This window comes from Streptomyces sp. YIM 121038, assembly GCF_006088715.1.
In the GTDB taxonomy this organism is placed as follows: Bacteria; Actinomycetota; Actinomycetes; order Streptomycetales; family Streptomycetaceae; genus Streptomyces.
Map to the genome: position 1 here is coordinate 6,279,570 of NZ_CP030771.1, position 56,090 is coordinate 6,335,659.

Genomic DNA, 56,090 nt, shown 5'->3' on the forward strand with positions numbered 1-56,090 from the left:
GGGGTTCGTGCGAAGAGTGGTCCGGGCGGGGGGAGTTGAGGGAAGCTGTGTTTCACTTATCTCTCTGTGGGCATGTCGACAAAACGCTGAAGTGACCTCACTGGCTGCGGTATACCAGGTGTACCCAGGTTGCAGGTGGTGCGACGATGGACGTTATGGGGGACAAGGCAACTCTGTTGGAGACTGGGCGTTTTGTGCCGTCGGCCGACCGGGACGACCCGGGGGCCGCCGCGGAAGAGATGCAGCACCGGGTCGCGGCCGAGGCCGGGGACGTGGACGCGATGAGCGTCCTGGGAAGCCTGCTGCTGCGCCGCGGTGATCTCGACGGCGCCGAATCCCTGCTGCGCGCGGCGACCGCCGCCGGTGACCGTGCCGCGGCCAACAACCTGGGTGTCCTCCTGCACCAGCGCGGCTATGTGGAGGATGCCGCCGGATGGTGGCGGATCGCCGCCGTCGCGGGTTCGGCCGCCGCGGCCCACGCGCTCGGCAGGCACCACCGCGAGCGCGGTGACGAGCCCGCGGCCGAGTACTGGCTGCGCCAGTCCGCCGAGCAGGGCCACACCCTGGGCGCGTACGCGCTCGCCGACCTCCTGGAGCACCGGGGCGACGTCGGCGCGGAGCGCTGGATGCGCACCGCCGCCGAGCGCGGGCACCGCGAAGCGGCCTACCGCCTGGCGCGCGCCCTCGACCGGCGTGCCGAGCAGGAGCCGCCCGGCGAGGTCGGCGCCCGCCCCGGCGCGGGCCGCTCGCCGCTCGACGAGGCCGAGCAGTGGTACCGCCAGGCCGCCGCGCGCGGCCACCGCCGTGCCGCGCTGCACCTCGGCGCCATCCTGGAGAAGCGCGGCGAGCTCAAGGAGGCCGGGCGCTGGTACCTGACCTCCGCCAAGGACGGCGAGGCCAAGGCCGCGTGCGCCCTCGGCTTCCTGCTGCGCGACGCGGGCGACGAGACGAACGCCGCCGTGTGGTGGCTCAAGGCCGCCCAGGACGGCGACGGCAACGCGGCCAACGCGCTGGGCGCGCTGCACGCCGAGCGCGGCGAGACCCAGACCGCCGAGCGCTGGTACCGCGCGGCACTCGACGCGGGCGACGTGAACGGCGCGTACAACCTGGGCCTGCTGTGCGCCGAGCAGAAGCGCACCGCGCAGGCCGACCAGTGGTACCGCCGCGCCGCCTACGCCGGACACCGCGAGGCGGCGAACGCGCTCGCCGTGCTGCTGCTCCAGGGCGGCGACGCCCTCGGCGCCGAGCCGTGGTTCTCCAAGGCCGCAGAGGCCGGCAGCGTGGACGCCGCCTTCAACCTCGGGATCCTGTACGCGAGCCGGGGCGACGACACGGCGGCGCTGCGCTGGTACGAGCGGGCCGCGGCCGCGGGGCACACCGACGCCGCGCTCCAGGTCGGCACGGCTCGCCTGCGCGACGGCGACGAGCAGGAGGCCGAGCGGCACCTGCGGTGCGCCGCGGGCGGCGGCAGCGCGGAGGCCGCGTACCGCCTCGGCACGGTGCTCGACGCGCGCCGCCCGGGCGCGGCCGCGCCCGCGCTCGGGGAGCCCGCGGCGCGCAAGACGGAGTGCGAGGAGTGGTACGAGCGCGCGGCCCAGCAGGGGCACCGGCGGGCCCAGGTGCGGGTCGGGATGCTCGCCGCAGGGCGGGGCGACGTGGTCGAGGCGGCGCGGTGGTACCGCCTCGCGGCGGAGGCCGGGAGCCGCAACGGCGCGTTCAATCTGGGCCTGCTCCTCGCGCGCGAGGGCAGCGAGCCGGAGGCGGCACTGTGGTGGACGCGCGCCGCGGACGCCGGGCACGGCCGGGCCGCCCTGCGGCTCGCCCTGCTGTACGCCCGCCGGGGGCAGCTCGCGGAGGGGCAGCGGTGGGCCTCGCGGGCGGTGGAGCTCGGGCCCGCGGAGGTCGCCGAGCGGGCGGGGCGGCTCGGCGAGGCGCTGCGGCAGGAGCTGTCGGCGTAGCGGCCCTGTGAAGGCGGCCGGGCCCGCACGGGGCAGCCGGTGCCGGGCCGGGGCCCCTGGCGGACCGGTCGCCCGCCGCGACGGAAGGGATTTGCGCTGGTCGTGGGCTTGGCGTACTGTTGGTTTCACCGACGCGGGGTGGAGCAGCTCGGTAGCTCGCTGGGCTCATAACCCAGAGGTCGCAGGTTCAAATCCTGTCCCCGCTACTGAAGGCCGAAGGCCCGGAACCGAAGAGGTTCCGGGCCTTCGGTGTGTCCGGGCGCGCCCGGAACGAGTGAGGCCCGGCACCCCAGGGGTGCCGGGCCTCACTCGTGTCGTCTGCTCAGGCGCTCGTCGCGCACCCGGGGCACACGCCCCGGTACGTGACCTCCACGTCCGAGATCGTGAAGCCGAAGCGCTCGGAGTCGGGGAGGACCGACAGCGGGTTGCCCGTCGGGTGGACGTCACGGATCGCGCCGCACCGGGAGCACACCAGGTGCTGGTGCGGCCGGTGCGCGTTCGGGTCGTACCGCTTGGCTCTGCGGTCCGTGCTGACCTCGAGGATCTCGCCGAGCGAGACCAGCTCGCCCAGCGTGTTGTAGACGGTCGCCCGGGAGATCTCCGGCAGCTTCACGACGGCACGGGCATGCACCTCGTCCGCCGTCAGATGTACGTGGTCCCCATCGAGGACCTCGGCCACGACGCGCCGCTGTGCGGTCATCCGCCAGCCGCGTCCGCGCAGTCGTTCCAACAGGTCGCTCATGAATCCAGCCTAACAGGCAGGGGACCTAGGTCCCGACTCAGTGTGACTTTGGAAGGCCACTTGACTTAGACAATGTCTATCGTAGGATCGAGTTCGGCAAACGCCAAGGGACAGGACTTGCAGTAATGACGCAGGAGGCGCACGTGACGCAGGGACACCTCACCACCGAGGCCGGAGCGCCGGTCGCCGACAACCAGAACAGCGAGACCGCGGGCGTCGGCGGTCCCATGCTGCTCCAGGACCAGCACCTCCTGGAGAAGCTGGCGCACTTCAACCGCGAGCGCATCCCGGAGCGCGTGGTGCACGCGCGGGGCGCGGGCGCTTACGGCACGTTCACGGCGACGGCGGACGTCACTCCGTACACGCGCGCCGCGTTCCTCTCCGAGATCGGCAAGGAGACCGAGGTCTTCCTGCGCTTCTCCACGGTCGCGGGCAACCTCGGCGCGGCCGACGCGGTGCGTGACCCGCGCGGCTTCTCGCTGAAGTTCTACACCGAGGAGGGCAACTACGACCTCGTCGGCAACAACACCCCGGTGTTCTTCATCCGGGACGCCATCAAGTTCCCCGACTTCATCCACACGCAGAAGCGCGACCCGTACACGGGCTCGCAGGAGGCCGACAACGTGTGGGACTTCTGGGGGCTGAGCCCGGAGACCACCCACCAGGTGACCTGGCTGTTCGGTGACCGCGGCATCCCGGCGTCGTACCGCCACATGGACGGCTTCGGCTCGCACACCTTCCAGTGGAGCAACGAGGCGGGCGAGGTCTTCTGGGTCAAGTACCACTTCAAGACCGACCAGGGCATCAAGAACCTGACCGCCCGGGAGGCGGAGGCGCTCGCGGGCAAGGACCCCGACTCGCACCAGCGCGACCTGCGCGAGTCCATCGAGCGCGGCGAGTTCCCGACCTGGACCGTGCAGGTCCAGATCATGCCCGCGGCCGACGCGGCGACCTACCGCTTCAACCCGTTCGACCTCACCAAGGTGTGGCCGCACGCGGACTACCCGCCGGTCGAGATCGGCAAGCTGGAGCTCAACCGCAACCCGGAGAACGTCTTCGCCGAGGTCGAGCAGGCGATCTTCTCGCCCGCGCACTTCGTCCCCGGCATCGGCCCCTCGCCGGACAAGATGCTCCAGGGCCGCCTCTTCGCGTACGCCGACGCCCACCGCTACCGGGTCGGCATCAACGCCGACCACCTGCCGGTGAACCGCCCGCACGCCACGGAGGCCCGTTCCTACGGCCGTGACGGCCACCTGTACGACGGCCGCCACAAGGGCGCCAAGAACTACGAGCCGAACTCCTTCGGGGGCCCGGCCCAGACCGGCCGGCCGCTGTGGGAGCCGACCGCCGTCACCGGGAGCACGGGCAACCACGTGACGCCCGTGCACGCCGAGGACGACGACTTCGTCCAGGCGGGCAACCTGTACCGCCTGATGGCCGAGGACGAGAAGGAGCGGCTGATCGAGAACCTCGCGGGCAACATCGCGGGCGTCTCGCGTGCCGACATCGCCGAGCGCGCCATCGGCAACTTCCGCCGGGCGGACGAAGACTTCGGCAAGCGCCTGGAGGCCGCGGTCCAGGCCCTGCGCGGCTGAGAACCCAAGCCCTTGCCGTAGGTGACGGGCCGGGCCCCCTCGGGGGTCCGGCCCGTTCGCCGTGTCCGGGCGGCGGTGCTCGGCGCGGCGCCCGGGGTGGTGCTCAGGTGGCCGTGAACTCGGCCACCGGGGCGGGGTGGCGACGGCCCGGCGCCCAGCAGCGGATGATGTCGCGCACGGAGACGATGCCCACCGGCTCGTCGTGGTCGAGCACGACGAGGTGCCGGAAGCCGCCGTGGGTCATCGCCTCGGCGGCGTCCTCCAGGGTCCAGGCGGGGCCCGCGTAGACGACGGAGGTCGTCGTGTGCGCGCTCGCGGTCTCGAAGTCCGGGTTCTGGCCGCGGCCGAGGGAGTTGAGGACGTCGCGCTCGGTCAGGATGCCGAGGCCGCAGGTGTCGGGGTCCAGGACGACGGCCGCGCCGACGCGGCGCGCCGACATCAGTCGGGCCGCCTGACGGAGGGTGTGCGCGGGGCCGATGGTGAGGACCAATGTGCTCATGGCGTCACGGACGAGCATGGGCTTGAGCCACCTCCTTGGGGAGTCCTTTGCCCTCGGCATGCCTGGAGCGGGGAACCGCATTGCCAAGAGAAGGGATTCACAAGTTCACAAGCGGGGGGACTCTCAGAGTCGCAGCGAAACGGAATGCCAACAAGGGGGCGCGTGCGCCCAGTTCGGGGGCGCGCGGCCCCAGGCTCGATTCCGATGCCGACCGGGCTCAGGCCCGCGGGCGGTTCAGCTCCGGCCTACGGGGATTCAGGTCCGGCCTACGGGCGGTTCAGATAGGCCAGCATCTCGTCGTGGAGCAGCCCGTTCGACGCCGCCGCGTTGCCGCTGTGCGGGCCGGGGGTGCCGTCGAGGCCGGTGAAGCGGCCGCCCGCCTCCGTCACCACGATCGCGTTCGCCGCCATGTCCCACAGGGACAGCTCCGGCTCCGCGCAGAAGTCGATCGAGCCCTCGGCGACCATCATGTACGGCCAGAAGTCGCCGTACGCGCGCGTGCGCCAGCAGGCGCGGGTGAGGTCGAGGAAGGAGTTCAGACGCCCCCGCTCCTCCCAGCCGCTGAGCGAGGAGTACGCGAAGGACGCGTCCTGGAGCCCGCTCACCTCGGAGACGCGCAGCCGGGTCGCGGACGACAGGCTGCGGCCGGTGTACGCGCCGCCGCCCTTCGCGGCCCACCAGCGGCGGCCGAGCGCGGGCGCGGAGACGACGCCGACCACCGGCTGGTAGCCCCCCTCGCCCGCCTCCATCAGGGAGATGAGCGTGGCCCAGACCGGCACGCCGCGCACGTAGTTCTTCGTGCCGTCGATCGGGTCGATGACCCAGCGGCGCGGGCCCGTGCCCTCGATGCCGTACTCCTCGCCGAGGATCGCGTCCCGCGGCCGGGCGCGCTGGAGCTGTCCGCGGATCAGCTCCTCCGCGGCCTTGTCCGCCTCGCTGACCGGCGTCATGTCCGGCTTGGTCTCCACCCGGAGGTCGAGGGCCTTGAACCGCCCCATCGTCGCGGCGTCGGCGGCGTCCGCGAGGACGTGGGCGAGGCGCAGATCATCGTGATAGTCGGGCATGGGTGAACAGTATCGATCTCGTTTCGCGCGAGCCACAGCGCGTATCGGGCGGCGCCCGCCGTACCCCTTGACAGTGCCTCGTGGCGCGTCAAACCTGGCCAGCAGAACCGCACGGGCCGCCCGGCCCTGGGCAGCGGGAGGCGACGATGCCTGCAGCGCGGGAATCACTGCTCGACGCGGCGTACACCGCACTGGCCCGCAGGCCGTGGGCGGGTGTGCGCATGGTCGACGTGGCGGCGGTCGCCGGGGTGTCCCGGCAGACCCTGTACAACGAGTTCGGCAGCAAGGACGGCCTCGCGCGGGCCCTGCTCCGGCGCGAGACCGACACCTATCTGCGGGGGGTGGAGCGGGCGCTCGCGCAGGCCCGCGACCCCGTGGACCGGCTGGCCGCGGTGAGCGCGTGGACGATCGGCGCCGCCCGCGACAACGCCCTGGTGCGGGCGGTGCTCACCGGCTTCTGGAGCGAGCGCCTGCCCGCGCCGAGCCGGGCCGTGGTGTCCAGCTCGCCGGTGCCCGCGCAGCGCCGCGCGGACGCGGGCGTGCCGAGCCCGGCCGAGCTGCTCGTCCAGGTGCGCGACCGGGCGATGGCCGCGCTGACCGAGCGGGGCCGCCCCTCGGAGACGGAGGAGCTGGCGCGGGCCTGCGAGAGCGCGGTGCGCGTCGCGCTGTCCTACGTCGTGGCGCCCGGCGGGCGGGACGAGGACTCGGTCCAGCTGGTCAGGCGGGTGGTGCTGCGCGGTCTCAGTGGGCCGAGCCCGACAGCTGGAGGCCGATGACGCCGAGGATCACCAGCGAGATCGAGAGGATCTTGAGGGTGGAGACCAGGTCGCCGAGGAAGATCATGCCGTAGATGGCCGTGCCCGCGGCGCCGATGCCCGTCCACACCGCGTACGCCGGGCCCACGTCCAGCTTCTTCAGGGCCAGCGTGAGCAGGCCGAAGCTGCCGAGCGCGAAACAGGCGAAGGCGATGGTGGGCCAGACGCGGGTGAAGCCGTGCGACAGCTTCAGGCAGACCGCGAAGCCCGTCTCTAGGATCCCGGCGACGATGACCAGCAGCCACGCCATGGTTGTGCCTCCCGCATCCGTACGACCCGTACGTTCCGTGACTGCTTCGCCAAAGCTTGGAACAATCTTGGTGCGATTATGCACTTACCGAAGCGGCGCGGGCGTAAACAACGCGAAGGTCGGGTCACCCGGGGGAGATCCGGTCCGCCGACGGGCGGCCCCCGCGCGGTCAGTCGCCCTCGCGCCGCTCCCGGGTGGCGAGCAGTCGGCGCAGCGAGTAGAGCCGCGCCGGATCCGCGTGGCCCTCGGCCACCCACGCGTCGAGCGCGCAGTCGGGCTCGTCGTGGCTGCACGCGCGCGGGCAGTTCTCGGTGCCGGGTTCCAGGTCGGGGAAGGCGTGGATGACGCGCGAGGGGTCCACGTGGTGCAGGCCGAAGGAGCGCACGCCCGGGGTGTCGATCACCCAGCCCTCGCCGTCCGCCAGCGGCAGGGCGAGCGCGGACGTGGTGGTGTGCCGGCCGCGGCCGGTCACCGCGTTCACATGGCCGGTGCTGCGCCGCCGCTCCTCGGGGACCAGGGCGTTCACGAGGGTGGTCTTGCCGACGCCGGAGTGCCCGACGAACGCCGTGACCTTGCCGTCGAGTTCGGCGCGCACCCGGGCCACCGCCGCGCCGCTCTCCAGCTCCTCGCGGCTCGTGACGACGTACGGGATGTCCAGGTCGCCGTAGAGCTCCAGGAGCTTGTCCGGCGGGGCGAGGTCGGACTTCGTCATGACGAGGAGCGGGGTGAGCCCGCCGTCGTACGCGGCGACCAGACAGCGGTCGATCAGGCGCGGGCGCGGCTCGGGGTCGGCGAGCGCGGTGACGATGGCGAGCTGGTCGGCGTTGGCGACGGCCACGCGCTCGAACGGGTCGTCGTCGTCCGCCGTGCGGCGCAGCACCGAGGTGCGCTTCGCGATGCGGACGATGCGGGCGAGGGTGTCCTTGTCGCCGGACAGATCGCCCACGAGGGCCACCTGGTCGCCGACCACCGCGGCCTTGCGGCCCAGCTCGCGGGCCTTCATCGCGACCACGATCCGGTCGTCGACCAGACAGGTCAGCCGGCCGCGGTCGACGGTGAGGACCATTCCGTCGGCCGCGTCCTCGTGCTTGGGACGGATGTTCGTACGGGGACGGTTGCCCTTGCGGTTGGGGCGGACCCGGACGTCGTCCTCGTCGGTGTGCTTGCCGTAGCGGCGCATGGTTCCAGTCCGCCCGTCAGTTCCCGAGCATCCCGGTCCACAGGTCGGGGAAGTCGGGCAGCGTCTTCGCCGTCGTCGCGACGTTCTCGATCTGTACGCCCGGCACGGCGAGGCCGATGATCGCGCCCGCCGTGGCCATGCGGTGGTCGTCGTAGGTGTGGAAGATGCCGCCGTGCAGCTTGCGCGGGCGGATGTGCAGGCCGTCGGCGGTCTCGGTGACGTCGCCGCCCAGCTCGTTGATCTCCTTGGTGAGGGCGGCGAGCCGGTCCGTCTCGTGCAGCCGCAGATGGGCGACGCCGCGCAGCGTGGACGGGGAGTCGGCGAGGGCCGCGACGGCGGCGATGCCCGGGGTCAGCTCGCCGACCTCGCTGAGGTCGGCGTCGATGCCGTGCACCGAGCCGGAGCCGGTGAACGTCAGGCCGTGCTCGGTCAGCTCGCAGGAGCCGCCCATCTCGGTGAACAGCTGCCGCAGCGCGTCACCGGGCTGGGTGGTGCGCGTGGGCCAGTCGGGGATGGTCACGCGGCCGCCGGTGATCAGGGCCGCCGCCAGGAACGGCTGGGCGTTGGACAGGTCGGGCTCGATCGTCAGGTCGCGGCCGAGCAGGGCGCCCGGCGTGACCCGCCAGACGTTCGGCTCGCCGCCCGCCTCGGGGGTGTCGACCTGGGCGCCCGCGGAGCGCAGCATGTCGACGGTCATGCGGATGTGCGGCATGGACGGCAGGGTGCTGCCCACGTGCCGCACCTCCACGCCCTGGTTGAAGCGCGGGCCCGAGAGCAGCAGCGCGCTCACGAACTGCGACGAGGAGGAGGCGTCGATCTCGACCTGGCCGCCGTCCAGGGCGCCGCCGCCGTGCACCGTCAGGGGCAGCGCGCCGCGGCCGTCGTCGTCGACGCGGGCGCCGAGGGCGCGCAGGGCGTCGATCACGCCGTGCAGCGGGCGCTCGTAGGAACGGGGGTCGCCGTCGAAGCGGATCGGGCCGTCGGCCAGGGCCGCGACCGGCGGCAGGAAGCGCATCACCGTGCCCGCGTTGCCCACGTCGACCGTGACCGGGCCGTGCAGGCCCGACGGGATGACGCGCCAGGCCTCGCCGGAGGCGTCCGGGCCCCCCGCGGCGGTGGAGCTGGACGAGACCGTCTCCTCGATGCCGACGCCCATGGCGCGCAGGGCGCCCGCCATGAGGAGGGTGTCGCGGGAGCGCAGCGGGCGGCGCAGCCAGCCGGGCTCGGCGGCGAGGGCGGCCAGGACGAGGGCGCGGTTGGTGACCGACTTGGAGCCCGGCACGTGGACCGTCGCGGCGACGGCTCCGCTCGCGTGCGGGGCGGGCCAGAGGGCGGTGTGCGTCGGGTTCACGGTCATGCCCCTCACTTTAGTGGTTGGCGACGACCACAGATCTTGATCAAAAGTGGCGAAATCCAGGCGAAACCGCGAAGCGCGGAGCGGTTCCCGGGAATTGCCGTAGTGGGCCGCAGGCCGCCCGGGGCCCTTCGGGGCCGCTGTGCCCGCGCGGCGCGGCGGCACGGCCCCGTGGTGCCGGGTCACACGGTGAGCAGCCAGCGCCCGCCGCCTATCAGCGAGCACAGCGACACGGCGTGGAACAGGGAGAGCCACAGGCCCGCAGGGACGTGCGTCAGCCGGGCCAGCTGGTCCGCGTCGGAGTCCCCGGCGCCCCCGTGCCGCCGCTTGGCCTGGAGCTCGAAGGCGGGCCGCACGCCGCCCAGGAGCAGGAACCACACCACCGCGTACGCGAAGGCGGCCTGCACGTCGGTGCTCGCCAGCCAGGAGACGACCAGGAAGGCGCCGCCCGCCAGGACCATCGTGAGCGCGCCGTACGCGTTGCGGATCATCACCAGCATCGCGGCGAGCAGGGCCGTGGCGATCCACAGGAAGGCCGTGATGTGCCCCTGGGAGAGCAGCGCCGCGCCGCCGAGGCCGAGCAGCGGGGGAGCGGTGTAGCCCGCGGCGGCGGTGAGGACCATGCCGAGGCCGGAGGGCTTGCCGCGGCTGACGGTCAGGCCGCTGGTGTCGGAGTGCAGCCGGATGCCGTCCAGGCGGCGCCCGGTGAGCAGGGCGACCAGGCCGTGGCCGCCCTCGTGCGCGATGGTGATGGCGTTGCGGGCCACGCGCCAGACGCCGTGCGGGACGACGGCGGCGAGCGCGACGACGCCGGTGGCGATCACCAGCCACTGCTCGGGCGCGGACTGCGTGCCGAAGACGCGGTCCCACAGGTCGCTCAGGCTGGCGGAAGCGGTGGTGTGCATTGCTCGGTTGGCTCCCTGTCGTGTGCCGCGGCGTGGCAGTGTTGCACGTATGTGCGGACGGTATGCATCGAGTCGTAGGCCCGAGGATCTCGCAGGAATCTTCGAGGTCCAGAAGTGGGAGCCGGAAGAGGCCCTGGAGGCGGACTACAACGTCGCTCCCACGAAAGAGGTCTACGCCGTCCTCGACCGTCCCCTGAAAGACGCCGCGGACAAGGCTCCGGTTCGCCAGCTGCGCAAGCTGAAGTGGGGACTCGTACCGTCCTGGGCCAAGACGCCGGAGGGCGGCGCGCGGATGATCAACGCGCGCGCCGAGACGGTGCACGAGAAGCCCTCCTACCGCCGGGCCTTCGCCGCGCGGCGCTGCATCCTGCCGGCCGACGGCTATTACGAGTGGGTGACCGCGGCCGCCGAGCGCGAGCTGGAGGTCGAGGGCAAGAAGAAGCGGCCCCGCAAGCAGCCGTACTTCGTGCTGCCCGCCGACGGCTCCGTGTTCGCGATGGCGGGCCTGTACGAGTTCTGGCGGGACCGCACGCTGCCCGACGAGCACCCGCTCGCCTGGTGGGTGACCTGCTCGGTGATCACCACGGAGGCGGAGACCACCCCGCTCGCCGTCGCCCCGGAGGGCGGGCCCGGCTCGCTCGCGGACATCCACCCGCGCATGCCGCTGATGCTCACGCCCGACCGCTGGGACGCCTGGCTCGACCCGGCGCGCACCGACGTCGAGGACGTGCGCCCGCTCCTGGAGCCGCCGCCCGCCGGGCTCATGCGCGCCTTCCCCGTCTCGACGGCCGTCAGCAACGTCCGCAACAACGGTCCGGAGCTGCTGAAGGAACTGGACGGCCCCGAAGAGGGCACACTCTTCTGACGTGACGCACAGTGAGACCCACAGCGAAGTCGTCGAGACCGACGCCGGGACCGCCCGGATCACCTGGCACCCCGCCGAGCGGCCCCGGGCCGTCCTGGCCGTCGGCCACGGGGCGGGCGGCGGCATCGAGGCCCGCGACCTCCAGGCCATCGCCGCCGTCCTGCCCGCGCACGGCGTGACCGTCGCCCTGGTGGAGCAGCCCTGGCGGGTCGCGGGCAAGAAGGTGGCGCCCGCGCCGAAGACGCTCGACACCGGGTGGCGCGGCCTGTGGCCCGCCCTCGCGAAGCCCGGCCTGCCGGTGATCGCGGGCGGTCGCAGCGCCGGGGCCCGCGTGGCCTGCCGCACGGCCACCGAGCTCGGCGCGGCCGCCGTGCTCGCGCTGAGCTTCCCGCTGCACCCGCCGGGCAGGCCGGAGAGGTCCCGCGCCGACGAGCTGCTCGGCGCCGGGGTGCCGACGCTCGTGGTGCAGGGCGGCAACGACCCCTTCGGCAAGCCCGCGGAATTCCCCGGTATCGAGGGGGGCCGCGCGCGGCGCGACGGGACAAGGGCGGTGGTGGGAGACGGGTGGGCGTACGACCTCGTCGAGGTTCCCTTCGGCGACCACTCCTTCGCCGTGCCCAAGCGGGCGGACATCGGCCAGGAGGAGGCTGTGAAGCGGATCACGGACGCCGTCGTCGCCTGGACGGCCGCTACGGGAATGTTGAGCGCGTGACCTCTGTTGTCGCGAACAGACCGCAAACAGTGTTCGTAGAAGAGGGGGCCGCCCGCATGGGATCGACCATCTGCCCGAACCGCTCCAAGTCCTCTGACCTGGAGTGGAGCGTGCTGAGCGCGCCCAAGGCGACCCCTATTCGAGCGGCGGGCAAAGCGGGTCGTCGTCTATCCTCCGAAACCAGTGGGACCGGCTACGGCCCCACCACGTCGTTGGAGGAGGTGGGTCCGGTCACTGGGACCGACGCAGGCACTGAGCACGGTCACTCCGAGCAGCCGGAGCGTTCCGGCAAGGACGCCGAGACGGCCGCGGAGCGCACGGCCCGCTTCGAGCGGGACGCGCTGATGTTCCTCGACCAGATGTATTCGGCCGCGCTGCGTATGACGCGCAATCCCGCGGACGCGGAGGACCTGGTCCAGGAGACCTACGCGAAGGCGTACGCGTCGTTCCACCAGTTCCGCGAGGGCACCAACCTCAAGGCCTGGCTGTACCGCATCCTCACGAACACGTTCATCAACTCGTACCGCAAGAAGCAGCGCGAGCCCCAGCGCAGTGCCGCCGAGGAGATCGAGGACTGGCAGCTGGCGCGCGCCGAGTCGCACATGTCCACCGGACTGCGCTCGGCCGAGTCGCAGGCGCTCGACCACCTGCCGGACTCCGACGTGAAGAACGCGCTCCAGGCGATCCCGGAGGAATTCCGCATCGCCGTGTATCTGGCGGACGTGGAGGGCTTTGCGTACAAGGAGATCGCGGACATCATGGGTACACCCATCGGTACGGTGATGTCCCGTCTCCACCGGGGCCGCCGCCAACTCCGCGGCATGCTCGAGGACTACGCGCGTGACCGCGGCCTGGTCCCGGCCGGTGCCGGAGACTCGAACGAAGCGAAAGGCTCGGGCTCATGAGCTGCGGAGAGCCGCACGAGACTGACTGCAGTGAGGTCCTGGACCACCTCTATGAGTTCCTGGACCGGGAGATGCCGGACAGCGACTGCACCAAGTTCGAGACGCACTTCGAGGAGTGCTCCCCGTGCCTGGAGAAGTACGGCCTCGAACAGGCGGTGAAGAAGCTCGTCAAGCGCTGCTGCGGCCATGACGACGTACCCGCCGACCTGCGGGCGAAGGTCATGGGCCGGATCGACCTGATCCGCTCCGGGCAGGCCGTTCCGGACGAGGGCGTGGATCTGGCGCCCGGCTCCTGAGCGGAGGCGCCCCGCGGGTTCCTGGGGGGCGGTGCCCCGCGGGTTCCTGAGCGGAGGTGCTCCGCGGCCCCCGAAGGGCCGCTGTTCACCCGCTAGTTGAACGTTTCTCTCTGTTTCTTCTGGGGTTTCTCACTCGAAGGTGCTAATTCGCGCCCGCGCCCGCCGAGGCGGTCGGGGCCCGTTCTACTCTCCCGACCTGGATCGGGAGGAGAACCCCTATGCGGTCGGTGCCGGTGTGGGCCCGAGGCTACGTCCTGTGCGCCGCGCTCGGCGGGGCCGTCTGCGCGGCGCCCGCGTTCGGCCCCGGCACGCCATGGACCGTCGTCGGGCTGCTCGCCCTGCTGCACGCGGCCGGGGAGCGCACCGTCGTCCGCGGCGGCCCGGCCGTACCCGCCTTCTACCCGGTGCTGCTCGCCGCGGTGTTCCTGCTGCCGCCCGCCGCGGCCGCGCTCGTCGCCGTCCCCGGCGCCCTGCTCGCCCGCGTCCCCCGGCGCCCCCGGGGCCTTCGCCGCCTCTGGCGAGGCGCCCAGCCGGCCCTCGCCGCCTGGTCCTCGGGGTGGACGTACGCCGTGCTCGGCGGTCCCGGCGCGGCCTCGGCGCCGCCCGACTTCCCCGCCGTGCTGCTGCCCGCGGCGGTCGCCGTGCTCTGCTTCGCCGCGGTCGTCGCCGCCCTCGACGGCGGCATCCTGATGGCGGCGGAGCGGGTGCCGCCGCGGCACGCCTGGCGCGGACTGCTGCCGGGCTCGCTCGCGCCCGTCGCCGTGCACGGCCTGGCCGGGGTGATGATGGCGGTCCTCTGGAACAGCCGGTACGGCCCGCCGGCCGCGCTGCTCGTGCTGCTCCCGATGGGCGTCTCGTGCTGGGTGTTCGCCCAGTACCACCGCGAGCGCGCCGCGCACCAGGCCACCATCCGCGCGCTCGTGCAGGCCGTCGACATCAAGGACCGCTACACCCGGGGCCACAGCGAGCGGGTCGGCCGCGCCTCCGTGCTGATCGCCCGCGAGCTGGGCATGGACGACCGGCGCGTGGAGCTGCTCCGCTTCGCCGGGATCCTGCACGACGTGGGCAAGCTCGGCGTCCCCACCCGGCTCCTTCGCAAGGAGGGGCCGCTGACCCCGCAGGAGCGGCGCGTGATCGAGCTGCACCCCGAGTACGGCCACGAGATGGTGCGCGGCATCGGCTTCCTCGGGGAGGCCAGGGCGGCGATCCTGCACCACCACGAGCGCATCGACGGCAGCGGCTACCCCTATGGCCTGATGGGTCGTCAAATCCCGGAGTGCGCCCGGGTGGTGGCCGTCGCCGACGCCTTCGACGCCATGACGTCCTCGCGCTCCTACCGCCGGGCACGACCGGTCGAGGCCGCCGTCGCCGAACTGCGCAGATGCGCCGGGGCCCAGTTCGACCCGGCCATGGTCGGCGCCCTCGCGCGGGCCCTCGACCGGTGCGGATGGGACGCGGAGGTCACGGCCGGGGGCGGCGGAAACGCTTCACCGGGCGAGCCGCGTGAGCCGCGCGGGCCGCGTGAGCCCGGCCTGCCGGTGGAGCCGAGCGTGCCGGGCCCGGTCGGCGGTGTGGCGTCCGGCGCCCCCGCGGCCCGCGGCCCGGCCGCCCGGTGACGCGCGAGCCCGCGGGGCGGCTCGCCGCAGCGATGGCCGCCGCGCTCCGCGGCGCCGCCCTCCTCACCGCGCTCGCCGCGCTCGGGGCCACGCTCTGGCGCGGCGTCGAGGAGCCCGGGACCGCCCTCGCCTTCGGCGCGCTCATCGCCGTGGGCGACCTGGCCCGGTGGGGGAGCGGCGGCGAGCGGGAGCCCGCGCCCCTGGGGGCCGCGGGCGCGCTGGCGTACGCCCTGCTGGGGGAGAGCGGCGGGCGGGCGACCCACCATGGGGTCCTCCAGGTGGTCGCCGTGGTCGTGGCGGCGGGGCTCGTCGGCGCCGTGCCGCACGTCGCGCTCGGGCGCGGGCCCGCGCCCGACGCCCTGGCCCGGCGCGTGCTCACCGTCGCGTTCGCCGCCGTGTGCTTCCAGCCGCTGTACAACTCGGGCCGCCTACAGGCCCTGGCGGGCTACGGCAGCTGGTACGCCCTCGTCGTCGTGGCCCTGCTCGCGCTCACCGCGCTGTGCGACGCCGTGCTCGCGGCGGCCCTGGCGCACGCCCGCCGGGGGTGGCCGTTCGGGCCGCTGCTCCGCGACGAGCTGCGGCGCATGCCCGGCATCGGCTCCGCCGTGTGCGCCACGGGGGCCGTGATGGCGCTCGCCGTCGCCGTGGCGGGGCTGTGGGCGCTGCCGGTGCTCAGCTGCCCGCTGCTGCTCACCCAGCTGGCCGTCCGCCGCTACGCCGCCGTGCGGGCCACCTACCGGCAGACCATCGCCTCGCTGGCCCGCGCCACCGAGATCGCCGGGTACACCCCCGCGGGGCACGCCAGACGCGTCGCGGACCTCAGCCGGGCCATGGGGCGTGAGCTGGGGCTCTGTGGAGCGGACCTCACCGTCCTCGAGTACGCGGCGCTGATGCACGACATCGGGCAGCTCTCCCTGGTCGACCCCGTGCCCGCGGGCGCCACCGCCCGCCTGCCCGCCACCGAGCAGCGGCGCATCGCCCTGCTCGGCGGGGCCGTGGTCCGGCAGACCGGGGTGGCCGCCGACGTCGCCGTCGTCGTGGAGCGCCAGGCCGATCCGTACCGCGAGCAGCCGCTCACCGCCCGTATCGTGCGGACCGCGAACGCATACGACGAGATGGCACGGGAACACGGGCCCCAAGGACCACTGGCCGCCCTGGAGCGGCTGCGGCTCGGGACCGGGCGCGAGTACCAGACAGAGGTGGTCGAGGCCCTGGCCCGGGCCCTGGCGGGGGCGCCCCGCCGGGCCCGTTAGCGCGCTGGGGGCACGGGTGCCCCGGCCGCCGACCGGTACGGCCCCTGACACGATCGGGGGGTCCGGCCGCGGCCCCGCCGAGGCGGCGGGGGGCGGGTCCCGGCCGCTCCGCGAAGGCGCCGGGGACGGGTCGTCTGACCTCGGGCCCCGCTGGGTAACCCATGGGTAATGAGCGGCCGTCCGACCGTACGTGGTTGGATGCGAAAGAGAAGCGGGGCCGCGCGGCAGCGCGGCGGCGGGGACATCCCGACAAGAGCTGGCAGGCGGGAATCGTGAGGATCTTCGGCAAGGGACGGCACCGGCCCTCCGCCTCCTGGCGGCAGGCCACCGACAGGGCGTTCACGCTCATCGGCGACGGTCGCTACGAGGACGCGGGCGCGCTCCTGACGCGCGCCGCCGATCTCGAACCCTGGCTTTCGGAGTCCTGGTTCAACCTCGCGCTGCTGCACAAGTTCCGGCACGACTGGGAGCAGGCGCGGGCCGCGGGCCTGCGGGCCGTGGCGCTGCTGGACCGCTCGGCGGGCGCCCCCGACTGGTGGAACGTGGGCATCGCGGCGACCGCCCTGCAGGACTGGCCGCTGGCGCGCAGGGCCTGGCAGGCGTACGGCCTCAAGGTGCCCGGCGGGGTCGCCGCGACGGGTGAGCCCGCGGGGATGGACCTGGGCAGTGCGGCCGTGCGGCTCTCGCCGGAGGGCGAGGCGGAGGTCGTCTGGGGCCGCAGGCTGGACCCGGCCCGCATGGAGGTGCTGTCGATTCCGCTGCCGTCCTCCGGGCGGCGCTGGGGCGAGGTCGTCCTGCACGACGGGGTGCCGCACGGCGAGCGGACCACGGCCGCCGGGCACGCGTACCCCGTCTTCGACGAGATCGAGCTGTGGGCGCCGTCGCCCGTGCCCACCTGGGTCGTCCTCCTGGAGGCCGCGACCGAGGAGGACCGGGACGCCCTGGAGAAGCTCGCCGCCGACGCCGGTTTCGCCGCCGAGGACTGGTCGTCGTCCGTGCGGCTGCTCTGCCGGATGTGCTCGGAGTCGCGGATGCCCAGCGACGAGGGCGACGGGGAGCACCTGGACCCGCACGACCACAGCGAGCCGGGGCACCCCGGGCCGCTCGGCCACCGCAGCCCGGGAGCGCTGTGGGTCCCCGAGCGGGAGTGCGGCCTGGCCGCCCCCGCGGGGCTCGTGCGCGGCCTGCTCGACGGCTGGGTCGCCGACAGCCCGGACTCCCGGGCCTGGCGCGACCTCGAAGAGGTCTGCTAGCCCCCCGGCGAGCGCCGGAGGCCGGTGCCCCGACGGGGAGCTGCCCGTACCCTGTACGGGCAGTACACGGACCCAGGAAGAAGGCATACGGCGGACATGGCGCAGGACACTGAGCAGAGTTACGCGGACGGAGTGCTCCCGGTCGACGACGAGGGCTTCGTCATCGACACGGAAGACTGCGAGGAGCGGGAGACGGCTTACCGCGAGCGCGGCACGTCCCGGCCCATCACGGTCGTCGGCAATCCGGTGCTGCACAAGGAGTGCAAGGACGTCACGGCCTTCGACGACGAGCTCGCGAAGCTGGTCGACGACATGTTCGCGAGCCAGCGCGTCGCCCAGGGCGTCGGTGTCGCCGCCAACCAGGTCGGCGTCGACCTGAAGGTCTTCGTGTACGACTGCATGGACGACGAGGGCGTGCGGCACGTGGGCGTCGTCTGCAACCCGGTCCTCCAGGAGCTGCCCGCGGACCGCCGCCGCCTGGACGACTCGGGCGAGGGCTGCCTGTCCGTGCCGACGGCGTACGCGCCGCTGGCCCGCCCCGACTACGCGGTCGTGACCGGTCAGGACGAGAAGGGCAACCCCATCAAGGTGCGCGGCACGGGCTACTTCGCCCGCTGCCTCCAGCACGAGACGGACCACCTGTACGGGTATCTGTACATCGACCGCCTCTCCAAGCGGGAGCGCAAGGACGCGCTGCGGCAGATGGCGGAGGGCACGCCGCGCTACCCCGTGGTGCCGAATGACTGAACTGCGCCACGGCTGAGGCGCGCGGTGAGCGCGTGACGACAGCGGCCCCTGGTCGGGAGCACCCCACTGACCAGGGGCCGTTGGTGTACCCGCTCAGAACCGGACAGGACTAGCCCACGATCAGCCGCCCGTGATCCAGATTCAGTCACGTAAGGGGATGTTCTCGGCACGCTGGGGTAGTGAATGGCGCAAATGTGTTCCCTGAACGGTCAGTTGTGGTGCTGAATGGAAAGCGCGGGGATACGCAACGGCGCGCGCCCGGCACGGCAACAGGGGCGTGGGCCTCAGCGCGGTCGAGAGGGGTTTGTTCGTGCCTGCTTCCTCACACAGCACTTCACAGTCGGACTGGGCGACACGTGCCGCGGCACGCGTTCCGGCATATGCAGCGGAACGCGTCCCGAGGCAACGACAGAAGCCGTCCGAGTCGATGCACTCACCAGTTCGACAGGCGGTATCGGTGCCGCCCGCACTGGCCCTTCCGGTGGTGGAGTCGGAGTTTCCCCGGCATCTGCATCCGTATTGGCCAAAGCTTCAGGAGAAGTCCCGGGCGTGGCTCCTGGAAAAGCGCCTCATGCCCCCGGACAAGGTCGCGGCATATGCCGACAGCCTGTGCTACACGGACTTGGTGGCCGGGTACTACATCGGGGCCCCCGATGCGCTGCTCGCCGCCATCGCGGACCTCAGCTCGTGGTTCTTCGGCTGGGACGACCGGCACGACCGGGACGCGGTGCACGGCAGGACCGCGGGCTGGCGGCACCTGTGCGTCGGCCTGCACGAGACACTCCAGGACCCGCACGCGCAGCTGCACCACAAGGACCCCCTGGTCGCGGGGTTCGCAGACTGTGTCCTGAGGCTGTACGCGCACCTCGGGCCGCGGTGGAACGCGCGCTTCGCCCGGCACTTCCACCCGGTGATCGACGCCTACGACCACGAGTTCGGCAACCGCCGCACCGGGACGGTGCCGAGCGTCGAGGCGTACGTCGAGCTGCGCCGGCTCACCTTCGCGCACTGGGTCTGGATCGACCTGCTCGAACCCACCGCGCGCCAGGAACTGCCGGACGCGGTGCGGAAACACCCCGCCTATCGCGCGGCGGCACTCGCGACCCAGGATTTCTCCGCCTGGTACAACGACCTCTGCTCGCTGCCGAAGGAATTGGCGGGAGACGAGGTGCACAACCTCGGAATTTCCCTCATCCACCATGAAGGTCTTTCGTTGCAGCAGGCGGTGGCGGAAGTGCACCGGCGCGTCAGTGACTGTGTAACTGATTTTCTCGCGGTGGAACCGGAAGTACTGGGTCTGGCGGATGAATTGATCGACGGCAGCGCGGCGGGCAGGAAGGCGAGTGCCGCGCTGCAATCCTGCGTCTTCAACATGCGGAACTGGTTCAGTTCCGTCTACTGGTTCCACCACGAATCCGGCAGATATCGCGTCGACAACTGGGACGACCGATCCTTGCCCCCGTACGTGTCCGACGCTCCGGGACCCGAGCTCCCGGAATGTGAATTGGCAGGCCCCGAACTGGCAGGAGGCCAGGAATGACCGTCGAATCCACAGCGTCCGCCATACCCGCACCGGCCGGTTCGCAGCGGCTGAATACGCCGCCGCTGGTCCCCGGTGGAGCGCCACTTCTCGGCCACGCCTGGAACCTGGTGCGCGACCCGCTCGGCTTCCTCGCCGATCTGCGGGACCACGGCGATCTCGTCCGGATCCGACTAGGGCCCAAAACGGCGTACGCGGTGTGCGCCCCGGACCTCGTCGGCGCCCTCCTCAAGAGCCCGGAGTACGCCGTCGGCGGGCCGCTCTGGGACACCCTGGAGGTGCTCCTCGGCAAGGGCGTGGCGACCAGCAACGGCCCGCTGCACCGGCGCCAGCGGCGCATGATGCAGCCCGCGTTCCGGCCCGAGCGCATCGCCGACTACGCGCGCGTGATGGAGGAGGAGGCCCAGGCGACGGCGGGCCGCTGGAGTGACGGGGAGGCGGTGGACATCAGCGCGGAGATGTTCCGCACGGCCGTGCGCGTCGTCTCCCGCTCACTGCTCGAAGTCGACTCGATCGGCGAGAAGGCGGACCGCATCTGCGAGTCGCTGCACACCGTCTTCGAGGGCCTGTACCGCCGCATGGTCCTTTCCGTCGGGCCGCTGTACCGCGTGCCGACGCCCGCCAACCGGCGCTTCGAGCGCGCGCTCGCCGATCTGCACGCGCTCGTCGACGAGATCATCGCCGAACGCCGGCGCTGCGGAAACGGCACGGAAGAGGACTTGCTGGCCGTATTGCTCGCCGCCCGCGACGAATCGGGACGGCCGCTGACGGACCAGGAGATCCATGACCACGTCGTCTCGCTCGTCGTGGCGGGCGCCGAGAATGTCGCCTCGACACTGGCATGGGTCTTCCATCTGCTCACCGAACATCCGGCCCACGAAAGGCGGTTGGTTGAAGAGGTAAATTCCGTGACGGGAGGGCGTCCCGTCGCCTTCGCCGATCTCGGCGAGCTGCGGCACACGCGCAATGTCGTCACGGAGGCGATGCGTATACGACCGGCCGCCTGGATTTTCACGCGGAGGTCCGTGGCCGAGACCACCCTCGGCGGCTATCGCATTCCGGCCGACGCGGACATCGTGTACAGCGTGTACGCGATGCAGCGCGATCCGCGTTCCTTCGAGCGGCATCTGGAGTTCGACCCGGACCGGTGGAATCCGGAACGTGCGGCGCGCGTACCGGAGTTCGCCATGATGCCCTTCGGCGTGGGCAACCGTAAGTGCCCCGGCGATCACTTCAGCCTGGTGGAACTCACCCTCATCCTGGCCACGATCGCCGCCACCTGGCGGCTCGACCCCACGGCGCGGACCGACACGCGCACGAAGGTCGGCATCACGCTGCACCCGCGGGATCTGGTGCTGCGCGCCACGGCGCGCTGACACCGGCGCACCGCGTGCCCGCACCGGCCCCGGCGTCGGTGCGGGCACGCGCGTCAGGCCGCCGGCTCGGCCCCGGGCCCGCGGAACGTACGCCGGTACGCGTTCGGCGTGGTGCCGAGCACGCGGACGAACTGGTGGCGCAGCGCGGCCGCGTTCGGGAAGCCGGAGCGCCACGCGACCGCGTCCACGGTCTCGTCCGTAGCCTCCAGCAACTCCTGGGCGCGCAGCAGGCGTTGGCGCAGCAGCCAGCGGTACGGCGTGGTGCCGGTCTCCTGCTGGAAGCGGCGCGCGAAGGTGCGCGGCGACATGTGGGCGCGGGCGGCGAGCCGGTCGACGGCGAGCTCCTGGTCGAGGTGGCGCTCCATCCAGGCCAGGACCTCGCCGACGGTGTCGCAGCGGCCGCGCGGCAGCGGGCGCTCGATGTACTGGGCCTGGCCGCCGTCGCGGTGCGGCGGCACGATCATGCGGCGGGCGATGGCGTTGGCGACCTCCACGCCGTCCTCCCTGCGGACCAGGTGCAGGGCGGCGTCGATGCCCGCGGCGGTGCCCGCGGAGGTGATCACCGGGTCCTCGTCGACGTACAGCACGTCCGGTTCGACCACGGCCCGCGGACAGCGGCGCATGAGCTGGTCGGCGTGGCGCCAGTGCACCGCGCAGCGCCGCCCGTCCAGGAGCCCGGCCGCCGCGAGCACGAAGGCGCCGGTGCAGACGCTGAGCACCCGGGTGCCGCGCTCGGTGGCGCGGCGCAGGGCGTCGAGCAGCGCGGGCGGGAAGTCCCGCGTCACATAGGAGTCGCCCGCGGGGACGGTGATCAGATCGGCCTCTTCGAGGCGGTCCAGGCCGTACGGCGTGGAGATGGTGAAGCCCGCGTGCGTGGAGAGCGTGGGGCCCTCGGCCGACACGAGCGCGAAGTCGTACACCGGAAGGCCCTCGTCGCTGCGGTCGAGGCCGAACACCTCGGACACCACGCCGAGTTCGAAGGGATGCACACCGTCCAGGGCGACGGCGGCCACGTTCCTCAACATGAGGACAGTGTGCCGCGCCGTTGGCAGGAAATCGAGGGTGTGCGGCAGTCCTGCCACTGATGCCGGAGGACGGCCGGCGCGAGAGTGGTCGTCATGAACGCACACGACGCACTCGACACGCTGGCCGTCCTCGGGGTCTTCCTGCTCATGGCCCTGCCGTCACTGATCGGCCACGCCCACGACCGCCGGATCGACCGGGAGCTGCGGGAGGCCGAGCGCGGGCCCGGGCCGCGGGATCAGAACTCGTCGTCGAAGGAGACCGAGCCCTCCACGGCGACCTGGTACGCGGACGGGCGCCGCTCGAAGAAGTTGGTCAGCTCCTGAACGCCCTGGAGCTCCATGAACGAGAACGGGTTCTCGGAGCCGAACACCGGCGCGAAGCCCAGGCGCGTCAGACGCTGGTCGGCGACGCACTGGAGGTACTCGCGCATCGACTCGGTGTTCATGCCGGGCAGGCCGTCGCCGCACAGGTCGCGCGCGAACTGCAGCTCGGCGTCGACCGCCTCCTTCAGCATGTCCGTGACCTGCTGCTGGAGCTGGTCGTCGAACAGCTCCGGCTCCTCCTTGCGGACGGTGTCCACGACCTCGAAGGCGAAGCTCATGTGCATCGTCTCGTCGCGGAACACCCAGTTGGTGCCGGTCGCGAGGCCGTGCAGCAGACCGCGGCTGCGCAGCCAGTAGACGTACGCGAAGGCACCGTAGAAGAACAGGCCCTCGATGCACGCCGCGAAGCAGATCAGGTTCAGCACGAAGCGGCGCCGGTCGGCCTGCGACTCCAGGCGGTCCAGCTTCTCCACCGAGTCCATCCACTTGAAGCAGAACTCGGCCTTCTCCCGGATGGAGGGGATGTTCTCCACGGCGGCGAAGGCGGCGGCGCGGTCGTCCGGGTCGGGGAGATAGGTGTCGAGCAGCGTCAGATAGAACTGGACGTGCACGGCCTCCTCGAACAGCTGCCGGCTCAGATAGAGCCGCGCCTCGGGGGAGTTGATGTGCTTGTAGAGGGTGAGCACGAGGTTGTTCGCCACGATCGAGTCGCCGGTCGCGAAGAACGCGACCAGGCGGCCGATCAGGTGCTGCTCCTCGGGCGTCAGCTTGGCGAGGTCGGCCACGTCCGAGTGGAGGTCGACCTCCTCCACGGTCCAGGTGTTCTTGATCGCGTCCCGGTAGCGCTCGTAGAAGTCCGGGTAGCGCATCGGGCGGAGCGTCAGCTCGAAGCCCGGGTCGAGCAGGTTCTTCTCGCCCGTCGAGGTGGTGTGCATTTCCGACTGGGACATTACTGGCAGGCCTCGCAGGACTCGGGGTTTTCCAGGGAGCAGGCGATCGCCTCGGGGTCGGTCACCTGCTGGGGGACGGGGGCGGCCGCGGCGGCGGAGCCCCCGGCGGCGCGGGCGATGCGCGTCGCGGGGCGCGAGCGCAGGTAGTACGTGGTCTTGAGGCCCTGCTGCCAGGCGTAGGCGTACATCGAGGAGAGCTTGCCGATGGTCGGCGTCTCCAGGAACAGGTTCAGGGACTGCGACTGGTCGAGGTACGGCGTGCGCGCGGCGGCCATGTCGATCAGGCCGCGCTGCGGGATCTCCCAGGCCGTGCGGTACAGGTTCCGCACGTCGGCGGGCACCCAGGTGAAGCCCTGCACCGAGCCGTTGGACTCGCGCAGCGCCTCACGGGTCTGCGCGTCCCAGACGCCGAGCTTCTTGAGGTCCTGCACCAGGTAGGAGTTCACCTGGAGGAACTCGCCGGACAGCGTCTCGCGCTTGAAGAGGTTGGAGACCTGCGGCTCGATGCACTCGTAGACGCCCGCGATGGACGCGATGGTGGCCGTCGGGGCGATGGCGAGGAGCAGCGAGTTGCGCATGCCGACCTTGCCGATGCGCGCCCGCAGGGCCTCCCAGCGCTCGGGCCAGGCCCGCTCCGTCTCGTAGTGGTCGGGGTGCAGGACACCGCGCGCCGTGCGGGTCTTCTCCCAGGCGGGCAGCGGCCCGTGGCGCTCGGCGAGGTCCGCGGACGCCTCGTACGCGGCGAGCATGATCCGCTCGGCGATCCGGGTGGACAGCGCCTTGGCCTCGGGGGAGTCGAAGGGCAGCCGCAGCTGGAAGAAGACGTCCTGCAGGCCCATGGCGCCGAGGCCCACCGGGCGCCACTTGGCGTTGGAGCGCCCGGCCTGCTCGGTCGGGTAGAAGTTGATGTCCACGACGCGGTCGAGGAACGTCACGGCGGTGCGGACGGTGGCGTCCAGGCGCTCCCAGTCGATGTCCCCGTCGGCCACGAAGGCCCCGAGGTTCACCGAGCCGAGGTTGCACACGGCCGTCTCGCCGTCGTCCGTGACCTCCAGGATCTCCGTGCACAGATTCGAGGAGTGCACGGTGTGGCCGGGCTCGGCGGTCTGGTTGGCGGTGCGGTTGGAGGCGTCCTTGAAGGTCATCCAGCCGTTGCCGGTCTGCGCGAGGGTGCGCATCATGCGGCCGTACAGATCGCGGGCGGGCATGGTCTTCTGCGCCAGGCCCTTGGCCTCGGCCGCGCGGTAGGCCGTGTCGAACTCCTCGCCCCACAGGTCGACGAGCTCGGGCACGTCGGCGGGGGAGAACAGCGACCACTCCTGGTCGGCGGCGACCCGGCGCATGAACTCGTCCGGGATCCAGTGCGCCAGGTTCAGGTTGTGGGTGCGCCGGGCGTCCTCGCCGGTGTTGTCCCGCAGCTCCAGGAACTCCTCGATGTCGGAGTGCCAGGTCTCCAGGTAGACGGCGGCGGCGCCCTTGCGGCGGCCGCCCTGGTTCACGGCGGCGACGGAGGCGTCGAGCGTCTTCAGGAACGGCACGATGCCGTTGGAGTGGCCGTTCGTGCCGCGGATCAGCGAACCGCGCGAGCGGATGCGGGAGTACGACAGGCCGATGCCGCCCGCGTGCTTCGACAGGCGCGCCACCTGGTGGTAGCGGTCGTAGATCGAGTCCAGCTCGTCGAGCGGGGAGTCGAGCAGGTAGCAGCTCGACATCTGCGGGTGGCGGGTGCCGGAGTTGAAGAGCGTCGGCGACGACGGCAGGTAGTCGAGGCGGCTCATCAGGCCGTACAGCGCGGCGACCTCGTCGAGGGCGCGCACGGAGTCGTCCTCGGCGAGACCGGTGGCCACGCGCAGCATGAAGTGCTGCGGCGTCTCGATGACCTTGCGGGTGATCGGGTGGCGCAGCAGGTAGCGGCTGTGCAGCGTGCGCAGGCCGAAGTAGCCGAAGCGGCGGTCGGCGCCGTCGGCCAGCGCGGCCTCCACGAGGGCGTCCAGACGGGTGCCGTGCAGGGCCGCGAAGTCGGCGGTGCGGTCGGCGATCAGGCCCTCGCGGTGGCCGACCGCGACGGACTCGGAGAACGACGTGACGCCCTGCGAGGCGGCCTCCTCGCGGATGCCGACGCTCAGGAGCCGGGCGGCGAGCCGGGAGTACGCGGGGTCCTCGGAGATGAGCCCGGCGGCCGCCTCGGTGGCGAGCTCCCGCAACTCCGCCTCGTCGGCCTTCGCCGAGCGGCCGCGCAGCGCGGCCGCGGCGACGCGTCCGGGGTCGGCGTCGGGAAGGTCGGCGGTGAGGTCGGTCAGGGTGCGCAGCAGGGCGGCGCCGGGCCCGTCGGTGGACGGGGCGGACTGCTCGGCGTGCTGCTGACCGGCTTCGGCCTGCGCTGACGCGGGCTCGGCGGGCGCGATGGTCACGTGGTGCTCTCCCTCGCTCGGCTCTGGGCATCGAGGCAGGCGGAGGCACACGGGCGCGACCGCGCGAGGCGGTACGTACGCCGCGTCCACCAGCCCATGTCCACGAGGCCCGGACGTCTGCACCCGGACCGGGCGGCACGGGTGCGCTGTCGGCAGGTCCTCGGACTTTGTGGGTACGCAAATGCGCACACGTACACCGTTGCGGGACAGTTCCGGACTTCCACCGGATTCCCCTGCGGCGACAGCGAGGACGAGCATACATCTTGTGCCGGGTTTCGGTGGCGCCCCTAGATGTTGTGTCGGAGGTGACCGTTCCCTCACGGGGTGTGGTCGCTCGGGAGCAGGTCGGAGCGTCAACTCGCCAGGGAGAAAGGCCGGACCGGGGGACGGATACCGGGTCCGGAGCGGGGCGCGGAGGGGTTGGGGCGGGGCCCGGCGCGGGGCGTGGAGGGCTGCGGCGGGGCGTGGAGGCCTGGGCCGGGGCCCGGCGCGGCCGGGGGTGCCGGTCGGTCAGCCGCCCGCGCCCGGGGGGTCCTGCGGGGCGCCGTCGCCGTTCGGCGGCAGGTCGCCGCGCTCCGCGGGGCGGCCCGTGTCGCCGCCGTCCGTGGGCAGGCCCTCGGGGTCGGCCGTCTCGGGCAGGGTCGCGTCGAGTTCGCGGTCGTCGGCGCGGTGGGCGGTCTCGGCGGCGGCGCGCAGCACCGCGCGGCTCACCGCGCCGCGGTCGGCGGCGAGCTGGATGCGCAGCCCGTTCTCCGAGCGGACGTACTCGTGCCGGGAGCCCGTGCGGCGGTACCAGCCCTTGCCGTCCTTCTCGCAGCGCGTGGCGGCGGGCGGGACCGTGCGGCAGTTCCCGTCGGTGACGGTGCCCCGGTCGACGGAGAGCGTGAGCTGCGCGCCGCCCTCGTCCCGTACGTAGGTGGACTGGAAGCCGTAGTCGCCGATCACGCCCACCGACTGCCGGGCCAGCTCGAAGCCGTCGGCCTCCGTCACGTAGACGTGCTCCACGACGGTCTGCGCCGCCTCGGCGCGGGCCTTCAGCTCGGCGCGGTCCGGCGGCGCCGCGCTGTCGAGGCTGTCCGAACCGCAGCCGGTGAGGGCGAGGGGGGCGAGGAGCAGGGCCGGGAGGAGGCGGCGGGAACGTCTCATGCGCACATCCTTTCGCATGCGTCCGCCGCCGTGCCCCGCCCGGCCCTGTCGGTCCGTGCCGCCTCGGCTCAGTGGCCCGCCCCCACCTTGGGCAGCTCGACGGCCACGCCCTTGTCACCGGCGTCCGCCGTGTAGTCCTCGGGGGAGGTCTCGTCGACGCCCTCGGGGGCCTTGAACGCCTTCAGGACGAAGGTGAGGACGACCGTCACGACCACGTTCAGGACGAACGCCGTCAGGCCGATGTAGCCGATCTCACCGATGCCGGGGATCTCCTTGGAGGACCCGCCGAAGTGCGCCTGCGTCGGCGAGGCGACGCCGTAGGCGGCCACCGTGCCGTAGATCATGCCGGCCGCCCACCCGGCGAGCAGCGCCCACCGGTGGAACCACCGCGTGAACAGGCCGCCGACGAGCGCGGGCATGGTCTGCAGGATCCAGATGCCGCCCAGGAGCTGGAAGTTGATGGCGACGGTCTTGTCCATGGTGAGCACGAAGGCGAGGGCGCCCACCTTCACCAGGAGCGAGACCAGCTTGGAGACCTTGGTCTCCTGCTCGGGCGTCGCGTCCGGCTTGAGGAAGTCCTTGTAGATGTTGCGCGTGAAGAGGTTCGCGGCCGCGATGGACATGATGGCGGCGGGCACGAGCGCGCCGATGCCGATGGCCGCGAAGGCCACGCCGGTGAACCAGTCGGGGAACATGTCCTCGAACAGCTGCGGAATCGCCAGCTGCCCGTTGTCGACCTTCACCCCGGCCGCGATCGCCATGAACCCGAGCAGCGCGAGCAGGCCCAGCATCAGCGAGTACAGCGGCAGGATGGTGGTGTTGCGGCGGATCACGTCCCGGCTGCGCGAGGACAGCGTCGCGGTGATCGAGTGCGGGTACATGAAGAGCGCGAGCGCCGAGCCGAGCGCCAGGGTCGCGTACGTCCAGGTCCCCGCGTCGCCGGGCACGAGCGCGCCGACGGGCTTGCCGGTCGCCTCGTTGGTCGCCGAGAACTTCTCGCTCGCCGCGTGGAAGACGTCGTCGAACCCGCCGAGTTTGATCGGGATGTAGATGATGGCCACCACGATCACGATGTAGATCAGGGTGTCCTTCACGAACGCGATCAGCGCCGGGGCCCTCAGGCCCGAGGAGTAGGTGTACGCGGCGAGCACGCCGAAGGCGATGAGCAGCGGCAGGTCCTTGACGAACCAGTTGGTGTCGTCGCCGCCGCCGACGCCCATCACGTCCAGGACGGCCTGGATGCCGACGAGTTGGAGCGCGATGTAGGGCATCGTCGCGAGGATGCCGGTGACGGCCACCGCGAGCGAGAGGCCCTTGGAGCCGAAGCGCCCGCGCACGAAGTCGGACGTGGTCACATAGCCGTGCTTGTGCGAGACCGACCAGAGCCGGGGCAGGAAGGTGAAGATCAGCGGATAGACGAGGATGGTGTACGGCACCGCGAAGAACCCGGCGGCGCCCGCCGCGTAGATCGCCGCGGGCACGGCCACGAAGGTGTACGCCGTGTAGAGGTCGCCGCCGAGCAGGAACCACGTCACCCAGGTGCCGAACGACCGGCCGCCGAGACCCCATTCGTCGAGGCTGTCGCTCTCGGCCCGGCGCCAGCGGGCGGCGAGGAAGCCCATGACGGTGACCGCGAGGAAGAAGAAGATGAAGACGGCGAGCGCGACGCCGTTCACGCCGTCGTTCATGACCGCGCACCCCCCTGGCCGCGGGCGGCCTTGCGGGCGCGCATGTCGCGCTGCCACAGCTGATAGGCGATCATCGTGAGCGCGGTCGAGATCAGCACCCACAGCATCTGGTACCAGTAGAAGAACGGGATGCCGATGAAGGCCGGGTCGGCCTTCGCGTAGGAGCTCACCCAGAGCATGGCCACGAAGGGCGCCGCGAGACAGAGGGCGACGACCACACGGACCGGTGTGACCACCGGCTGTCTCACTTCAGGCGCAACCGGCACTTCAGGCACATCTGGCATACCGCGGCTCCGTTCGCTCACTTATCCCGTGTTTAACGTGCGGGAAATCTAAGCGACGGTCTTGGCCTACGGAACCCCTGTCCGTATAACGGACGGGCCACAGAGGGGTCTTCAGCGCCCTCAGCAGCAGCGGAAGCCCTGCCGCGGGTCCGACTCCTGGCGGTCCGTCCGCATACGCTCGAACGCCCTCCGGGTCGGCACGGCCGCGGCCGGATGCTCCTTGCGCACGTGCGCCACGTACCGCTCGTACGCGGACTCGTCCGTCAACTCCCGTACGTACCAGCGGACGGCGCGCAGCGCGCGGCGCAGCGGGCCGGTCACGAGGGGCCCGCCTGCGCGCGTTCGTAGGCCACCAGCTCCGCCTTCTCCTCCTTCGTGGCGACGAGCCCGGCGGGCGCGACGGTCCTCGACTCCACGAACGGCGCCTCGCTCAGGCGCGAGGACAGCGGGTCGCGGACGTGCCGGACGCAGACGCGGGCCGCGTCCACGAGCACGATCACGACGAGGACCGCGAGGGCCGCCGAAAGGACGCCGTCCACCGTGGAGTTGGTGACGACGGTGTGCATGTCGTCCATGGTCTTGGCGGGCGGCAGGACCTTGCCGTCGTCGATGGCGTCCCGGTAGACCGAGCGCTGCTTGAAGAAGCCCACGCGCGGGTCGTTGGAGAACACCTTCTGCCAGCTCGCCGTGAGCGTCACCGTCGCGTCCCAGACCAGGGGGACCCCGGTGATCCAGGCCCACTTGAGCCGTCCGGACTTCACCAGGAGCGTGGTGCACACGGCGAGGGCCACGGCGGCGAGCAGCTGGTTGGCGATGCCGAAGATCGGGAAGAGCTGGTTGATGCCGCCGAGCGGCTCGTGCACGCCGACCCAGAGGAAGTAGCCCCACAGGCCGGTCACGACCGCGCTGGTCAGCACCAGGCCCGGCTTCCAGCTCACGTTCTTGAAGGGTTTATAGACGTTGCCCAGCATGTCCTGGAGCATGAACCGGCCCACGCGCGTGCCCGCGTCGAGCGCGGTGAGGATGAAAAGGGCCTCAAACATGATCGCGAAGTGGTACCAGAACGCCCGCAGCGAGTCCCCGGTGACCTTGGAGAAGATCTCCGAGACGCCGATCGCCAGGGTCGGCGCGCCGCCCGTGCGCGAGAGCAGCGAGCTCTCCTCGACGTTCTCGGCGGCCCGCGCGAGGTCCTCGGGGGAGATGGTGTACCCGAAGTTCGCGACCGCCCGGGACGCCTCCTGGACGGTGTCGCCGACCACGCCCGCGGGCGCGTTCATCGCGAAGTACAGGCCCGGGTCGATGATGCTCGCCGCGACCAGGGCCATGACCGCCACGGACGACTCCATCAGCATGGAGCCGTAGCCGATCATCCGGACCTGGGTCTCCTTCTGGATCATCTTCGGCGTCGTGCCGGAGGAGATCAGGGCGTGGAAGCCGGAGAGCGCGCCGCACGCGATCGTGATGAACACGAACGGGAAGAGCGAGCCCGCGAAGACCGGCCCGTCGCCGCGCGAGGCGAAGTCGGTGACCGGGTCCATCTTCAGCGTCGGCAGGGTGAGGACCACACCGAGCGCGAGCAGCACGATCGTGCCGATCTTCATGAACGTGGACAGGTAGTCGCGCGGCGCGAGCAGCATCCACACCGGCAGGATCGAGGCGATGAAGCCGTACGCCACCAGCCAGATGACCAGCGTCGAGGGGGCGAGCGTGAAGGCCTCCGCCCAGGAGGACTCCGCCACCCAGCGGCCCGCGACCAGCGCGAGCAGCAGCAGGCCGATGCCGATGAACGAGACCTCGCTGACCCGGCCCGGGCGCAGGATCCGCAGGTAGAAGCCCATGAACAGGGCGATCGGGATCGTCATCGCGATCGAGAAGGTGCCCCAGGGCGAGTCGGCGAGGGCGTTCACGATCACGAGCGCGAGCACGCCAAGGAGGATGATCATGATGGCGAAGGTGGCGAGCAGCGCCGCGGCCCCGCCGAACGGGCCGATCTCGTCCCGCGCCATCTGACCGAGGGACTTGCCGTCGCGGCGGGTGGAGAAGAACAGGACCACCATGTCCTGCACGGCCCCCGCGAAGATCACCCCCGCGATGATCCAGATGGTGCCGGGCAAATACCCCATCTGGGCGGCGAGCACGGGCCCCACCAGGGGCCCCGCGCCCGCGATCGCCGCGAAGTGGTGGCCGAGCAGTACGCGCCGGTCGGTCGGGTGGAAGTCGATGCCGTTGTCGAGCCGCTCGGCGGGCGTGGCCCTGCGCTTGTCGACGCGCAGGACCTTGTGCGCGATGAACTTCGCGTAGAAGCGGTAGGCGATGGCGTACGAGCCGAGGGCGGCGGCCACCATCCAGGCGGCGGACACCTCCTCGTCCCGGGAGAGCGCGAGCACGGTCCAGCCCGCGGCGCCGACCAGCGCGACGAGGCTCCAGATGACTAGGGTCTTGGGGGTCGCTGTGCGCACGGGCCGTCCTCCCGGTCGCGTGTCTGCGGTGACGGGAGGACGGTAGGGCAGGAAGGTGATCTGCGCCATGGGGCGGACAGGGTGAAACGCGGTGCGGGCCGGGGCCCGGGGCGTGACGGGCGGGGTCCGGGGCATGGCGGGCGGGGCCCGGGGAGTGGCAGTCGGGGCCCGGGGAGTGGCGGTCGGGGCGAATCGCGGTGTCGCCCGGGCGCGGGGCGTGACGGCCGGGCGCGCCTCGCTCCCGTGCCCCGGCCCGGTGGTGCCGGTGCCGCCGGGCGCCGGCGCGCGACGGCGGCACCGCGGCGGTGCCGGTCCTGGTGGTCTCAGTCCTGCGGTCGCTTGAGCCGGGCCACGAACTTGTACCGGTCGCCCCGGTACACCGAGCGCACCCACTCCACCGGCTGCCCGCCGCCGTCCACGGAGTGCCGCGACAGCATCAGCATCGGCAGGCCCACGTCGGTGCCGAGCAGGCCCGCCTCGCGCGGGGTCGCGAGGGAGGTCTCGATGGTCTCCTCGGCCTCGGCGAGGTGCACGTCGTAGACCTCGGCGAGCGCCGTGTAGAGCGAGGTGTACTTCACCAGCGAGCGTCTGAGCGCGGGGAAGCGCTTCGCGGACAGGTGCGTGGTCTCGATGGCCATCGGCTCGCCGCTGGCGAGCCGCAGGCGCTCGATGCGCAGGACGCGCCCGCCCGCGGCGATGTCCAGGAGGCCGGCGAGGGTGTCGTCGGCGGTGATGTACCCGATGTCCAGGAGCTGGGAGGTCGGCTCCAGGCCCTGGGCCTTCATGTCCTCGGTGTACGAGGTGAGTTGGAGCGCCTGCGACACCTTCGGCTTGGCCACGAACGTGCCCTTGCCCTGGATGCGCTCCAGGCGCCCCTCGACGACCAGCTCCTGCAGGGCCTGGCGCACCGTCGTGCGCGAGGTGTCGAACTCGGCGGCGAGCGTGCGCTCGGGCGGCACCGGGGTGCCCGGCGGCAGGGTCTCGGTCATGTCCAGCAAGTGCCGCTTGAGGCGGTAGTACTTGGGTACGCGGGCCGGGCGCACGGGCTTGCCGGGGCCGGAGCCGTCGCCCGCCACCGGGGCGGCCGTGCTCGCGGATGCCGTCGCCGAGGTGCCGACCTCGGACCGGGTACTGCCCGCCTCTGTGCCCATGCTCCGCCTTCCCCGTTCCTGCGCTGCTCTCACCGGCTCCTGTGCTGCTGCCGTCACCGGCTCCTCCGTCTGTCGCGGCTCACATCGTGGCACGGTCCGGGCCAGGGGGGTCACCCCTGTTCGAGCGAAGCCGTGGGGGTGAGCCGTGGCGCTCAGGTGTCGGTCCGATAACGGAGCCGACTGCCCTTCTTATACACCCTTGACACCCCAAAAGGTCTAGGCCAAGCTCCCCCGTACTGGTCTACACCATTAAAGACCAGGTCCAGTCCCACGGGCAGTCTTTCGGTCCTCTTGGTCGCTGCGGGTGGGGGGTTGGCTGGGTGGCATCCAAAGGAGGATGACGTGAAGCGCAAGCTCATAGCGGCTATCGGTGTCGCGGGCATGTTGGTCTCGATCGCGGCCTGTGGTGGCGACAGCGACGACGACAAGAAGTCCGGGGCGGACGGCTTCAAGGGCGAGACGCTGACGCTCTGGGCCATGGACGGCTCGACGCCGGACACCTGGACCAAGGACGTCAAGGCGGCCTTCGAGAAGAAGACCGGCGCGAAGCTCAAGCTCGAGGTCCAGGACTGGAACGGCATCCAGCAGAAGCTGACCGCCGCCCTCTCCGAGGAGAACCCGCCGGACGTCTTCGAGATCGGCAACACCCAGACGGCCGCCTACGCCAAGTCCGGCGGCCTCGCCGACCTGAGTGACCTCAAGGAGTCCCTCGGCGCCGACTGGACCGATTCGATCAACAAGTCCACGGTCGTCGACGGCAAGCAGTACGCCGCCCCGTGGTTCGTCCTGAACCGCGTCGTGCTCTACAACAAGAAGGTCTGGGCCGACGCGGGCATCAAGAAGACGCCCAAGACCCGTGACGAGTTCTACGCCGACCTGAAGAAGATCGGCGACAAGACCGACGCGGAGCCGATCTACCTGCCGGGCCAGAACTGGTACCACTTCGTGGGCCTCGTCATCGGCGAGGGCGGCGAGCTGGTCAAGAAGGACGGCGACAAGTACGTCTCCAACCTGGCCGACCCGAAGGTCGCCAAGGCCGCGGAGACCTACAAGAAGTTCCAGGCCCTGTCCAAGGCGCCGAAGAACAAGGACGAGGCCACCCCGCAGCAGGCCGAGGTCTTCGCCAAGGGCAAGACCGGCGCCTTCATCGGCATGAGCTGGGAGGCCGCCACGGCCATCAAGGCCAACAAGAAGATCGAGAAGGACATCGGCTACTTCACGATCCCCGGCGCCGCGGCCGACAAGCCCGAGGGCGTCTTCCTCGGCGGCTCCAACCTCGCCGTCGCCGCCACCAGCAAGAAGCAGGAGCTCGCCAAGGAGTTCCTGAAGATCGCCCTGTCCGACAAGTTCGAGGGCGCGCTCGCCAAGGAAGGCGGCGTGATCCCGAACAAGCAGGCCCTGGAGTCCAACCTCAAGGGCAACCCGGCCGCCGAGGCCATGGCCCCGGCCGCCGCCGGCGGTGGCATCACCCCGCTGATCCCGGAGTGGGCCGCCGTGGAGAACGAGCCCAACCCGATCAAGAGCTACCTGACCGCGGTCATGAACGGCGAATCGCCCGCCGACGCCGCCAAGAAGGTCGAGGGCGAGTTCAACAAGCGCCTGTCGCAGAAGCAGTAAGGAAGCGCCCCGCCGGGGGCGGTGACACCAGGGTCGTGCCCGCGACCCCCACCTCGCCGCCCCCGGCGCATTCCTGTGTGACGTGCCGATGAGAGAGATGGCGAGCATGACCGTACAGACCGAACGGCCGCCCTCCGGCCCGCCGGAGGTAGTGAAGTCGGGCGGCGGGCGCAGCGGGGCCCCGCGCACGCCCCGGGCCAGGGCCGGGGCCCTCGCGCCCTATCTGCTGCTGCTTCCCGCGCTCGTGGCGACCCTGCTGTTCCTCGGCTGGCCGCTGGTGAACAACGGGATCCTGTCGTTCCAGAACCTCAACATGAGACAGGTCATCCTGCATCTCACCGAGTGGAACGGCATCGACAACTACAAGGAGGTCCTCAAGAGCGAGGACTTCTGGCGCGTCACCGGGCGGTCGATCGTCTTCACCGCCATCAACGTCGTCCTCATCATGGCGCTCGGCACCCTCATCGGACTGCTGCTCGCCAAGCTCGGCACCAAGATGCGACGGCTGCTCCTGTTCGGCCTCGTCCTCGCCTGGGCCATGCCCGTCGTCGCGGGCACCACGGTCTACCAGTGGCTGTTCGCGCAGCGCTTCGGCGTCGTCAACTGGGTGCTCGCCAAGATCGGCTTCAGCTCCATGGCCGACTACGACTGGTTCGGCGGCCAGTACTCCACCTTCTTCGTGATCATCACGCTGATCGTGTGGATGTCGATCCCCTTCGTGGCGATCAACCTGTACGCCGCCACCACGACCATCCCCAAGGAGCTCTACGAGGCCGCGTCGCTCGACGGCGCGGGCGCCTGGAAGCAGTTCACCTCGGTGACCCTGCCGTTCCTGCGGCCCTTCCTCTACGCCACGACCTTCCTCGAGGTCATCTGGGTCTTCAAGGCCCTCGTCCAGGTCTACGCCATCAACAAGGGCGGCCCCGACCGGCTCACGGAGATCCTGCCCGTGTACGCCTACATCGAGGGCTCGGGCAACCAGCACTACGGCATGGGCTCCGCCATCGCCATGCTGACCATCATCATCATGCTCTTCCTGACCGCGTACCACCTGCGCATCGTGCTCAAGCAAGAGGAGGACGCGTGAAGCGCTCCTGGTTCGGCCGCACCTGGCCCAACGTCGTCGCCGTCGTCCTCTTCATCGGCCTGGTCTTCCCCGTCTACTGGATGTTCGCCACGGCCTTCAAGCCGACCGGCGACATCATCAGCGAGGACCCGGTCTGGATCCCCTTCGACTTCACCGTCGAGCACTTCAAGACGGCCGTCGACGCCGACCACTTCTGGCAGATGGTCAGGAACTCGGTGACCGTCACCGTCCTCGCGGTCGTCTTCTCCCTCGCCATCGCCCTGCTGTCGGCCTTCGCGCTCGCCCGCATGCGGTTCAAGGGCCGCCGGGGCTTCATCATCGGCTTCATGCTGGCCCAGATGGCGCCCTGGGAAGTCATGGTCATCTCGATCTACATGATCGTGCGCGACGCCGAGATGCTGAACAGCCTGGTGCCGCTGACGCTCTTCTACATGGTGATGATCCTGCCCTTCACGATCCTCACGCTGCGCGGCTTCGTCGCCGCCGTGCCCAAGGAGCTGGAGGAGTCCGCGATGGTCGACGGCTGCACCCGTATGCAGGCGTTCCGCCGCGTCATCCTGCCGCTGCTCGCCCCCGGCCTGATGTCCACCTCGCTCTTCGGCTTCATCACCGCCTGGAACGAGTTCCCCATCGCCCTCCTCGTCAACAAGGACCCGGAGTCGAAGACGCTCCCGACGTGGCTGTCGAGCTTCCAGACCGTCTACGGCGACGACTGGGGTGCCACCATGGCCGCGTCCTCGATCTTCGCCATCCCGATCCTGCTCCTCTTCGTCTTCCTCCAGCGGCGCGCCGTCGCCGGTCTGACCGACGGTGCCGTGAAGGGATAACGCACACTCATGAGCTCTACCGCATCCACGCCGGACGCCCTGACGCGTGACGCCCTCACCGTCCTCCAGCCCGGCTTCGGCGGCACCACCGCCCCCGACTGGCTGCTCCGCCACATCGGCGAGGGCCTGGCCGCCGTGGGCCTGTTCGGCCGCAACGTCGAGACGCCCGAGCAGGTGGCCGCGCTCACCGCGCAGCTGCGCGCCGAGCGCGAGGACCTCATCGTCGCCATCGACGAGGAGAGCGGGGACGTCACCCGCCTCGAGGTGCGCACCGGCTCGTCCTTCCCCGGCAACCACGCCCTCGGGGCGGTGGACGACACCGCGCTCACCCGTGGCGTCGCCGCCGAGCTGGGCCGCCGCCTCGCCGAGTGCGGCGTCACCTTCAACTGGGCGCCGTCCGCGGACGTCAACTCCGACCCGGACAACCCGGTCATCGGCGTACGCTCCTTCGGCGCGGACCCCGATCTGGTGGCCCGGCACACCGCCGCGTACATCGAGGGCCTGCAGTCCTCCGGCGTCGCCGCCTGCGCCAAGCACTTCCCGGGCCACGGCGACACCGCCGTCGACTCGCACCACGCCGTGCCGCACATCGGCGTCGACGCGGACGTCCTGGGCGCCCGCGAACTCGCCCCCTTCCGGGCCGCCATCGCCGCGGGCACGCAGGCCGTGATGAGCGCCCACATCAGCGTCCCGGCGCTCGACGCCGCGTACCCGGCGACGCTCTCCCGGCGCATCCTCACCGACCTGCTCCGCGGCGAGCTCGGCTTCGACGGCCTCATCGTCACCGACGGCATCGAGATGCAGGCCATCTCCTCGACGTACGGCATCGAACGCGGCACCGTCCTCGCCATCGCCGCCGGCTGCGACGCCATCTGCGTCGGCGGCGGCCTCCACGACGAGCTGACCGTACGCCGTCTGCGCGACGCCCTCGTGGCGGCCGTGCGCGCGGGCGAGCTGCCCGAGGAGCGGCTCGCCGACGCGGCCGCCCGGGTCCGGGCGCTCGCGCACTGGACCTCGGTGTCGGGCGCGGCCGGGCGTTCGGGGGGCGTGCCCGACACCGAGATCGGCCTGCGCGCGGCCCGCCGCGCCCTGACGGTCACCCACAGCGAGACCTACGCCGGTCCGCTGACCAGCGCCCCCTACGTCGCCGCCTTCACGCCGGTGGCCAACATCGCGGTCGGCGACGAGACCCCGTGGGGCGTCGCCGCCGAACTCGGCCGCCGTCTGCCCGGCACCGAGACCGGCTCCTTCACCGGCGCCGACGCGGGCCGCGAGGCCCTGGCCGCCGCGGGGGACCGGCGCATCGTCGCCGTCGTCCGCGACGCCCACCGCCACCCCTGGATGACGGCCGCCGTGGACCACCTGCTCGCCGCCCGCCCCGACACCGTCGTGGTCGAGATGGGCGTCCCGCAGGCCAAGCCCACCGGCGCCCTGCACATCGCCACCCACGGCGCGGCCCGCGTCTGCGGCATCGCGGCAGCGGAGACGATCACCGGCGCGTAGCACGGAGGCCGAGGGCCGCCAGAGACGAAGGCGCCGGCCGCCCCACCGAGTGGGGCGGCCGGCGCCTTGCGCGTACCCGGGTCCGAGGCCTAGAGCCCCTGCCACGCGGGCTTGTTGGCGTAGGTGTGCCGGAAGTACTCCGCCAGCTTCAGCTTGGACGCCGCGGCCTCGTCCACCACGACCGTCGCGTGCGGGTGCAGCTGGAGCGCCGACGCGGGCACGAGGGATGCCACCGGCCCCTCGACCGTGGCCGCCACGGCGTCCGCCTTGCCCTCGCCCGTCGCGAGCAGCACCAGGTGCCGCGCCTCCAGGATCGTGCCGATGCCCTGCGTGATGACGTGGTGCGGGACCTGGTCGATGTCCCCGTCGAAGAACCGCGCGTTGTCCACGCGGGTCTGCTCGGTCAGGGTCTTGATCCGCGTCCGCGAGGCCAGCGACGAGCAGGGCTCGTTGAACCCGATGTGCCCGTCCGTGCCGATCCCGAGCAGCTGGAGGTCCACCCCGCCCGCCTCGGCGAGCGCGCGGTCGTACGCCTCGCAGGCGCCCTGGACGTCCTCGGCGCTGCCGTCAGGACCCATGAAGGCCGACTCGCTCAGTCCGAGCGGCTCGACGACCTCCCGGAGCACCACCGAGCGGTACGACTCCGGGTGCCCGACCGGAAGCCCGACGTACTCGTCGAGCTGGCAGATCCGCGCCCGCGCCACATCCACGGCACCGCCGCGGACCTTGGCGGCCAGGGCCTCGTAGATGGGCAGCGGGGTCGAGCCGGTGGCGACACCGAGCAGGGCGTCAGGCTTGCGGCGCACCAGGGCGGCCATGGCCTCCGCGATGAGCTCGCCGCCTGCCTTGGCGTCCGGGACGATGACAACTTCCACGCTGGGCCTGCCGATCTGGAGAAGGGGGACGGTGTGGTATAGACCAATCTAGCAGAGCTGCCCCCAGGGAGCGCAGCCCTCTCACACCCATGCTTCCGGCTCCCCACCCACCACGCCCGGCGAACCGGGCACACCTGCGGGGGCGCCCCGGGGCGAGGACGGGACGCTTGCGGCGGGGCGGGCGGGGCGAAGCCTGCCTGGGCGGCAGCCTTGACCCTCCCGAGCTGAGGGCAGCGCCCCTGAAGCCCGCCGGAGCCGGGGCGGCGGTCCGGTGCCCCCCGGAGCTGAGGGCGGCGACCCTGAAGCCTGCCTGGGCTGAGGGTGCCGCGTCCTGAGCCCATCGAGGCCCGCCCGGCCCCAGGGCCCCGTGTCCGAGCCCCCTGAACAAGGAGCGCTCACGGCCGGGAGCGAGCAGAGTGGTACGCATGACCGTGACCCCCTCCTCCCCGTACAGCGAGCAGCCGGGCCGCATCATGTCCCGGGAGATGGCCGAGCAGCCCGACGTGCTGCGGCGCATCCTCGACGTCGGCGCTCCCGGGATCCGCCGGACCGCCGAAGAGGTCGCGGCGAAGCGCCCCCGCTTCGTGCTGCTCACAGCCCGCGGCACCTCCGACCACGCCGCGCTCTACGCCAAGTACCTCCTCGAAGTCCGCCTCGGCCTGCCCTGCGGGCTGACCTCCATGTCCACGACCACGGCCTACAGCGCCACGCCCGACCTCCGGGACGTCCTCGTCATCACCGTGAGCCAGTCGGGCGGCTCCCCGGACCTGGTGGCCTCCACCCAGGCCGCCCGCGAGGCCGGTGCCGTCACCCTCGCCGTCACCAACAACCCGGACTCGCCCCTCGCGGCCGTCTCCGAGCACCACATCGACATCCTCGCGGGCCCGGAGAAGGCCCTCCCGGCGACGAAGACCTACACGGCGTCCCTGCTCGCCCTGTACCTCTTCGTCGAGGGCCTGCGCGGGAGCGACGGCGCTCAGGCCGGTGCCCTGCCCGGCCTCGCCGCGGACCTCCTGGCGCGGCAGGAGGAGATCCGCGCCCTCGCCGCGCGCTACCGCTTCGCCGAACGCATGGTGATCACCTCTCGCGGCTACGGCTACCCCACCGCCAAGGAAGCCGCCCTGAAGCTGATGGAGACCAGCTACATCCCCGCCCTCGCCTACTCCGGCGCCGACCTCCTGCACGGCCCTCTCGCCATGGTCGACAACATCTCGCCCGTCATCGCGGTGGTGACCGACGGCAGGGGAGGGGAGGCGCTCCAGCCCGTCCTCGACCGGCTGCGCGGCCGCGGTGCCGACCTGGTGGTCATCGGCCCCAAGGCCCAGGTCGAGCAGGCGTCCGCCGGATTCGTACTCCCGACGGAGGACGTGGCCGAGGAGCTTCAGCCGATCCTGGAGATCATCCCCCTGCAACTCCTCGCCTACGAGGTCACCATCGCGCGCGGCCAGGATCCCGACGCGCCCAGGGCGCTGGCGAAGGTGACGGAGACCCGCTGACCGGCCGAGGCCCCGCCGGGGGCCGGGGTCGAAGGCGGGAGCCGGGGCCGGGACCGCTCAGGCCAGCGAGCCCCCCGTGGCGTCGAGCCACTGGCCCGTCACCCAGCGGCCGTCCGGCGAGGCGAGGAAGGCGACCACGTCGGCTATGTCCTCCACGGTGCCGACCTTGCCGAGGGCGGACAGCGCCGCCGCGCCCGCCCACGCCTCCTTGTTCTCCTCGCCGCGCAGCCAGGCGGCGTTGATGTCCGTGTCCACCACCCCCGGGGCGACCGAGTTCACCGTGATGCCCCGGGGGCCGAGGACCTTCGACAGATTCCGGGTGAAGACGTCCAGGGCGCCCTTCGTCATCGCGTACGTCATGATGTCCGGCATGACGGCGGCGCGGGAGACGCCGGACGAGATGTTGATGATCCGGCCGCCGTCGCGCAGGCGCTCCGCGCCGAGCTGCGTGATGAAGTACGGCGCCTTGGCGTTCACCGCGAAGAGCCGGTCGAACTCCGCCTCGTCGGTGTCCGCGAAGGGGTGTGACGTGCCGATCCCCGCGTTGTTCACCAGGATGTCGAGGCCGTCCGCGTGGGCGTCGAACGCCGACCACAGCGCCTGTGCGTCTCCCGGCGTCCCCAGATGCGCGCCGATCGCGAACGCCGAGCCGCCCGCCCGCTCGATCGCCGCCACCGTCTCCTTCGCGGCCGCCGCGTTGCTGCCGTAGTGCACCGCGACGCGGGCGCCGTCCCGGCCGAGCCGCTCGGCGATCCCCCGCCCGATGCCCCGGCTGCCGCCCGTGACGAGCGCGGTCCTCCCCGCGAGCCGCCCCGCCGCCGGTCCGGCCGCCGGAGCGCTCGCCCCCGGCGCCGTCTCCCCGAGAGCCGTCCCCGTCTCATTCCCCTTCAGCGCACCCATGACCAGGCGCCCCCCTCTTTCTCTAGCGGTCGCTACACAAAGACCGTACCCGATCTCCCTCCCTCTTTTCTAGCGCCCGCTATAGAATTTTTCCCATGGCGACGAAACAGCGAGGCAGGCCCCGCTCCTTCGACCGTGAGACGGCCCTGGAGAAGGCCCTGCGCACGTTCTGGGAGCAGGGGTACGAGACGACGTCCGTGTCCGACCTCACCCGCGAGCTCGGCATCGGCGCGCCCAGCCTGTACGCGGCCTTCGGCGACAAGCGGACCCTGTTCGCCGAGGTCCTCCAGCGCTACGCCGTCTCGTACGGAGCCTTCGGCGCCCGCGCCCTGGACGAGGAGCCGACCGTCCGCGCGGGCGTCGAGCGCATGCTGCGCGAGGCGGCCGCGGAGTACACGGACCCGACGCATCCGCACGGCTGCCTCGTCATCCACGCCGCGGTCAACTGCGCGACGCCCGAGGTCGAGCAGACCCTGCGCGACCAGCGCAACGCGAACGTGGCCTCGTTCGAGGACCGCATCAAGGCGGCCGTGGCGAGCGGCGAGCTGCCCCGGGGCACGGACACGGCGGCGCTCGCCCGCTATGTGGGCGCCGTCCTGCAGGGCCTGTCCCAGCAGTCGAGGGACGGCGCCACCCGCGAGGAGCTGGAGGCCGTCGCGGAGCTGGCGATGCGGGCCTGGCCGGCGCCCGAGCCGGTGGCCGCCGCGCACTGAGCTGTCGGTCTTCACGCGCCGGGCCGTCGGCCTTCGCGCGTTGAGCCGTCGGCCTCCCCGCACCGAGCCGTCGGGCCCCGCCTGCTGGGCCGACGGGTCCACCTCTCCTGGGCCGTCGGGTTCCGCAGGCCGCGACGGCGTGTCCCGGGCCCCCGCGCACGGCACCGCGACAAACATCTCCCCGTACGTAGACAGACGAGAATGGTCTAGTCCACAATGCGGGTATAAGCCCCGCCCTCCCCGCACAGGAGAGCGGACCGAGGATCCGGCGCTCTCTGCCCTGACCGCGTCGGCTTCTCCCGAATCGGCGGCCGATACCGCACAGTCCGGCTGTCGATGCACCAAAGGGCTGCGGTGTTGGGGACGGGTTGAGGGTCCCGCCCTGGCGCCGCGGCCCGTCGGGGCGCCCGCCGCCCCCGCGCGGGGGAGCGGACCCCGGGCCCCGCCCGGGCCGCCAGGTACGCTCGCACACGTGCCCTCCATGAACGACCTCGTACGTCAGCACACAGCCCTCGGCGACTCCGACCTCGAGTGGCTGCACCTGCTGGTCTCGGAGTGGCAGCTGCTCTCCGACCTGTCCTTCGCCGACCTCGTCCTGTGGGTCCCCACGCGCGACGGCACCCGCTATGTCTCCGTGGCGCAGATGCGGCCCAACACCGGCCCCACCTCCTACCAGGACGACATGGTCGGCCACCTCGTCCCGCGCGGCCGCCGCCCGCTCCTGGACGCCGCCCTCGACGAGGGCCGCATCGTGCGCGAGGGCGACCCGGAGTGGCGCGAGGAGGTCCCCGTACGGGTCGAGTCCATCCCCGTGCGCCGGGAAGGACGCGTCCTCGGGGTCATCGCCCGCAACACCAACCTGCTGACGGTGCGCACCCCTTCACGCCTGGAGCTCACCTACCTCCAGTCGGCCTCCGACCTGGCGCAGATGATCGCGGCGGGCTCCTTCCCGTTCCCCGACCAGCAGGTCGACATGGACGCCTCCCCGCGCGTGGGGGACGGTCTGATCCGGCTCGACGCGGACGGCATCGTGCAGTACGCGTCGCCGAACGCCCTGTCCGCGTACCACCGCCTCGGTCTCGCCGCCGACCTCGTGGGCCACCACCTCGGCAAGGCGACCGCCGAACTCGCCCCGTCCCGGGGGCCGGTGGACGAGGCGCTGATCAAGCTCGCCAGCGGCTGGGCGCCCCGCGAGTTCGAGATCGAGGGCGGCGACGGCGTGATCCAGCTGCGCGCCATCCCGCTCAAGCCCAAGGGCCCGCGCATCGGTTCGCTCGTGCTCCTGCGCGACGTCACCGAACTGCGCCGCCGCGAGCGCGAGTTGATCACCAAGGACGCCACCATCCGGGAGATCCACCACCGGGTGAAGAACAACCTCCAGACGGTCGCGGCCCTGCTGCGCCTCCAGGCGCGCCGCATCGACTCCGTATCGGGTCGCGAGGCGCTCGAAGAGGCGGTCCGCCGGGTGGGCTCCATCGCCATCGTCCACGAGACGCTCTCGCAGAACCTGGACGAGCGCGTGGAGTTCGACGACATCGCCGACCGCGTCCTCGCGATGGTCGCGGAGATCTCGCCCGGCAAGGTGACGGGCCGCCGCACGGGCCGCTTCGGCATCCTCGACGCCGAGGTCGCCACTCCGCTGTCGATGGTCCTCACCGAGGTCCTGCAGAACGCCCTGGAGCACGGTTTCCGCGAGGGTGACACCGGCACCGTCGAGGTGTCCGCGGTGCGCGGCGGCACCACCAAGGACGCCCGCCTGCTGATCACCGTCCAGGACGACGGCGTCGGCCTGCCGGAAGGCTTCGATCCGCACCGCGCGGGCAATCTCGGTCTGCAAATCGTCCGCACCCTTGTCGAGGGCGAACTGGGCGGCACGTTCGACATGGTCCGCGCCCCGGAGCGCGGTACGCGCGTCGTCCTGGACATTCCGGTACGCGCCGACAAGTGACGCCGGGGCCCAGCGCCGGAGCCCCCGAAGGACGGCCGCCGCGGCGGCCGACACCGCGCGCGGCGGCAACCCCGGCCCGCGCGCACAGCGAGAAGCCCCGGACCGGGTGGGTCCGGGGCTTCTCGTTCACGTTGCGATGCGCACCGGGGGTGCTGCGCGGCTGCGGCTCGGGGGCGGGGGTTGCGTACGCGCTGTACGCGCCGCCGGGCTCAGGCTCGTGGGGCGTGGGCGTCAGGCGCTGGCCTGGCGCGCCCGGTTGCGGGCGGCGCGGCGCTTCATCGCGCGGCGCTCGTCCTCGCTGAGGCCACCCCAGACGCCGGAGTCCTGACCGGACTCGAGCGCCCACTGCAGGCACTGCTCAATGACAGGGCAGCGACGGCAGACGGCCTTGGCTTCCTCGATCTGCAGCAGCGCAGGACCGGTGTTGCCGATGGGGAAGAACAGCTCGGGGTCTTCCTCGCGGCAAACGGCGTTGTGACGCCAGTCCATGGCTGCTACCTCTCCTTGGGTCTTACATGCAGGGTGCTTGTGAATGTGAACGCTTTCACGAATCCCTCCGCGCGGGAAGGGCCGACTCCCAGTTGCCTGGTGTGGACCTTGTGGTGAGAGGAGGGGTTCTGGCGGTCTGTAGAGGCCGGTGTTGCGGGCCGTCCCGATCGCCACCTAGAGATTCGCAAACCTCGGCGGCGGATACAACCCCTTCCGGAAAGTTTTTTTTGATTCCTTAGTGTCGACTGGGTCACAGCCGTACTTCCATGGGGTGGATCCTGGCCTAAACGTTCGAGTGAAAGGACTTTAGGCCCTTCCACTCACACAATCACACGCAGTGCGCGGCGTACGCCTGTGAACGTCACGCTCGTCCGCAGCCCCAGGTGGTCGCCGTCCATCTGGAGGGGCAGAGGCGCCTTCGAATGCAAGGTGAAGTCCGTCAGGTCGTGCAGCGAGACCGCGTTCTTCCCGTGCGGCCCCCGTTCGGGGGTCGAGCGCAGCAGTTGGGTGCCGTAACGGGCCACCGAAGCGGTCGAAAGACGCTTCAGTCCGAGGACGTCGAGACCGGTGTCGAACGACGCCTGCGGGGAGGCGTACAGGGGGCGATTGCCCAGGTAGGACCAGGGGGAGGTGTTGCAGATTATGGACATCACGAGGTCCGTCACCGGCTCCTCGCCCGCCCGCTCCAGGGTGATCGCCCCGTGCCGGCGGTCGCTCTCGCCGAGGAGCTGGCGTACCACCTGGCGTACGTAAAGGGCGTGCGTCGATTTCTTGCCTCGCTCGCGGTGCTGTTCGACGCGGCCGACCACGCCCGCGTCGAAGCCGAGCCCGGCCGCGAAGGTGAACCAGCGCGCCGGAACCGCCTCGTCCTCGGTCCCCGGAGTGCCCGAGACCCGGCCGAGGCTCACCGTCCGTTCGCTTCCCTCACGCAGCGCGTCCAGGATGGCGCCGGTCGCCTCCACGGCGTCGTTCGGCAGCCCCAGGGCGCGCGCGAACACATTGGTCGAGCCCCCGGGGACGACGGCCAGGCGGGGCAGGTTCTCCGGAGAGGGGCCGTTGTGCAGGAGACCGTTGACGACTTCGTTGACGGTGCCGTCGCCGCCGAGGGCGACGACCAGCTCGACGTCCTCGCTCTCCGCGGCCTGCCGGCCGAGGTCGCGGGCGTGACCGCGGTACTCCGTAGTCACCGCTTCCAGCTTCATCTCGCTCGCCAGCGCGTGGATCAGTACGTCACGCGTGCGCGCACTGGTGGTAGTAGCCGCCGGATTGACCACGAGGAGAGCACGCATGCGCAGCAGACTACCTAGCCGCCTTTACCCGGCCCAGACCGAGGTCTCGCCCGGGCCTCACCCACGGTGCCCGCGTCGGCGCCGCCCGCGGCTACCCTCGATGCGTGAGCACTGAGCCGAAGACCACCCCCGAAGCCCCGGAAACAGGGCCGCGTCCCGGGCGCCTGACGGCCGCCGCGGCGCTCGCCGCGCTGGAGGGCCTCGCCCTCGTCGTCGGCGGTGCGTACATGCTCGTGATGGGTCTGGCGGGCGATCCCGACAACCCGCGGCAGGCCACGACCGGCGGGGTCACGCTGATCGTCCTCGCGCTGCTGCCGCTGATCGCCGCGCGCGGCCTGCTGCGGCTGCGCCGGTGGGCCCGCGGCCCCGCGATCATCACGCAGATCATGGCGCTGCCGGTGGCCTGGCAGCTGCTGCAGGCGGACAGCGCGATGATCCCCGGCGGTATCGCGCTCGCGGCGATCGCGATCGCCACGCTCGTCCTCCTCGTGAACCCCGCGGCGACCGAGGCGCTGGGCATCGGCGGGCCCGGCTCCGTACAGGAAGACGGCAAGTAGCCCCCGACAAGACGGCAGGTAGCCCCCGACCCCTCACAGGGGCGGGAAGGCCGTGGCCCCCGCGTGCGGCGCGTCGCCGCGCGCGGGGACGGTCACTCCTCCACGAGGAGCTTCTCCCGCAGCTGGGCCAGTGTGCGGGCGAGTAGCCGGGAGACGTGCATCTGGGAGATGCCGACCTCCTGGGCGATCTGCGACTGCGTCATGTTGCCGAAGAAGCGCAGGAGCAGGATCCGCTTCTCCCGGGGCGGCAGGTCCTCCAGGAGCGGCTTGAGGGACTCGCGGTACTCGACGCCCTCCAGGGCCTCGTCCTCGGCGCCGAGGGTGTCCGCGACGGCCGGGGACTCGTCGTCCGTGTCCGGGACGTCCAGGGACAGCGTGGAGTACGCGTTGGCCGACTCGAGGCCCTCCAGGACCTCCTCCTCGGAGATCGCCAGCTTCTCGGCCAGCTCGTGCACGGTGGGGGAGCGGCCGTGCAGCTGGGAGAGCTCGGCGGTCGCCGTCGTCAGGGCCAGGCGCAGCTCCTGCAGCCGCCGCGGGACGCGCACCGCCCAGCCCTTGTCGCGGAAGTGGCGCTTGATCTCGCCGACGACCGTCGGCGTCGCGTACGTCGAGAACTCCACGCCGCGGTCCGGGTCGAAGCGGTCCACGGACTTGATCAGGCCGATCGTGGCGACCTGCGTCAGGTCGTCCAGGGGTTCGCCGCGGTTGCGGAAGCGGCGGGCCAGGTGCTCCACGAGCGGCAGGTGCATGCGGACCAGCCGGTTGCGCAGCTCCGCGTACTCCGGGCTGCCGTCCGTCAGCGCGCGCAGTTCCACGAACATCGCTCGCGCGCCGCTGCGGTCCTGTGGATCGTGTCGGCTGTGCTGCTCGTGCTCGCTCATCGTCCCGCCCGTCACCAGCCGCCGCCCTTCTGGGGTCGCGCCCCCAGTGCTGGACGCCCGGGGGGACCCCCTGCGTGCGGCGCCTACTCGGTCCTTTCGCCCCCCGCCCGGGCCGGACAGCCCGTCGAGCCCGTCCTCGGCGGTCGGCTCTGCCTCATCCGGCATCGCTGTCTTCTCGGCCACCGTCAGCGGACCCGACTGCTCCGGGTCCTGCGGGTGGGGCCTCGCCTGCTGCTCGGGGATGCCTCCGGGGGCAGGCCCCGGCTCCGCGGGACCGCCGCGCCCCGCGACCGGGCGCGTGCCGCCCCTGCCGCGGCCGGGCAGGCCGTGGGTGCCGTGTTTGCCGGGTGTTCCGCGCTCTTCGTCCCGCACCGGCCCGTCCCCGTTCCTCACGCCGGCCCGGGTCCCGCGCCGCGTTGTTTGTAGAGGCTGATCGAAACGGTTTTGTCGTCGCCGACCGAGGAGTCGACCTTGCCCGCGAGGGCCGAGAGCACAGTCCAGGCGAAGGTGTCCCGCTCCGGAGCGCGGCCGTCGGTGGTGGGGGCCGACACGGTCACCTCCAACGAGTCGTCGACGAGCCGGAAGACGCAGCTGAGCACGGAGCCGGGCACGGCCTGCTGGAGCAGGATCGCGCAGGCCTCGTCGACCGCGATGCGGAGGTCCTCGATCTCGTCCAGGGTGAAGTCCAAGCGCGCCGCGAGGCCGGCCGTGGCCGTACGCAGCACCGACAGGTAGGCACCCGCAGCCGGAAGGCGGACCTCTACGAAGTCCTGATTCCCGGGCTCGCCTGCGATCTGGGACACCCTCACCTCCAAGGTGGTACAAGCACTTTCGGGGCTCCGGGGCCGCTCTCCGGCGGCCCGGACTGCGTCACTCGGGTAACGCACCTCGTCTTTCAGCGGTGACGCTACCGCGCTGCTCAGTTCCGTGTCCCGGGGCCCCGCCCCGTTGCTGTCACTCATAGTAAGCCTACGGGTACGGACAGTGGCTAGGGGTTTTGCGGGCCCAATTGGAAAGAACGAGCGTCGGGTTGACGTACCCAGGCCTCAGACGATCGAACCGTCGACAAAGCACCAACGCCAGCTTTCACCCGGCTCGAAGGACCGCATCACGGGGTGACCGGTCTCCTTGAAGTGCGCCGTCGCGTGCTGGAACGGGGAGGAGTCGCAGCACCCCACGTGCCCGCACGTCAGGCACAGCCGCAGTTGTACGGGGTGGCTGCCGGCCGCGAGGCACTCCGGGCAGGTTTCGCCCAGCGGCTCGGGTTCGGGGTGGGGCAGCGCGCTGACGTGCGGACACTCGTTCATGATGGCCAGGTTACGACGGGCGAGCGGACGGCGGAGGGCCTTGCCATGGACGTACTGCCACTGGTGGCGTTGATCGCGGCGAGCGCCGCCGTAGCCGGTGCGGCGCGCCGCACCCCGGTGCCCGCACCGCTGCTCCTGGTGGGCGTCGGGCTGATCGCGGCCTATCTGCCCGGGGTGCCGGACTACCACCTCGACCCGCACATCGTGCTGCCTCTCGTGCTGCCGCCGCTGTTGCACACGGCCGCCCTGGAGAGCTCGTATCTGGACCTGCGGGCCAACGTGCGGCCCGTGGCGCTGCTGTCCGTCGGTTACGTTCTGTTCGCGACGGTCGTCGTCGGCTGGCTCGCGTACCTGCTGATCCCCGATCTTCCGCTGACCGCCGCGCTCGTCCTCGGGGCGGTGATCGCGCCGCCGGACGCCGTCGCCGCCACCGCGATCGCGCGGCGGGTGGGGCTGCCGTCGCGCATCACCACGATCCTCCAGGGCGAGTCCCTGGTGAACGACGCGACCGCGATCACCGCCTACAAGGTGGCGCTCGCGGCGGCCGTCGGCGAGGGCGCGAGCTGGGCGGGCGGCATCAAGGAGTTCCTGGTGGCCGCGGTGGGCGGCGTCGCCATCGGCCTCCTTCTGATGGTGCCGATCCACTGGCTGCGCACCCACCTGAAGGAAGCGCTCCTGCAGAACACGCTGTCGCTGCTCATCCCCTTCGTGGCGTACGCCGTCGCGGAGCAGGTGCACGCCTCCGGAGTGCTCGCCGTGGTCGTGGTGGCCCTCTACTTGGGGCACCGCTCCTGGCAGGTCGACTTCGAGACGCGGCTCCAGGAGGCCGCGGTGTGGCGGGTCGTCGGCTTCCTCCTGGAGTCGGCGGTGTTCGCGCTCATCGGCCTCCAGCTCCCGATCGTCCTCAGGGACCTCGGGGAGTACAGCGTGGGGCAGGCCGTCTGGTACGCCCTGGGGGTCTTCGTCCTCGTGGTGGTGGTGCGCTTCGCGTGGTCCTATCCGGCGACGTACCTGCCGCGGGTCGTGTCGCCGCGGATCAGGGAGCGCGAGAGCGAGACGGACTGGCGGCGGCCGCTGGTCGTCAGCTGGGCCGGGATGCGAGGTGTCGTGTCGCTGGCGATCGCGTTCTCCATTCCGCTCGTCATGGACGACGGCGAGCCCTTCCCCGCCCGCAACCTGGTGCTCTTCCTGACCTTCACGACCGTCATCGGCACGCTCGTGGTGCAGGGCCTTTCGCTGCCGTGGCTGATCCGGGTGCTGCGGCTGCCCGGCCCCGACGCGCGGGCGCAGACGCTCGCCGAGGCACAGGCGCAGAACGCCGCCTCACAGGCCGCGGAGGCCCGTCTGGACGAACTGATGGCGGACGAGCGCAACCGCCTCCCAGGGCCCCTCCAGGACCGTCTGCGCACGGTTCTGGAGCGGCGCCGCAACTCCGTGTGGGAGCGGCTCGGCCAGCCCAACCCCGTGACGGGCGAGACCGCGGACGACACCTACCGCAGGCTCACGCGCGAGGCCATCGCCGCCGAGCGCGAGGTGTTCGTGCGGCTGCGGGACGAGCGGCGCATCGACGACGAGCTGTTGCGGACGCTGCTGCGGAAGCTGGACCTGGAGGAGGCCGCGGCCTATCGGGAGGTCGAGGAGTGAGCCGGGCCCAGCGCGGGCGGAGTGCCGGTGACGACGGCCGTGACCGTGGTCCCGGGAGCGAAGGCGCCCTCTTCGGAGAGGGCGGTCAGCGCGTACAGGAGCTTGGCCACGTAGACGCGCTCCACGGGGAGGCCGTGCCGGTCCTCGAAGTCGTCGGCGAAGGCGGTGAGGGCGTCGGGGACCCGGGCGTAGCCGCCGCAGTGGAAGCGCTCGTCGAGGCTCCAGTTGGGTGTGGGGGAGCCGAGGGCGGCGTCCTGGAGCCGCCGTATCTCCTCGCCCAGGAAGCCGCCCTTGAGGACGGGTATGCCGAGGGCGCGCTGCCCCGGGGCGAGGCCCGCCGCCAGGCCCGCGAGGGTGCCGCCGGTGCCGCAGGCCACGGCCGCGACGTCCGTGTGCCCGCGCAGCTCCGCGCCCAGGGCCGCGCAGCCGCGCACGGCGAGGGCGTTGCTGCCGCCTTCGGGGATGACGTACGCCTCCTGTGTGGCGGTCGCGCGCTGGAGGGCCGCCAGGACGGCGGGCTCGTGCTTGCGTCGGTACGTCGACCTGTCGACGAAGTGCAGCCGCATGCCGTCGGCCGCGCACTGGGCGAGTGACGCGTTGAGGGGGCGGTCTGCCAGCTCCTCGCCGCGGACGACGCCGACGGTGGCGAAGCCGAGCAGGCGGCCCGCGGCGGCCGTGGCCCGCAGATGGTTGGAGTAGGCGCCGCCGAACGTCAGCAGGGTGCCGTGGCCCGCCGTCCGCGCCCGCTCCAGGTTCAGGACGAGCTTGCGGTACTTGTTGCCCGGCAGGGCCGGGTGGATCCGGTCGTCGCGCTTGAGGAGGAGGCGGACGCCGTGCGCGGCGAAGCGGGGGTCGGTGACCGGCTGGAGGGGTGTGGGCAGCCGGGGTGTGAGGGCGGGCGGGGTGGGCGGCACCCCGCCATTGTCCCTCTGCCTCTCCTCGGGGTTACTTCAGGCGCTCGTGGACGCGGGCCCGCATCGCGTCCATCGTGAAGCCCTTGGGGTCTATCTTTCCGGGCTGCCACTCCAGGTGTCCGATGACGGAGCGGGCCGTCCACTCGTGGTGGCGGCAGATCGCCGCGGAGACCCTTTCGACGGCGTCCAGCTGGGCCTCCGGCCAGGGGTCCTCGCCGTCGCCGAGGTTCTCGCACTCGAAGCCGTAGAAGTGGCGGTTGCCGTCGGTGTTGGCCTCGTTGTCCGGGGGCAGGGCCTTCTCGGCGATGACGGCGCGCAGCACGTCGTCGTCGCCGAGGCCCGCGTGGTTGGCGCGGCCGTAGCCGACGAGGTGGACGGTGCCGTCCTTGGTGATGACGCCGTGGCACAGGGGCCCCGGCAGGCCCTCGTAGCCCTCGCGGCAGATCCGTACGGTCTTCTCGGCGCCGGACGTCACCGTGTGGTGGATCATCACGCCGTGCACCGGGCCCCAGGGGCCCTTGTGGTTGCGGTTGTGCGTGCGCCAGTCGCCGACTTCGACGACCGTGACGCCTTCGTCGCGCAACGCGTCCAGGAATCTGTTCGCGGACATGGGTGTGGCCATGGCCGCCTCCTTCGGGGAACGCGACGGCCGCCCGTCGCGGTCCGCCTCGTACGCAGCTTGTACCGAACAGCAGAGGCCCGAACTACCTGTTCGACGGCTGTTCGGGCCACTGTGCGAGCTGATTCGGTCAGCTACGGGGACGGCGCGCTACGCGGAAGGTGATCAGGCGCGCAGAAAACCGTCGCCGTGGGTCGCGATGTGGGACTCCAGGGCCGTGAGGGCCTGCTGCGTGGCGTCGGGGGTGCCGCTGCCGCGGCGCTCCGCGTAGTACGCCGCGCCGAGCTGCTTCAGGAGGTCGTTGCCCGCGCGCTGGGCCTGGACCTCGTCGATCTTCTGCTTGCCCTGGTTGAGCCCCTGCTGCACCTGTTCTCTTGCGCGGTCCAGGAAGCCTGCCATGTGCTTTCTCCTGACGGTTGGTGCGCTCGCTGCGTACGTGTGGTGCAACGAGCGCGCGGATCTTGCAGTTCCCCTCCCACCGCCCTACGCGGTCAGCTTGCGCATCAGACGGACTCCTTGGGCTGCCGACAGGTGCGGCAGATATGCCTTGCCGATCGCGCGCGTGATGCTCGGAAGCGCCGCGGGATCGGGGTAGCACATGTACATCGGGTGGTACTCGGGCTGGAACTTGGCTTTGAAGTGGAGCAGGGAGCGGAAGCCGTATACGGGCTCCAGGGCGCGGCCCGCGCAGTCGAGGAGCCGTTGCAGCGCGGCAGTGGGTTCCGCGGCGTCGGCGCGGGCGAGCGGAGCGCCCGACAGGCTCAGGAACTGGGCGCCTTCCTCCTGGAACCCCAGGGCGGCGGACGCGATCAAGAACTCCATCACACCCCGGAACCCGTCCGACCGCCTCCGCATGAAGTCAAGGGTCCACCCCACGGGTTGGCCTGAATCGTATGCCCCATTTGCTCCATGGACGGGCATCCAGCTCGTCACGCCGTGCACCGTGCGGCGCTCGTCGACCGCCAGGAGACAGCGCACGTGCGGATCGTCGAGTTCGGCGAGGCCCCCGAGCGTGAAGCCCATCTCCGGCAGCCCCTTGTCGGCGACCCACTCCTCGGAGATCGAGCGGATCTGGTCCGTGAGGTCCAGGGGCGCCTCGGGGAAGACGTGCCACTCGGCGGTGATGCCCTGCTTCTTGGCCTTGTTCAGGGCGGTGCGCACGTCCTGCCACTTCTTGCCGGTGAACGCGAGGTCCGGCAGCGGTACGACGGTGTCCTCGGCGACCTGCACCGCGCTCCAGCCGAACGCGTCCGTGCGGGCCTTGGTGGCGGCGGTGACGCTGTAGAAGCACGGGGTCAGGCCGTGCTCGTCGCAGAAGGCGGCGAACCCCTCGACCGCGTCCCCGCGCGCGGAGGGCACGCCGAACGGGTCACCCGTGGTGAGCGCGACCGTGGACCGCACCCGGTAGGCGACCGCGGCCCTGCCGTCGGCGGTGAACCAGTAGTCGTTGCCGTCCCACATCGCCAGGTACGACAACGTGCCGCCGCCCTGCGTGGTGAGCAGGGCACGCGCGCGTGCCGCCGCGCCCGCGTCGTGGCGTACCGAAGGCCGCCGGAACGCCACGAGAAGAGCGACCAGGGCGACCACCCAGAAGACCACGCCGCAGTACTCGTACAGGGACAGCGCCGTGCCGCCGACCGGCACCGGGGAGCTGCCCCTGAAGAACAGCGGTTCGTAGCTGGGCGGCAGGAACTGCGCGGGCAGCCCCGCGACGAGCCGCCCGAAGGTGGCGTCCGGGGCGAACTGGTCGCGCACCGCGTAGCCGATGCCCACGTAGGCGGCGCAGCAGAGCAGCAGCGTCCCGCCGATGACCCCGGTCAGCGTCGTCACGGCGGCGCGGCCGAGGCGCTGGTCGAAGCGTCGGCGGGTCCCCAGGAGCAGCACCAGCACGAACAGGGGGAGCAGCGCCTGCTCGACCACCGCCTGGACCATCGCCGCCTTCCGGTCGGCGGCCTCGCTCCCTTCGAGGACGTAGTGGCCGGGGTGCGCGGTGATGTCGCTCAGGAGGTACGCCATGAGGACGAGCCACACCAGGTGCGCGGCCACCGCGATCCGCCAGGCGGGCCGCAGCCCGCGGCGCAGCCCTTCGGCGAGGACGAGGAGCAGCAGGGGGATGGCGACGCCCATGAGCATCGCCGGAGAGCCGTAGAAGCGGTCCTGGGCGCGCACGCGGGCGCAGTCGGGGCCGGGCCCGGCACAGGCGTCGGCGATCTCCTGGGGGTCCGGCCCTCCGGAGACGTACAGGTCGAGCACGTCGAAGGGGCCGAGCGCGTCCCTGTAGAGGGTGGCGATCAGAGGGCCGAGGGCCGAGGCCGCGACGGTGAGGGCCACCAGGACGCGACCCTCGGTGTGCGAGGCGTGGGGCACGCGCAGCCGGCGCGCGTCCCGGTGCGCGAGCGCGCCCAGGGCGAGGCCCACGACCGTGCCCGCGAACCGCAGCACGTCCTGGAGGTGTCCTACGTAGAGGGCGAGCGTCAGCGGGAACACGATCAGCGCGAGCTGGAGCCTGCGCCGCCACAGGGCGCTCAGCCGGAAGCTCAGGAAGGCGCCCACCGCGCAGGCCGCGATGCCCGGTGTCGCGGTGAGCTCCTGGGCGAGCGCGGTGGGCCAGTCGTCGCCCGCCAGCTCGCTGACCTTGACCGCGCCGGTGCCGAGCAGCGCCCCGAGCACCTGGCCGACGACGAGGAGCACGGCGGTGCGCACGGAGCCCATACGGATCTCGGCGGCCGGGCCGATCAGCAGCAACAGCAGCGTGGACCCCACGTAGTTGCCGATTCCGGAGCACCACAGGATCGAGGTGAGGGGCGTCCACCAGCGGCCCTCGGCGAGCGCGGGCACGCCCACGCCGACATCGGAGAGCAGCCTGTCGGCGGGCCCTCCGCCGAGGCTGCCGGTGAACAGGCCGACGGCCCACAGGGCCACGACGAGGAACACCGTCACGGGCGCGTGGCTCACCGGCGCGAAGGCGCGTTCGGCGGCGCGCAACCAGCGCAGGGGCCCCCGCTCGCCCGGCGGCGCGAGCGGCGGCCCCTGCGCCGGCTCCGTGGCGGCGGCGCCCGCCGGGCCCTCGGGGGTGCTCATTCACCGAGCGCATCAGGAGGCCGCCGCGGGCACATCCGGGGCTGAGCCGAACGGGTGACGCGCGCCCCGACACCGACCTTGGACGAACGTACGAAGGATCGCGCCTGGTAAACGGCAGCGTGCCCCGTCCGCCCCGATCCATTCCCGCTCATTTGTGTAATGGCGCCCGTACTCACCGCGCTGAAAGGCTGACGAACGCACGCCATTACGGGATCGGGAGGGCATTGTCCATGTCGGTAGGCGAAGAAATCCGTACGGACGAAGACAGGCCGCAGCAGAGTCTCGGCACTTCTGCCGCGCGGAATCTGGCCACCACCACCAAGTCCGCGCCGCAGATGCAGGAGATCAGCTCGCGCTGGCTGCTGCGGATGCTGCCCTGGGTCCAGGTGCAGGGCGGCACGTACCGAGTGAACCGAAGGACGAGTTACTCGGTCGGTGACGGGCGGGTCACGTTCATCAAGACAGGGGACCGCGTCGAGGTCATCCCGGCCGAGCTCGGCGAGCTGCCGGTGCTGCGGGACTTCGAGGACCAGGACGTGCTCGCGGAGCTGGCACAGCGCTGCCAGCAGCGGGAGTTCGAGGCCGGTGCGGTGCTCGCGTCCTTCGGCAGCCAGGCGGACGAGGTGTTCCTGCTGGCCCACGGCCGCGTCGAGCAGATCGGCACCGGCCCCTACGGCGACGACACGGTCCTCGCCACCCTCGCCGACGGTGCTTACTTCGGTGACCATGCGCTGATCGATGCGGAGACCATCTGGGAGTACACCGTCCGCGCGGTGACCGCGTGCACGGTCCTCACGCTCCCGCGCCAGGACCTGGAGCAGGTCGCGGAGCGCTCCGAGTCCCTGCGCGCCCACCTCCAGGGAGTGCGGTCCGTCCCGTCCCAGCGCACCAACGACTACGGAGAGGCGGCCATCGACCTCTCCGCGGGCCACGTCGGCGAGGCCGTCCTGCCCGGCACCTACGTGGACTACGAGGCGAGGCCGCGCGAGTACGAACTGAGCGTCGCCCAGACGGTCCTGCGCATCCACACGCGCGTGGCGGACCTCTACAACCAGCCGATGAACCAGACCGAGGAGCAGCTGCGCCTCACCGTGGAGGCGCTGAAGGAGCGCCAGGAGCACGAACTCATCAACAACCGCGAGTTCGGACTGCTCAACAACTGCGAGTACGACCAGCGGATCCAGCCGCACGACGGCGTACCCAGCCCGGACGACCTGGACGAACTGCTCAGCCGCAGGCGCGGATCGAAGCTGTTCCTCGCCCACCCGCGCGCGATCGCCGCGTTCGGCCGCGAGTGCAACAAGCGCGGACTCGTCCCGGAGACCATCGACATGTCCGGGCACCGCATCCCGACCTGGCGCGGTGTGCCGATCTTCCCGTGCAACAAGATCCCGGTGACCGAGGCCCGCACCTCCTCGATCATCTGCATGCGTACGGGCGAGGACGAGCAGGGCGTCATCGGGCTGCACCAGGCGGGCATCCCGGACGAGATCGAGCCGAGCCTGTCCGTGCGCTTCATGGGCATCAGCGAGCAGGCGATCATCTCCTACCTGGTCTCGACGTACTACTCGGCGGCCGTCCTGGTTCCGGACGCGCTCGGCGTCCTGGAGAACGTCGAGATCGGCCGCTGGAGGTGACCCGCCGCCCCTGCCCGTGGGGACAGCGCCGCCGCCCGTGTCCCTTGCAGCGACGCCGGGCACACCCGTCCTGCACGCGCCCGGAGACCAAGGACCGGCCACCGTCCGCCTCCACGCCGGAGTAGGTCCATGACGGACACCACGGACGTGACGGAGCGCGTGCGGGCACCCCGGAGCCACGGCCCTCCGGAAGGGGGCGAGGCGGCGGACATCCTCGCCGGGGCCCGCGGGTGCGTCGACCCGGAGCTGCGCCGTGCCGTTGAGTCGCTGCCCGGTTCGATGCGCCGCGTCGCGCTCTACCACTTCGGCTGGGAGCGCGCGGACGGCACGCCCGCGGCGGGAG

General features: G+C 71.8%; 52 protein-coding genes, 1 tRNA gene and 1 riboswitch (1 of these 54 only partly in view). Of the genes, 26 read left to right on the forward strand and 27 right to left on the reverse strand.

Annotated elements, in window-relative coordinates:
• Positions 1-146: 146 nt before the first annotated feature.
• Both C9F11_RS27030 and C9F11_RS27035 read left to right on the forward strand, forming a co-directional pair.
• Positions 147-1,958: a tetratricopeptide repeat protein gene (locus C9F11_RS27030; protein WP_138961686.1), complete on the forward strand. Its 1,812-nt coding sequence runs from the start codon at positions 147-149 to the stop codon at positions 1,956-1,958.
• A 132-nt stretch (positions 1,959-2,090) separates the two neighbouring features.
• Positions 2,091-2,164 (forward strand) — tRNA-Met (locus tag C9F11_RS27035).
• A 116-nt stretch (positions 2,165-2,280) separates the two neighbouring features.
• On the opposite strand, the gene C9F11_RS27040 is transcribed toward C9F11_RS27035, so the two are convergent.
• Positions 2,281-2,700, reverse strand: a complete 420-nt coding sequence (locus C9F11_RS27040; protein WP_138961687.1) for a transcriptional repressor — start codon at positions 2,698-2,700, stop codon at positions 2,281-2,283.
• Positions 2,701-2,825: 125 nt separating this feature from the next.
• Here C9F11_RS27040 and C9F11_RS27045 point away from each other — a divergent pair, with 125 nt between their 5' ends.
• On the forward strand, positions 2,826-4,295 hold the full coding sequence (locus tag C9F11_RS27045; RefSeq protein WP_138961688.1) for a catalase: 1,470 nt from the start codon (positions 2,826-2,828) through the stop codon (positions 4,293-4,295).
• 103 nt (positions 4,296-4,398) lie between these two features.
• Here C9F11_RS27045 and C9F11_RS27050 read toward each other — a convergent pair whose 3' ends face one another.
• A complete protein-coding gene (locus C9F11_RS27050) occupies positions 4,399-4,812 on the reverse strand; it encodes a CBS domain-containing protein (protein ID WP_172383730.1) in 414 nt (137 codons plus the stop codon).
• A gap of 248 nt (positions 4,813-5,060) precedes the next feature.
• On the reverse strand, positions 5,061-5,858 hold the full coding sequence (gene hisN, locus C9F11_RS27055) for a histidinol-phosphatase (protein ID WP_138961689.1): 798 nt from the start codon (positions 5,856-5,858) through the stop codon (positions 5,061-5,063).
• A 146-nt stretch (positions 5,859-6,004) separates the two neighbouring features.
• Between hisN and C9F11_RS27060 the strand changes: the two genes are divergently transcribed.
• Positions 6,005-6,634: a TetR/AcrR family transcriptional regulator gene (locus C9F11_RS27060; protein WP_138961690.1), complete on the forward strand. Its 630-nt coding sequence runs from the start codon at positions 6,005-6,007 to the stop codon at positions 6,632-6,634.
• Here the strand turns inward: C9F11_RS27060 and C9F11_RS27065 are convergent.
• From C9F11_RS27065 to C9F11_RS27080, 4 genes are all read right to left on the reverse strand, one after another.
• Positions 6,600-6,923, reverse strand: a complete 324-nt coding sequence (locus C9F11_RS27065) for a multidrug efflux SMR transporter (RefSeq protein ID WP_138961691.1) — start codon at positions 6,921-6,923, stop codon at positions 6,600-6,602. The genes C9F11_RS27060 and C9F11_RS27065 overlap by 35 nt on opposite strands.
• A 169-nt stretch (positions 6,924-7,092) precedes the next feature.
• Complete coding sequence (rsgA, locus tag C9F11_RS27070; protein ID WP_138961692.1) at positions 7,093-8,103, reverse strand: ribosome small subunit-dependent GTPase A; 1,011 nt, start codon at positions 8,101-8,103, stop codon at positions 7,093-7,095.
• Between the two features lie 16 nt (positions 8,104-8,119).
• Complete coding sequence (aroA, locus tag C9F11_RS27075; protein ID WP_138961693.1) at positions 8,120-9,460, reverse strand: 3-phosphoshikimate 1-carboxyvinyltransferase; 1,341 nt, start codon at positions 9,458-9,460, stop codon at positions 8,120-8,122.
• 179 nt (positions 9,461-9,639) lie between these two features.
• Positions 9,640-10,362 carry a M50 family metallopeptidase gene (locus C9F11_RS27080; protein WP_138961694.1) on the reverse strand — a complete coding sequence of 241 codons (723 nt, stop codon included), beginning with the start codon at positions 10,360-10,362 and terminating at the stop codon, positions 9,640-9,642.
• Positions 10,363-10,411: 49 nt separating this feature from the next.
• Here C9F11_RS27080 and C9F11_RS27085 point away from each other — a divergent pair, with 49 nt between their 5' ends.
• From C9F11_RS27085 to C9F11_RS27130, 10 genes are all read left to right on the forward strand, one after another.
• Positions 10,412-11,227 carry an SOS response-associated peptidase gene (locus tag C9F11_RS27085; RefSeq protein WP_138961695.1) on the forward strand — a complete coding sequence of 272 codons (816 nt, stop codon included), beginning with the start codon at positions 10,412-10,414 and terminating at the stop codon, positions 11,225-11,227.
• Between the two features lies 1 nt (position 11,228).
• The gene (locus tag C9F11_RS27090; RefSeq protein ID WP_138961696.1) at positions 11,229-11,939 is read left to right on the forward strand and encodes an alpha/beta family hydrolase; all 711 of its coding nucleotides are present in this window, start codon (positions 11,229-11,231) and stop codon (positions 11,937-11,939) included.
• Between the two features lie 221 nt (positions 11,940-12,160).
• Positions 12,161-12,844: an RNA polymerase sigma factor SigR gene (gene sigR, locus C9F11_RS27095; RefSeq protein ID WP_212767830.1), complete on the forward strand. Its 684-nt coding sequence runs from the start codon at positions 12,161-12,163 to the stop codon at positions 12,842-12,844.
• Positions 12,841-13,140, forward strand: coding sequence for a mycothiol system anti-sigma-R factor (gene rsrA, locus C9F11_RS27100; RefSeq protein WP_138961698.1), 300 nt, complete (start codon positions 12,841-12,843; stop codon positions 13,138-13,140). Before sigR ends, rsrA begins: the two co-directional genes overlap by 4 nt.
• A 218-nt stretch (positions 13,141-13,358) precedes the next feature.
• Positions 13,359-14,756, forward strand: a complete 1,398-nt coding sequence (locus tag C9F11_RS27105; protein WP_138961699.1) for an HD-GYP domain-containing protein — start codon at positions 13,359-13,361, stop codon at positions 14,754-14,756.
• A 32-nt stretch (positions 14,757-14,788) separates the two neighbouring features.
• On the forward strand, positions 14,789-16,009 hold the full coding sequence (locus tag C9F11_RS27110) for an HD domain-containing protein (RefSeq protein ID WP_138967052.1): 1,221 nt from the start codon (positions 14,789-14,791) through the stop codon (positions 16,007-16,009).
• A gap of 272 nt (positions 16,010-16,281) precedes the next feature.
• Positions 16,282-17,262, forward strand: a complete 981-nt coding sequence (locus C9F11_RS27115; RefSeq protein ID WP_138961700.1) for a hypothetical protein — start codon at positions 16,282-16,284, stop codon at positions 17,260-17,262.
• Between the two features lie 96 nt (positions 17,263-17,358).
• Complete coding sequence (def, locus tag C9F11_RS27120) at positions 17,359-18,009, forward strand: peptide deformylase (RefSeq protein WP_138961701.1); 651 nt, start codon at positions 17,359-17,361, stop codon at positions 18,007-18,009.
• 427 nt (positions 18,010-18,436) lie between these two features.
• Positions 18,437-19,549 carry a multidrug MFS transporter gene (locus C9F11_RS27125; protein ID WP_138961702.1) on the forward strand — a complete coding sequence of 371 codons (1,113 nt, stop codon included), beginning with the start codon at positions 18,437-18,439 and terminating at the stop codon, positions 19,547-19,549.
• A complete protein-coding gene (locus tag C9F11_RS27130) occupies positions 19,546-20,925 on the forward strand; it encodes a cytochrome P450 (RefSeq protein WP_138961703.1) in 1,380 nt (459 codons plus the stop codon). The genes C9F11_RS27125 and C9F11_RS27130 overlap by 4 nt, the downstream gene beginning before the upstream one ends.
• A 53-nt stretch (positions 20,926-20,978) precedes the next feature.
• On the opposite strand, the gene C9F11_RS27135 is transcribed toward C9F11_RS27130, so the two are convergent.
• Positions 20,979-21,950, reverse strand: a complete 972-nt coding sequence (locus C9F11_RS27135; RefSeq protein WP_138961704.1) for a helix-turn-helix domain-containing protein — start codon at positions 21,948-21,950, stop codon at positions 20,979-20,981.
• A gap of 93 nt (positions 21,951-22,043) precedes the next feature.
• On the opposite strand from C9F11_RS27135, the gene C9F11_RS27140 reads away from it, so the two are divergent.
• Positions 22,044-22,274, forward strand: a complete 231-nt coding sequence (locus tag C9F11_RS27140) for a hypothetical protein (RefSeq protein WP_138961705.1) — start codon at positions 22,044-22,046, stop codon at positions 22,272-22,274.
• Here C9F11_RS27140 and C9F11_RS27145 read toward each other — a convergent pair.
• From C9F11_RS27145 to C9F11_RS27180, 8 genes are all read right to left on the reverse strand, one after another.
• Positions 22,187-23,224 (reverse strand): ribonucleotide-diphosphate reductase subunit beta, encoded by a 1,038-nt coding sequence (locus tag C9F11_RS27145; RefSeq protein ID WP_171075854.1) that lies wholly within the window; start codon positions 23,222-23,224, stop codon positions 22,187-22,189. The genes C9F11_RS27140 and C9F11_RS27145 overlap by 88 nt on opposite strands.
• Entirely contained in the window at positions 23,224-25,635 is a 2,412-nt protein-coding gene (locus C9F11_RS27150) for a ribonucleoside-diphosphate reductase subunit alpha (protein ID WP_138961706.1), read from the reverse strand. The genes C9F11_RS27145 and C9F11_RS27150 overlap by 1 nt, the downstream gene beginning before the upstream one ends.
• A gap of 133 nt (positions 25,636-25,768) precedes the next feature.
• Positions 25,769-25,910: riboswitch (cobalamin riboswitch) on the reverse strand.
• 235 nt (positions 25,911-26,145) lie between these two features.
• Positions 26,146-26,781, reverse strand: a complete 636-nt coding sequence (locus C9F11_RS27155; protein ID WP_138961707.1) for a hypothetical protein — start codon at positions 26,779-26,781, stop codon at positions 26,146-26,148.
• Between the two features lie 68 nt (positions 26,782-26,849).
• Positions 26,850-28,469: a sodium:solute symporter family protein gene (locus C9F11_RS27160; RefSeq protein ID WP_138961708.1), complete on the reverse strand. Its 1,620-nt coding sequence runs from the start codon at positions 28,467-28,469 to the stop codon at positions 26,850-26,852.
• Entirely contained in the window at positions 28,466-28,735 is a 270-nt protein-coding gene (locus C9F11_RS27165; RefSeq protein ID WP_138967056.1) for a DUF3311 domain-containing protein, read from the reverse strand. The genes C9F11_RS27160 and C9F11_RS27165 overlap by 4 nt, the downstream gene beginning before the upstream one ends.
• Before the next feature lie 138 nt (positions 28,736-28,873).
• Complete coding sequence (locus C9F11_RS27170) at positions 28,874-29,074, reverse strand: YbdD/YjiX family protein (RefSeq protein ID WP_030683345.1); 201 nt, start codon at positions 29,072-29,074, stop codon at positions 28,874-28,876.
• Positions 29,071-31,212, reverse strand: a complete 2,142-nt coding sequence (locus C9F11_RS27175) for a carbon starvation CstA family protein (protein ID WP_138961709.1) — start codon at positions 31,210-31,212, stop codon at positions 29,071-29,073. The genes C9F11_RS27170 and C9F11_RS27175 overlap by 4 nt, the downstream gene beginning before the upstream one ends.
• Positions 31,213-31,535: 323 nt before the next feature.
• A complete protein-coding gene (locus C9F11_RS27180) occupies positions 31,536-32,363 on the reverse strand; it encodes a GntR family transcriptional regulator (RefSeq protein WP_138961710.1) in 828 nt (275 codons plus the stop codon).
• A gap of 342 nt (positions 32,364-32,705) precedes the next feature.
• On the opposite strand from C9F11_RS27180, the gene C9F11_RS27185 reads away from it, so the two are divergent.
• The 4 genes from C9F11_RS27185 (at position 32,706) to C9F11_RS27200 (ending at position 37,397) form a co-directional block, all read left to right on the forward strand.
• The gene (locus C9F11_RS27185) at positions 32,706-33,980 is read left to right on the forward strand and encodes an extracellular solute-binding protein (protein WP_138961711.1); all 1,275 of its coding nucleotides are present in this window, start codon (positions 32,706-32,708) and stop codon (positions 33,978-33,980) included.
• 106 nt (positions 33,981-34,086) lie between these two features.
• Positions 34,087-35,067, forward strand: a complete 981-nt coding sequence (locus C9F11_RS27190; RefSeq protein WP_138961712.1) for a sugar ABC transporter permease — start codon at positions 34,087-34,089, stop codon at positions 35,065-35,067.
• A complete protein-coding gene (locus C9F11_RS27195) occupies positions 35,064-35,894 on the forward strand; it encodes a carbohydrate ABC transporter permease (protein WP_138961713.1) in 831 nt (276 codons plus the stop codon). The genes C9F11_RS27190 and C9F11_RS27195 overlap by 4 nt, the downstream gene beginning before the upstream one ends.
• Before the next feature lie 9 nt (positions 35,895-35,903).
• A complete protein-coding gene (locus C9F11_RS27200; RefSeq protein ID WP_138961715.1) occupies positions 35,904-37,397 on the forward strand; it encodes a glycoside hydrolase family 3 protein in 1,494 nt (497 codons plus the stop codon).
• Between the two features lie 89 nt (positions 37,398-37,486).
• Here the strand turns inward: C9F11_RS27200 and nagB are convergent, their stop codons facing one another.
• Complete coding sequence (gene nagB, locus C9F11_RS27205) at positions 37,487-38,272, reverse strand: glucosamine-6-phosphate deaminase (protein WP_138961717.1); 786 nt, start codon at positions 38,270-38,272, stop codon at positions 37,487-37,489.
• A 425-nt stretch (positions 38,273-38,697) separates the two neighbouring features.
• On the opposite strand from nagB, the gene C9F11_RS27210 reads away from it, so the two are divergent.
• Positions 38,698-39,768, forward strand: coding sequence for an SIS domain-containing protein (locus C9F11_RS27210; protein WP_138961718.1), 1,071 nt, complete (start codon positions 38,698-38,700; stop codon positions 39,766-39,768).
• A 57-nt stretch (positions 39,769-39,825) separates the two neighbouring features.
• Here the strand turns inward: C9F11_RS27210 and C9F11_RS27215 are convergent, their stop codons facing one another.
• Positions 39,826-40,668, reverse strand: coding sequence for an SDR family oxidoreductase (locus C9F11_RS27215; RefSeq protein ID WP_138961720.1), 843 nt, complete (start codon positions 40,666-40,668; stop codon positions 39,826-39,828).
• Positions 40,669-40,763: 95 nt separating this feature from the next.
• On the opposite strand from C9F11_RS27215, the gene C9F11_RS27220 reads away from it, so the two are divergent.
• Both C9F11_RS27220 and C9F11_RS27225 read left to right on the forward strand, forming a co-directional pair.
• The gene (locus C9F11_RS27220; protein ID WP_138961721.1) at positions 40,764-41,381 is read left to right on the forward strand and encodes a TetR/AcrR family transcriptional regulator; all 618 of its coding nucleotides are present in this window, start codon (positions 40,764-40,766) and stop codon (positions 41,379-41,381) included.
• Positions 41,382-41,862: 481 nt separating this feature from the next.
• Positions 41,863-43,329 carry a PAS domain-containing sensor histidine kinase gene (locus C9F11_RS27225; protein ID WP_138967058.1) on the forward strand — a complete coding sequence of 489 codons (1,467 nt, stop codon included), beginning with the start codon at positions 41,863-41,865 and terminating at the stop codon, positions 43,327-43,329.
• 231 nt (positions 43,330-43,560) lie between these two features.
• On the opposite strand, the gene C9F11_RS27230 is transcribed toward C9F11_RS27225, so the two are convergent.
• Together C9F11_RS27230 and C9F11_RS27235 are read right to left on the reverse strand one after the other, a co-directional pair.
• A complete protein-coding gene (locus C9F11_RS27230; protein WP_003992873.1) occupies positions 43,561-43,818 on the reverse strand; it encodes a WhiB family transcriptional regulator in 258 nt (85 codons plus the stop codon).
• A gap of 320 nt (positions 43,819-44,138) precedes the next feature.
• Positions 44,139-45,107 (reverse strand): diacylglycerol kinase family protein, encoded by a 969-nt coding sequence (locus tag C9F11_RS27235; RefSeq protein ID WP_138961722.1) that lies wholly within the window; start codon positions 45,105-45,107, stop codon positions 44,139-44,141.
• Between the two features lie 104 nt (positions 45,108-45,211).
• On the opposite strand from C9F11_RS27235, the gene C9F11_RS27240 reads away from it, so the two are divergent.
• Positions 45,212-45,664 carry a hypothetical protein gene (locus tag C9F11_RS27240; RefSeq protein ID WP_138961724.1) on the forward strand — a complete coding sequence of 151 codons (453 nt, stop codon included), beginning with the start codon at positions 45,212-45,214 and terminating at the stop codon, positions 45,662-45,664.
• A 92-nt stretch (positions 45,665-45,756) separates the two neighbouring features.
• Here C9F11_RS27240 and C9F11_RS27245 read toward each other — a convergent pair whose 3' ends face one another.
• From C9F11_RS27245 to C9F11_RS27255, 3 genes are all read right to left on the reverse strand, one after another.
• Positions 45,757-46,869: an RNA polymerase sigma factor SigF gene (locus C9F11_RS27245; protein WP_216677480.1), complete on the reverse strand. Its 1,113-nt coding sequence runs from the start codon at positions 46,867-46,869 to the stop codon at positions 45,757-45,759.
• A 65-nt stretch (positions 46,870-46,934) separates the two neighbouring features.
• Positions 46,935-47,348 (reverse strand): anti-sigma regulatory factor, encoded by a 414-nt coding sequence (locus tag C9F11_RS27250; protein WP_138961726.1) that lies wholly within the window; start codon positions 47,346-47,348, stop codon positions 46,935-46,937.
• 243 nt (positions 47,349-47,591) lie between these two features.
• Positions 47,592-47,852 carry a UBP-type zinc finger domain-containing protein gene (locus C9F11_RS27255; RefSeq protein ID WP_138961728.1) on the reverse strand — a complete coding sequence of 87 codons (261 nt, stop codon included), beginning with the start codon at positions 47,850-47,852 and terminating at the stop codon, positions 47,592-47,594.
• A 45-nt stretch (positions 47,853-47,897) separates the two neighbouring features.
• Here C9F11_RS27255 and C9F11_RS27260 point away from each other — a divergent pair, with 45 nt between their 5' ends.
• On the forward strand, positions 47,898-49,496 hold the full coding sequence (locus C9F11_RS27260; RefSeq protein ID WP_138961729.1) for a Na+/H+ antiporter: 1,599 nt from the start codon (positions 47,898-47,900) through the stop codon (positions 49,494-49,496).
• Here C9F11_RS27260 and C9F11_RS27265 read toward each other — a convergent pair.
• From C9F11_RS27265 to C9F11_RS27280, 4 genes are all read right to left on the reverse strand, one after another.
• A complete protein-coding gene (locus tag C9F11_RS27265) occupies positions 49,475-50,410 on the reverse strand; it encodes a pyridoxal-phosphate dependent enzyme (protein WP_138961730.1) in 936 nt (311 codons plus the stop codon). The genes C9F11_RS27260 and C9F11_RS27265 overlap by 22 nt on opposite strands.
• Positions 50,411-50,441: 31 nt before the next feature.
• Entirely contained in the window at positions 50,442-51,032 is a 591-nt protein-coding gene (locus C9F11_RS27270; RefSeq protein WP_138961732.1) for an N-acetylmuramoyl-L-alanine amidase, read from the reverse strand.
• A 162-nt stretch (positions 51,033-51,194) separates the two neighbouring features.
• Positions 51,195-51,428 (reverse strand): hypothetical protein, encoded by a 234-nt coding sequence (locus tag C9F11_RS27275; protein WP_138961733.1) that lies wholly within the window; start codon positions 51,426-51,428, stop codon positions 51,195-51,197.
• A gap of 84 nt (positions 51,429-51,512) precedes the next feature.
• On the reverse strand, positions 51,513-54,110 hold the full coding sequence (locus tag C9F11_RS27280) for a phosphatidylglycerol lysyltransferase domain-containing protein (protein ID WP_138961735.1): 2,598 nt from the start codon (positions 54,108-54,110) through the stop codon (positions 51,513-51,515).
• A 230-nt stretch (positions 54,111-54,340) separates the two neighbouring features.
• Between C9F11_RS27280 and C9F11_RS27285 the strand changes: the two genes are divergently transcribed.
• Complete coding sequence (locus C9F11_RS27285) at positions 54,341-55,747, forward strand: family 2B encapsulin nanocompartment shell protein (RefSeq protein WP_138961737.1); 1,407 nt, start codon at positions 54,341-54,343, stop codon at positions 55,745-55,747.
• 129 nt (positions 55,748-55,876) lie between these two features.
• On the forward strand, positions 55,877-56,090 hold the start of the coding sequence (locus tag C9F11_RS27290; protein WP_138961738.1) for a polyprenyl synthetase family protein. Its footprint extends 863 nt past the window's final position; 214 of the gene's 1,077 nt are visible here — the first part of the coding sequence; the start codon lies at positions 55,877-55,879; its stop codon lies off the right edge, out of view.

What these genes read in the sequence shown, in the direction of transcription:
- C9F11_RS27220 (WP_138961721.1), top strand. Translation starts at nt 40,764, where the DNA reads ATGGCGACGAAACAGCGAGGCAGGCCCCGCTCCTTCGACCGTGAGACG.
- C9F11_RS27135 (WP_138961704.1), bottom strand. Translation starts at nt 21,950, where the DNA reads ATGTTGAGGAACGTGGCCGCCGTCGCCCTGGACGGTGTGCATCCCTTC.
- C9F11_RS27050 (WP_172383730.1), bottom strand. Translation starts at nt 4,812, where the DNA reads ATGCTCGTCCGTGACGCCATGAGCACATTGGTCCTCACCATCGGCCCC.
- C9F11_RS27235 (WP_138961722.1), bottom strand. Translation starts at nt 45,107, where the DNA reads ATGCGTGCTCTCCTCGTGGTCAATCCGGCGGCTACTACCACCAGTGCG.
- C9F11_RS27085 (WP_138961695.1), top strand. Translation starts at nt 10,412, where the DNA reads ATGTGCGGACGGTATGCATCGAGTCGTAGGCCCGAGGATCTCGCAGGA.
- rsgA (WP_138961692.1), bottom strand. Translation starts at nt 8,103, where the DNA reads ATGCGCCGCTACGGCAAGCACACCGACGAGGACGACGTCCGGGTCCGC.
- C9F11_RS27140 (WP_138961705.1), top strand. Translation starts at nt 22,044, where the DNA reads ATGAACGCACACGACGCACTCGACACGCTGGCCGTCCTCGGGGTCTTC.
- C9F11_RS27255 (WP_138961728.1), bottom strand. Translation starts at nt 47,852, where the DNA reads ATGAACGAGTGTCCGCACGTCAGCGCGCTGCCCCACCCCGAACCCGAG.
- C9F11_RS27105 (WP_138961699.1), top strand. Translation starts at nt 13,359, where the DNA reads ATGCGGTCGGTGCCGGTGTGGGCCCGAGGCTACGTCCTGTGCGCCGCG.
- rsrA (WP_138961698.1), top strand. Translation starts at nt 12,841, where the DNA reads ATGAGCTGCGGAGAGCCGCACGAGACTGACTGCAGTGAGGTCCTGGAC.
- C9F11_RS27280 (WP_138961735.1), bottom strand. Translation starts at nt 54,110, where the DNA reads ATGAGCACCCCCGAGGGCCCGGCGGGCGCCGCCGCCACGGAGCCGGCG.
- C9F11_RS27040 (WP_138961687.1), bottom strand. Translation starts at nt 2,700, where the DNA reads ATGAGCGACCTGTTGGAACGACTGCGCGGACGCGGCTGGCGGATGACC.
- C9F11_RS27210 (WP_138961718.1), top strand. Translation starts at nt 38,698, where the DNA reads ATGACCGTGACCCCCTCCTCCCCGTACAGCGAGCAGCCGGGCCGCATC.
- C9F11_RS27285 (WP_138961737.1), top strand. Translation starts at nt 54,341, where the DNA reads ATGTCGGTAGGCGAAGAAATCCGTACGGACGAAGACAGGCCGCAGCAG.
- C9F11_RS27045 (WP_138961688.1), top strand. Translation starts at nt 2,826, where the DNA reads ATGACGCAGGAGGCGCACGTGACGCAGGGACACCTCACCACCGAGGCC.
- C9F11_RS27080 (WP_138961694.1), bottom strand. Translation starts at nt 10,362, where the DNA reads ATGCACACCACCGCTTCCGCCAGCCTGAGCGACCTGTGGGACCGCGTC.
- C9F11_RS27215 (WP_138961720.1), bottom strand. Translation starts at nt 40,668, where the DNA reads ATGGGTGCGCTGAAGGGGAATGAGACGGGGACGGCTCTCGGGGAGACG.
- C9F11_RS27230 (WP_003992873.1), bottom strand. Translation starts at nt 43,818, where the DNA reads ATGGACTGGCGTCACAACGCCGTTTGCCGCGAGGAAGACCCCGAGCTG.
- C9F11_RS27190 (WP_138961712.1), top strand. Translation starts at nt 34,087, where the DNA reads ATGACCGTACAGACCGAACGGCCGCCCTCCGGCCCGCCGGAGGTAGTG.
- aroA (WP_138961693.1), bottom strand. Translation starts at nt 9,460, where the DNA reads ATGACCGTGAACCCGACGCACACCGCCCTCTGGCCCGCCCCGCACGCG.
- C9F11_RS27155 (WP_138961707.1), bottom strand. Translation starts at nt 26,781, where the DNA reads ATGAGACGTTCCCGCCGCCTCCTCCCGGCCCTGCTCCTCGCCCCCCTC.
- C9F11_RS27060 (WP_138961690.1), top strand. Translation starts at nt 6,005, where the DNA reads ATGCCTGCAGCGCGGGAATCACTGCTCGACGCGGCGTACACCGCACTG.
- C9F11_RS27225 (WP_138967058.1), top strand. Translation starts at nt 41,863, where the DNA reads ATGAACGACCTCGTACGTCAGCACACAGCCCTCGGCGACTCCGACCTC.
- C9F11_RS27260 (WP_138961729.1), top strand. Translation starts at nt 47,898, where the DNA reads ATGGACGTACTGCCACTGGTGGCGTTGATCGCGGCGAGCGCCGCCGTA.
- C9F11_RS27065 (WP_138961691.1), bottom strand. Translation starts at nt 6,923, where the DNA reads ATGGCGTGGCTGCTGGTCATCGTCGCCGGGATCCTAGAGACGGGCTTC.
- def (WP_138961701.1), top strand. Translation starts at nt 17,359, where the DNA reads ATGGCGCAGGACACTGAGCAGAGTTACGCGGACGGAGTGCTCCCGGTC.
- C9F11_RS27030 (WP_138961686.1), top strand. Translation starts at nt 147, where the DNA reads ATGGACGTTATGGGGGACAAGGCAACTCTGTTGGAGACTGGGCGTTTT.
- C9F11_RS27145 (WP_171075854.1), bottom strand. Translation starts at nt 23,224, where the DNA reads ATGTCCCAGTCGGAAATGCACACCACCTCGACGGGCGAGAAGAACCTG.
- C9F11_RS27270 (WP_138961732.1), bottom strand. Translation starts at nt 51,032, where the DNA reads ATGGCCACACCCATGTCCGCGAACAGATTCCTGGACGCGTTGCGCGAC.
- C9F11_RS27160 (WP_138961708.1), bottom strand. Translation starts at nt 28,469, where the DNA reads ATGAACGACGGCGTGAACGGCGTCGCGCTCGCCGTCTTCATCTTCTTC.
- C9F11_RS27125 (WP_138961702.1), top strand. Translation starts at nt 18,437, where the DNA reads ATGCACTCACCAGTTCGACAGGCGGTATCGGTGCCGCCCGCACTGGCC.
- C9F11_RS27275 (WP_138961733.1), bottom strand. Translation starts at nt 51,428, where the DNA reads ATGGCAGGCTTCCTGGACCGCGCAAGAGAACAGGTGCAGCAGGGGCTC.
- hisN (WP_138961689.1), bottom strand. Translation starts at nt 5,858, where the DNA reads ATGCCCGACTATCACGATGATCTGCGCCTCGCCCACGTCCTCGCGGAC.
- C9F11_RS27130 (WP_138961703.1), top strand. Translation starts at nt 19,546, where the DNA reads ATGACCGTCGAATCCACAGCGTCCGCCATACCCGCACCGGCCGGTTCG.
- C9F11_RS27180 (WP_138961710.1), bottom strand. Translation starts at nt 32,363, where the DNA reads ATGGGCACAGAGGCGGGCAGTACCCGGTCCGAGGTCGGCACCTCGGCG.
- C9F11_RS27200 (WP_138961715.1), top strand. Translation starts at nt 35,904, where the DNA reads ATGAGCTCTACCGCATCCACGCCGGACGCCCTGACGCGTGACGCCCTC.
- C9F11_RS27110 (WP_138967052.1), top strand. Translation starts at nt 14,789, where the DNA reads ATGGCCGCCGCGCTCCGCGGCGCCGCCCTCCTCACCGCGCTCGCCGCG.